This is a genomic window from Cesiribacter andamanensis AMV16 (genome assembly GCF_000348925.1).
In the GTDB taxonomy this organism is placed as follows: Bacteria; Bacteroidota; Bacteroidia; order Cytophagales; family Cyclobacteriaceae; genus Cesiribacter; species Cesiribacter andamanensis.
In genome coordinates this window covers 1-48,699 of the sequence record NZ_AODQ01000018.1, presented here as the reverse complement: position 1 = coordinate 48,699, position 48,699 = coordinate 1, and the positions used below count along the sequence as shown (strand labels likewise).

At 54.9% G+C, this 48,699-nt stretch carries 45 protein-coding genes and 1 pseudogene; 21 read left to right on the top strand and 25 right to left on the bottom strand.

The genetic code is table 11. The features are described 5' to 3' along the window. Positions 1-335: 335 nt before the first annotated feature. Both ADICEAN_RS05340 and ADICEAN_RS05335 read right to left on the bottom strand, forming a co-directional pair. Positions 336-2,945 carry a MopE-related protein gene (locus tag ADICEAN_RS05340; RefSeq protein ID WP_009194519.1) on the bottom strand — a complete coding sequence of 870 codons (2,610 nt, stop codon included), beginning with the start codon at positions 2,943-2,945 and terminating at the stop codon, positions 336-338. 408 nt (positions 2,946-3,353) lie between these two features. After that, positions 3,354-6,788, bottom strand: coding sequence for a putative metal-binding motif-containing protein (locus ADICEAN_RS05335; protein WP_009194518.1), 3,435 nt, complete (start codon positions 6,786-6,788; stop codon positions 3,354-3,356). A gap of 529 nt (positions 6,789-7,317) precedes the next feature. On the opposite strand from ADICEAN_RS05335, the gene ADICEAN_RS05330 reads away from it, so the two are divergent. Further along, on the top strand, positions 7,318-8,529 hold the full coding sequence (locus ADICEAN_RS05330) for a hypothetical protein (RefSeq protein WP_009194517.1): 1,212 nt from the start codon (positions 7,318-7,320) through the stop codon (positions 8,527-8,529). Here ADICEAN_RS05330 and ADICEAN_RS05325 read toward each other — a convergent pair. From ADICEAN_RS05325 to ADICEAN_RS05270, 13 genes and pseudogenes are all read right to left on the bottom strand, one after another. After that, positions 8,465-9,934 carry a membrane dipeptidase gene (locus tag ADICEAN_RS05325; protein WP_009194516.1) on the bottom strand — a complete coding sequence of 490 codons (1,470 nt, stop codon included), beginning with the start codon at positions 9,932-9,934 and terminating at the stop codon, positions 8,465-8,467. The two genes, ADICEAN_RS05330 and ADICEAN_RS05325, sit on opposite strands and share 65 nt — an antisense overlap. 12 nt (positions 9,935-9,946) lie before the next feature. Then, positions 9,947-10,774 carry a fatty acid desaturase family protein gene (locus ADICEAN_RS05320; RefSeq protein WP_161622663.1) on the bottom strand — a complete coding sequence of 276 codons (828 nt, stop codon included), beginning with the start codon at positions 10,772-10,774 and terminating at the stop codon, positions 9,947-9,949. Positions 10,775-10,791: 17 nt separating this feature from the next. Further along, entirely contained in the window at positions 10,792-11,040 is a 249-nt protein-coding gene (locus ADICEAN_RS22555; protein ID WP_009194514.1) for a hypothetical protein, read from the bottom strand. Positions 11,041-11,286: 246 nt separating this feature from the next. Then, positions 11,287-11,913 (bottom strand): YdeI/OmpD-associated family protein, encoded by a 627-nt coding sequence (locus ADICEAN_RS05315; protein ID WP_009194513.1) that lies wholly within the window; start codon positions 11,911-11,913, stop codon positions 11,287-11,289. Between the two features lie 72 nt (positions 11,914-11,985). After that, the gene (locus tag ADICEAN_RS05310) at positions 11,986-12,792 is read right to left on the bottom strand and encodes an inositol monophosphatase family protein (RefSeq protein ID WP_009194512.1); all 807 of its coding nucleotides are present in this window, start codon (positions 12,790-12,792) and stop codon (positions 11,986-11,988) included. A 270-nt stretch (positions 12,793-13,062) separates the two neighbouring features. Further along, the gene (gene lnt / locus ADICEAN_RS05305; RefSeq protein WP_083879678.1) at positions 13,063-14,721 is read right to left on the bottom strand and encodes an apolipoprotein N-acyltransferase; all 1,659 of its coding nucleotides are present in this window, start codon (positions 14,719-14,721) and stop codon (positions 13,063-13,065) included. Next, complete coding sequence (gene rsmI, locus ADICEAN_RS05300; protein ID WP_009194510.1) at positions 14,657-15,337, bottom strand: 16S rRNA (cytidine(1402)-2'-O)-methyltransferase; 681 nt, start codon at positions 15,335-15,337, stop codon at positions 14,657-14,659. The genes lnt and rsmI overlap by 65 nt, the downstream gene beginning before the upstream one ends. 210 nt (positions 15,338-15,547) lie before the next feature. Continuing rightward, positions 15,548-15,784: pseudogene (locus ADICEAN_RS05295) on the bottom strand (4a-hydroxytetrahydrobiopterin dehydratase); the annotation flags it as partial. A gap of 43 nt (positions 15,785-15,827) precedes the next feature. Continuing rightward, complete coding sequence (locus tag ADICEAN_RS05290; protein ID WP_009194508.1) at positions 15,828-16,265, bottom strand: SRPBCC family protein; 438 nt, start codon at positions 16,263-16,265, stop codon at positions 15,828-15,830. Between the two features lie 230 nt (positions 16,266-16,495). Beyond that, positions 16,496-17,554: a dTDP-glucose 4,6-dehydratase gene (gene rfbB, locus ADICEAN_RS05285; RefSeq protein WP_009194507.1), complete on the bottom strand. Its 1,059-nt coding sequence runs from the start codon at positions 17,552-17,554 to the stop codon at positions 16,496-16,498. After that, positions 17,547-18,584: a UDP-glucose 4-epimerase GalE gene (gene galE / locus ADICEAN_RS05280; protein WP_009194506.1), complete on the bottom strand. Its 1,038-nt coding sequence runs from the start codon at positions 18,582-18,584 to the stop codon at positions 17,547-17,549. The genes rfbB and galE overlap by 8 nt, the downstream gene beginning before the upstream one ends. Further along, complete coding sequence (locus ADICEAN_RS05275; protein ID WP_009194505.1) at positions 18,574-19,539, bottom strand: UDP-glucuronic acid decarboxylase family protein; 966 nt, start codon at positions 19,537-19,539, stop codon at positions 18,574-18,576. The genes galE and ADICEAN_RS05275 overlap by 11 nt, the downstream gene beginning before the upstream one ends. Then, a complete protein-coding gene (locus ADICEAN_RS05270; protein ID WP_009194504.1) occupies positions 19,532-20,869 on the bottom strand; it encodes a UDP-glucose dehydrogenase family protein in 1,338 nt (445 codons plus the stop codon). Before ADICEAN_RS05270 ends, ADICEAN_RS05275 begins: the two co-directional genes overlap by 8 nt. A gap of 193 nt (positions 20,870-21,062) precedes the next feature. Here ADICEAN_RS05270 and ADICEAN_RS05265 point away from each other — a divergent pair, with 193 nt between their 5' ends. The 5 genes from ADICEAN_RS05265 (at position 21,063) to hpf (ending at position 24,250) form a co-directional block, all read left to right on the top strand. Next, positions 21,063-22,244, top strand: coding sequence for an acyl-CoA dehydrogenase family protein (locus ADICEAN_RS05265; RefSeq protein ID WP_394330743.1), 1,182 nt, complete (start codon positions 21,063-21,065; stop codon positions 22,242-22,244). 179 nt (positions 22,245-22,423) lie between these two features. Further along, positions 22,424-22,618 carry a 30S ribosomal protein S21 gene (rpsU, locus tag ADICEAN_RS05260; protein WP_009194502.1) on the top strand — a complete coding sequence of 65 codons (195 nt, stop codon included), beginning with the start codon at positions 22,424-22,426 and terminating at the stop codon, positions 22,616-22,618. A 125-nt stretch (positions 22,619-22,743) separates the two neighbouring features. Further along, positions 22,744-22,938, top strand: a complete 195-nt coding sequence (gene rpsU / locus ADICEAN_RS05255; protein ID WP_009194501.1) for a 30S ribosomal protein S21 — start codon at positions 22,744-22,746, stop codon at positions 22,936-22,938. 91 nt (positions 22,939-23,029) lie between these two features. Further along, positions 23,030-23,911, top strand: a complete 882-nt coding sequence (locus ADICEAN_RS05250; protein ID WP_040396310.1) for a tyrosine-type recombinase/integrase — start codon at positions 23,030-23,032, stop codon at positions 23,909-23,911. A 30-nt stretch (positions 23,912-23,941) separates the two neighbouring features. Next, positions 23,942-24,250 carry a ribosome hibernation-promoting factor, HPF/YfiA family gene (hpf, locus tag ADICEAN_RS05245; RefSeq protein WP_009194499.1) on the top strand — a complete coding sequence of 103 codons (309 nt, stop codon included), beginning with the start codon at positions 23,942-23,944 and terminating at the stop codon, positions 24,248-24,250. A 234-nt stretch (positions 24,251-24,484) separates the two neighbouring features. On the opposite strand, the gene metK is transcribed toward hpf, so the two are convergent. Further along, positions 24,485-25,792: a methionine adenosyltransferase gene (metK, locus tag ADICEAN_RS05240; protein ID WP_009194498.1), complete on the bottom strand. Its 1,308-nt coding sequence runs from the start codon at positions 25,790-25,792 to the stop codon at positions 24,485-24,487. A 77-nt stretch (positions 25,793-25,869) separates the two neighbouring features. Further along, positions 25,870-26,613, bottom strand: a complete 744-nt coding sequence (locus ADICEAN_RS05235; protein ID WP_009194497.1) for an SAM-dependent methyltransferase — start codon at positions 26,611-26,613, stop codon at positions 25,870-25,872. Between the two features lie 27 nt (positions 26,614-26,640). Between ADICEAN_RS05235 and ADICEAN_RS05230 the strand changes: the two genes are divergently transcribed. Then, positions 26,641-26,862 carry a DUF2905 domain-containing protein gene (locus tag ADICEAN_RS05230; RefSeq protein WP_040396306.1) on the top strand — a complete coding sequence of 74 codons (222 nt, stop codon included), beginning with the start codon at positions 26,641-26,643 and terminating at the stop codon, positions 26,860-26,862. Here ADICEAN_RS05230 and ADICEAN_RS05225 read toward each other — a convergent pair. Further along, a complete protein-coding gene (locus ADICEAN_RS05225) occupies positions 26,846-27,619 on the bottom strand; it encodes an alpha/beta fold hydrolase (RefSeq protein ID WP_009194495.1) in 774 nt (257 codons plus the stop codon). The genes ADICEAN_RS05230 and ADICEAN_RS05225 overlap by 17 nt on opposite strands. Positions 27,620-27,768: 149 nt before the next feature. Beyond that, entirely contained in the window at positions 27,769-28,485 is a 717-nt protein-coding gene (locus ADICEAN_RS05220; protein ID WP_009194494.1) for a pyridoxine 5'-phosphate synthase, read from the bottom strand. A gap of 97 nt (positions 28,486-28,582) precedes the next feature. Here ADICEAN_RS05220 and ADICEAN_RS05215 point away from each other — a divergent pair, with 97 nt between their 5' ends. From ADICEAN_RS05215 to ADICEAN_RS05150, 14 genes are all read left to right on the top strand, one after another. After that, positions 28,583-29,041, top strand: coding sequence for a GatB/YqeY domain-containing protein (locus tag ADICEAN_RS05215; protein ID WP_009194493.1), 459 nt, complete (start codon positions 28,583-28,585; stop codon positions 29,039-29,041). 5 nt (positions 29,042-29,046) lie between these two features. Continuing rightward, positions 29,047-29,562, top strand: a complete 516-nt coding sequence (locus tag ADICEAN_RS05210) for a CvpA family protein (protein WP_009194492.1) — start codon at positions 29,047-29,049, stop codon at positions 29,560-29,562. 5 nt (positions 29,563-29,567) lie between these two features. Further along, the gene (locus ADICEAN_RS05205) at positions 29,568-30,173 is read left to right on the top strand and encodes an anthranilate synthase component II (RefSeq protein WP_009194491.1); all 606 of its coding nucleotides are present in this window, start codon (positions 29,568-29,570) and stop codon (positions 30,171-30,173) included. Further along, positions 30,170-30,940, top strand: a complete 771-nt coding sequence (locus ADICEAN_RS05200; RefSeq protein WP_009194490.1) for an alpha/beta fold hydrolase — start codon at positions 30,170-30,172, stop codon at positions 30,938-30,940. Before ADICEAN_RS05205 ends, ADICEAN_RS05200 begins: the two co-directional genes overlap by 4 nt. After that, positions 30,937-31,602: a CBS domain-containing protein gene (locus ADICEAN_RS05195; protein ID WP_009194489.1), complete on the top strand. Its 666-nt coding sequence runs from the start codon at positions 30,937-30,939 to the stop codon at positions 31,600-31,602. The genes ADICEAN_RS05200 and ADICEAN_RS05195 overlap by 4 nt, the downstream gene beginning before the upstream one ends. Positions 31,603-31,616: 14 nt before the next feature. Continuing rightward, on the top strand, positions 31,617-32,492 hold the full coding sequence (locus ADICEAN_RS05190) for an NAD kinase (RefSeq protein WP_009194488.1): 876 nt from the start codon (positions 31,617-31,619) through the stop codon (positions 32,490-32,492). A gap of 83 nt (positions 32,493-32,575) precedes the next feature. Continuing rightward, positions 32,576-33,670, top strand: coding sequence for a DUF6089 family protein (locus ADICEAN_RS05185; protein ID WP_009194487.1), 1,095 nt, complete (start codon positions 32,576-32,578; stop codon positions 33,668-33,670). Further along, positions 33,654-34,451: a type IX secretion system protein PorG gene (porG, locus tag ADICEAN_RS05180; RefSeq protein WP_040396305.1), complete on the top strand. Its 798-nt coding sequence runs from the start codon at positions 33,654-33,656 to the stop codon at positions 34,449-34,451. The genes ADICEAN_RS05185 and porG overlap by 17 nt, the downstream gene beginning before the upstream one ends. Positions 34,452-34,526: 75 nt before the next feature. Next, a complete protein-coding gene (locus tag ADICEAN_RS05175; RefSeq protein WP_009194485.1) occupies positions 34,527-35,276 on the top strand; it encodes an isoprenyl transferase in 750 nt (249 codons plus the stop codon). Next, positions 35,273-37,999 (top strand): BamA/OMP85 family outer membrane protein, encoded by a 2,727-nt coding sequence (locus ADICEAN_RS05170; RefSeq protein ID WP_009194484.1) that lies wholly within the window; start codon positions 35,273-35,275, stop codon positions 37,997-37,999. Before ADICEAN_RS05175 ends, ADICEAN_RS05170 begins: the two co-directional genes overlap by 4 nt. A 43-nt stretch (positions 38,000-38,042) precedes the next feature. Next, a complete protein-coding gene (locus tag ADICEAN_RS05165) occupies positions 38,043-38,540 on the top strand; it encodes an OmpH family outer membrane protein (protein ID WP_236612867.1) in 498 nt (165 codons plus the stop codon). Between the two features lie 19 nt (positions 38,541-38,559). Beyond that, positions 38,560-39,123, top strand: coding sequence for an OmpH family outer membrane protein (locus ADICEAN_RS05160; protein ID WP_009194482.1), 564 nt, complete (start codon positions 38,560-38,562; stop codon positions 39,121-39,123). A gap of 64 nt (positions 39,124-39,187) precedes the next feature. Further along, a complete protein-coding gene (locus ADICEAN_RS05155) occupies positions 39,188-40,111 on the top strand; it encodes a S66 peptidase family protein (protein WP_009194481.1) in 924 nt (307 codons plus the stop codon). A 5-nt stretch (positions 40,112-40,116) separates the two neighbouring features. Then, the gene (locus ADICEAN_RS05150; protein ID WP_009194480.1) at positions 40,117-40,752 is read left to right on the top strand and encodes a porin family protein; all 636 of its coding nucleotides are present in this window, start codon (positions 40,117-40,119) and stop codon (positions 40,750-40,752) included. Between the two features lie 116 nt (positions 40,753-40,868). On the opposite strand, the gene ADICEAN_RS05145 is transcribed toward ADICEAN_RS05150, so the two are convergent. From ADICEAN_RS05145 to ADICEAN_RS05120, 6 genes are all read right to left on the bottom strand, one after another. Further along, positions 40,869-41,213, bottom strand: coding sequence for a hypothetical protein (locus ADICEAN_RS05145; RefSeq protein WP_009194479.1), 345 nt, complete (start codon positions 41,211-41,213; stop codon positions 40,869-40,871). Between the two features lie 401 nt (positions 41,214-41,614). Then, positions 41,615-42,289: an endonuclease III domain-containing protein gene (locus ADICEAN_RS05140; protein ID WP_009194478.1), complete on the bottom strand. Its 675-nt coding sequence runs from the start codon at positions 42,287-42,289 to the stop codon at positions 41,615-41,617. A 72-nt stretch (positions 42,290-42,361) separates the two neighbouring features. After that, complete coding sequence (locus tag ADICEAN_RS05135; protein WP_009194477.1) at positions 42,362-43,879, bottom strand: sodium:proton antiporter; 1,518 nt, start codon at positions 43,877-43,879, stop codon at positions 42,362-42,364. Between the two features lie 253 nt (positions 43,880-44,132). Beyond that, positions 44,133-45,359, bottom strand: a complete 1,227-nt coding sequence (locus ADICEAN_RS05130) for a Glu/Leu/Phe/Val dehydrogenase dimerization domain-containing protein (protein ID WP_009194476.1) — start codon at positions 45,357-45,359, stop codon at positions 44,133-44,135. 34 nt (positions 45,360-45,393) lie between these two features. Continuing rightward, positions 45,394-46,491 (bottom strand): anhydro-N-acetylmuramic acid kinase, encoded by a 1,098-nt coding sequence (locus ADICEAN_RS05125; protein WP_009194475.1) that lies wholly within the window; start codon positions 46,489-46,491, stop codon positions 45,394-45,396. Positions 46,492-46,506: 15 nt separating this feature from the next. Next, positions 46,507-48,396, bottom strand: coding sequence for a MutS-related protein (locus tag ADICEAN_RS05120; protein ID WP_009194474.1), 1,890 nt, complete (start codon positions 48,394-48,396; stop codon positions 46,507-46,509). Positions 48,397-48,699 lie beyond the last annotated feature (303 nt).

The following is a 48,699-nucleotide window of genomic DNA, read 5'->3' as shown; positions in this document are numbered from 1 at the left end:
GTTTTCTTCACCCGGCAAGGCGAAGAACGACGGGGGCGCAGGGGCACCGGTGGAGCTGCGGCCGCTTCAGAAAGCAGGGAGACTCGGATGTTGGGTCTAACAGCATACAGCATTGGTCCAGGGTCTCAAAGAAGGCAGCATGAGGTGCCCGAGTTTTCATAACAAAGAGCACGTATCGTACAGAAGTAACATAGGCCAGGTAAGAGGGTTTTAAAAAGCAGGGAAATGTATGGATTATTTCCTGTGATAATCAGCTGCTTAGCCGACTTGTGGGCTGTGCGGAAGGCCCCGGTTAAAAAACCGGGGCCTCTTATGCGCGCACAACCTGCCCGACCTTACTCCTGCCGCAGCACTCGCTTAACTACAGGGGGCTGATCGGCTATTTCCAGCCGCAGGATGTAGAGGCCATTGGCCAGTGGCACCCCCTGCAGGTTGAGCTGCAGGTAGCCCTGGCCCTGCGCTACCACCTGAGCGGATACATCCAGCGAGCGGCCCTCCAGACTGATGAGCAGTACCCTGGCCGGGGCTTTGCCGTTGATGCTTTCATGCATTACGGTGAGCTGCTGCCGGAAGGGGACAGGGTAGAGCGAGAGGCCTTCGGACTCTTCTGCCAGGCGGCTGTTCTTACCCTTGCCCCCATCCCTGGCCTGCTTGCCGCAATGAGCGCTGGAGGAGGCCATGCCCTTTTTCTTCCACTTGCCTTGGGTATCCTGCCAGTGAATGAAGACCACCTGATTGTTATTGCTGCCAACAGGCGTGGTAAAGTAGCTCTCGCCCGGAGGAGCAATCATAACTGCGGCGTGGCTGGTCTTGTGTACTTCCCAGCGTACTTCTACCGCGCAGGCATTGGGGTTGAAGACCATCCACGTATGCTGGGAGGCTACATTGGAACAAAGGGCGGTGAGTTTCAGGGGTTGGGCTGCTAGGCAGCTGAGAGGCTTTTCTTCCTCGTCTACCTCGCCATTGCAGTTATTATCCAGGCCATCGCCGGGAATCTCTTCGGCTTGGGGGTGGATGCCGGCGTTATAATCGTTGCAGTCCTGCCGGTTGGCCACATAGCCTGCTATGGGGGTGCAGGAGGTAATGAGCATAGCATCCCGGTCTTCGCCCCAGCCATCGGCATCGTGGTCCGGGTACCAGTGCTGCAGCGGGCAGCTGGCTACCACAGTAATCAGCATTGGTTGGGATACTTCCATGCCTGTTTCGTCCCAGGCCAGCAGCTCAATCTGGTGGGTGCCGATATGTTCAGGACCAAACTCTCCGTAGATCTGGATGCCCGGCCCTGCCTCAAAGCCCATCAGCGGCAGGCTGCCCAGATTGGCACTGGTCCAGAGGGTACGAAAGCCGCTGCTTACCGGTATGTTGAATTCTACAAACTGGCCGATGGGGACTGTTACTTCGGCCGGGGCAAGAATGCGGGGATGTACACCCACAATAACGCTAAGGGTATAGAGGCTAACGCGGCCCGTCCCATCTGTGGCCATCAGCTGCATTTCCTGATCACCCTCCTGCTCCCAGCCGGGGGTCCAGTGCAGCTGGGTTTGCAGGCTGCCCGTGCCGCTAAGGGGTAGCGCAGGGCTCAGGTAGGCGCCTTCAAACATATCCACCTCATGGTAGTGATGGTCGTAGACCTGCACCAGTTGCAGCTCCAGCGGTTCGGAGGGGTCCAGGGAGCTTACTGTTATGGTAATGGTGGCGGCTTGGCCGGGCCGGAGCATCAGGTAAGAGGAGCCCGGTACAAAAATTACATTATCCGAGGCGCTGATGTGAAACTGGGGCTCTGCCAGGGCTTCTTCATCATCTACCAGGCCGTTGCAGTTGTTGTCCAGGCCATCGCCCTGTATTTCCTCGGCGCCCGGGTGTATGCCGGCATGATGGGGGTCACAGTCCTCCTCATTGGCCCAGCCATCGCCATCGATGTCCCAGTCGCAGGCATCTCCCTGGCGGTCAAAATCCTGATCGTACTGATCGGGGTTGGGGGTATTGGGGCAATTGTCCCACACATCGTTAACGCCGTCGCCATCGGCATCAAAGCCTGGGTCCTGGCCATCGCAGTCTGAGTCATAGTCATCGAAGGGCCAGGGATAATCGGTAGCTCCCGGGTTGATGTCGGGATTCTCATCATCACAGTCGCCAGCCTGAGCCACATAGCCTTCCAGGGGAGCACAGGCCAGGGCTACCAGGGAGGAATCTCCATAGCCGTCTCCGTCCTTATCCCGATAAAGGGTTTGGTTGGTACAGTCGGGATCTACCAGGATATACAGCTTGTCTTCAACCACCAGGCCACTATTGTGTTCAGCAGTTAAGCGTACTTCATGTAGCCCCAGGTAGGCTGTGGTGAGTACAGAGGCATCGGGGTAAAGTACCAGCCCAAGTCCCCGTTCACAGCTTATGGGCAGTGTTTCGCTGCAGGGGTACGTTTGGTTCAGCTGATCGGCAGTGAGCTCGATCATGTACAAAAAATCCTGGCCTACGCCCACGCGGATCGGCTCTGAAGGCGGGTGAAATTGCGGAGGATACCCACCCCAGAGATCGAGTTCTGCATGGCCGCTCGCCCCTGCTTCATCTTCGGCCGTTAGCCAGCCATAGGCGGGTCCGTTCGGAGCCGTCCAGCGCACCTCAATGGTAGCCGTACCCGAGCCGGTATAGGGCAGTGCGGGAGAAAAGTGGGCCCCCTCAAGCGTATGATAGGAGGGCTGACTGAGCGTAAAGGAGTCGCCCGGGTCCGGATCACTTACTTCGATGATGAACAGGTATTCCTTACCAGGCTCATAAAGTGTTAAGGAATCTCCGCTGATGGAGATAAGCGGCGGCCTGTTTTCAGCGCTGGTACCCGGGGGAGGAGTAGCGGCAAGCCTCGGATTGGCTACGGAAAAGCTGCTCCAAAGGCAGTAGAGTAGCACAAGGGTGCAGCTGCGCAGATGGGTGAATGTAACGGTAGGCATGGGATACGCATAGACTAGTTGGAGTATTACAGTGGCTCCTGATGGGAGGTAAAAAGTACCCTTTGCTCTTACTGAGCAGGTGAGAGAAGGCATCAAACAGCTACAGCATCTGGCAGGCACCAGCATGGCGTCATGGCTATTCCACAGAGATCTGGCGTGGAGCACCCAGTGTGGAGCACCCGGTGTGGAGCACCCGGTGTGGAACATCCGGTAATTATCCCAATGGTAGAAAAAAAGTAAAAGTAGGGATACACGTAATGTGTGTTAGAAGGTACTCAATATATTGATAACCTGTATCATAATGTGCTGAAAATAAATCGTTTATCTAAACAGGTACAAAGAAAAAACCCCGACCAGAAGCGGCCGGGGTTTTCTACGGATTGATACGGATTGACAGGGTAATTCTGCCTATTGCTGGCGGATCACGCGCTGATAGAGGGGTTTTTCATCCCCTATGTCCAGGCGCAGGATGTAGAGACCATCGGCCAGGGGCAGTTGCTGCAGGTGCAGCTCCAGGGCGCCGTCTGACTGGCGGATCTGCGAGGCAGGTACCTCCAGGGTGGTTCCCCCAAGCGATACCAGGCTTACCCGCACGGGCTGATCGGCCCGGATGCCCTCATGGCGAACCTGCAGGACATCCCGGAAGGGTACCGGATACACGGCCAGCTCGGTGGCCAGCTCCAGGGGTGCTTCCTCAGCCTGGGCTTCTGCCTCCACTAGGCTGGCCGGAGCGTTTTGCTTGCCGGAGCACTGGCGGTAGGCCGAGGCTTGGCGGGAATAGCGCTTCTTGCTGTGGTAGTTGTAGTACATGAGTACCGCCACGTTGGGATCATTGGGGATGGTGGTGGTGGTCAGGTAGCTATCTCCCGGAGGGGCAATGTAGCTGCCGCGCTGATTGCTGCCGCGGATCTCCCACTCTACATAATAGGGACAAGGATTGGGGTTGTGCACCCGCCAGAGCAGCTCTTTCTGCGGATCATCCGAGCAGACGGTAAAGATCCTCAGGCCGGTGTTGTGCGGTTTGCGGTAGCGGTACATCTGCTCTTTGCCCCGCTCATCCTGCCAGTGCAGCTGCATGATGTTCATGTTGCGCTCGATGAAGGGGGTCTGGAAGTAGGTTTCGCCCGGCTGGGCAATCAGCGTTCCCCCTACAGCCGACTGCCGCAAATCATAGCGCACCTCAATGGGGCAGGGGTTGGGGTTGTAGATCACCCAGGCCCGCTCCAGGCGGGGATTGTCCGAGCAGGTGGAGGCGACCGTCAGTCCGGCAATGCTGCTGCAGTCCATTTCCTCATCTACCACGCCATCGCAGTTGTTGTCAATGCCATCAGCGGGGATCTCGGCAGCGCCGGGGTGGATGCCGGCATCGCTGTCGTTACAGTCCTGGTTGTTTGCCACATACCCTTCGATGGGGGTGCAGGAGTCAATTGAATAGTAATTTCGGTTCAGGCCATAGCCGTCTCCGTCCCTATCAGGATACCAGCGCTGCAGTTCACAGCTTTCTACAACCGTTATGCGCAGGGTTTTGGTGGTTAGCTCATCGCCATCGATACCGGCAACCAGCGTAACCTCATGGGTGCCCAGCCATTGGTCGGAAACTTCTCCAACCAGCTCCAGGCCAGGCGAAGCTTCGGATACCGCAATGGGGAGCTTCAGCCGGGCAGCTGTCCAGAGCGTACCGCCAGCGCCTCCGCTAACCGGGATATAGGCTGTAAAGAAGGTATTGACAGGTACGGTTATCTCGTCAGGCGCATGGAACACAGGCGTAGTGATGGCCCGCAAGATCAATTCGTGGCGGGTAACATTGCCAGCAGCATCTTCAGCCTCCAGATGGATTTCCTGCCATCCCTGCTGGCTATAGGTAGGGGTCCAGCGTAGCTCGGTGCGAAGGCTGCCCTCACCACTGATGGGCAGGCTTGGGTGAAAGCTGGCCCCTTCCAGCATGGGCACCTCATTCCAATCTGTATCCAGCACCCGTACCAGACGCAGGCTAAGTTCCTGGCCTTCAGGATCGATGGCCGTAATGGTAAGCACATTTTCCTGCCCTATTTCCATACGATCCGGAGTGCCGTCTATAGCAAAGACCAGATCTCTATTTATTTCCGCACAGTCTCCCGCACCGGGATATACGGCCGCATCGGTATCATCGCAGTCCAGGTTGTTATCGGCAAAGCCCTCCAGCTGGTTGCAGATCCGGTGCATGGGCTCGCCGGTTCCCCAGCCATCGCCGTCGGCATCGCGGTACCAGAGCTCGTTGGTACAATCCGGGTCTACAATAACGGTTATGGGGGCCGTAATGGTGTTGGGCCGTTCGGGAATGGCATCCCAGAGTTCAAGGGTTACCGTATGGGTTCCGATATCTTCTGTTCTGGGTATCTGATAGCTGGCTATATCAACCCAATAGGTGCCAAAGCCCCATTCGTCTACCTCTGTAAAGGCCTTGCCGCCTTCACCTATGTACACATCAAGGGTTTCGCTTTTGGCAAATTGCTGGTAAGCGCCCCCATTGTCCAGATAGGGAACATAGATTCTGAAGACTTCATCTACCCCCACGTAGACAGGTTCGGTAGGCGGGCTGATCTGAGCCGGAAAATAGGGCTCCAGCGATAAATGATAGACGGTGGTAGCGCCATGCTGGTCGGTGGCCGTAACATTAACCACATGCTCATAATTGCCTTCGGCGGCGGTGGGGGTCCAGCGGATCTCTACTGTATAGGGGCCTTCGCCGGTGTGGGGCAGCTCCGGAGAGAAGGTAGCGTCTACAAACAGGGGTTTTGTAGCGGTTTTTTCCATCTCCAGGCTTATGCGATCGCCCTGGTCGGGATCGTTTACTTCCAGATAGAAAACAGCTTCCTCACCTATCAGATAGTAATAAGGATTGGCTCCCCAACCATCCCGGCGGAAAGAGATGGTAGGTGCCTGGTTCTCCACTGCCGGGCAGTCGCCTACTCCGGGGTAGAAGCTGGCATCCCAGTCGTTACAGTCGGCATTGTTGCGAACATAGCCCTCCAGTGCATTGCAGCTGGTTGTGATTGCCTCAAAGGCTCGGGATCCCCATCCATCGCCATCCGCATCCCGATACCAGCGTACCATGCTGCACTCGGGCTGTACCACCACGTAAAGCGTCTCCTGTATCCTTGTGCTGGACTCTTGATAGGTAAGCAGAATCTCATGGATGCCGATGTGCTGCTCTTCCGGAATATAAAACTCATCCGAGGTAATGAGCAACATGCCGAAATCATCATATGCTTGAGAAATAAAGTCCAGGGTGTTGCTGATAGCTGTAGTCGTACCGCCATCCCAGTTTCGGACGGGGATGTGGAAATAATATTGCTGGCCAGCAGAGATGTAAAGGGTATCGGCAGGCAGTAGAAATTCTCGTGGATGCCAGATGAAAATATGATCCTCTACTGTACTGCTGTTTCCCCCTTCATCGGTGGCCGTAACGTATAGCAGGCTGGACTGATGTTGATTGTCTTTGGGGGTAATGCGAAGATCTACCGTATAGGGGGCCTGGCGGGTAACGGGCAACTGCGGCGAGAAATCCTCCTTAGTAAGCCAAACAAAACCAATGCCCGGACCAGGCACAATGTCCCAGCTGTCTACCAGCAGGTCCAGGGTTACCAGGTCGTTTTCCGGATCGGTTACGTGTACTGTAATGGTATACTCCTGGCCTATTTCAAAGCGGGGCAGGTCTATATCTCCGGAAAGGGTAATGGAGGGGGGCTGGTTGTTTTCAGCGGCTGCCCTGGCGCCATTGGCCCAGCTGTTGCCTGTGCTCAGGCAACAGAGCAGCAGGGCGAGCAGGTAATGGGGAAGTTTTGAAAAAGTAGCGTTCTTCATGTATAAAAATGGTTCGTCTAAAAATTGCGAGACTGCGCAGGATGCCCTGCCGGAGCGGACAGGAAACTCTGAAAGGGAGGCTTCCCGGAGAAAAGCACAAAGCAGCAGCGGTGCCGCAGAGAGGAATATCCGCTGTGAAAAAGTTTGCCACTGTTGTTATTCGTTGCGAATTCATCCGCCAACCAACGCCAGAAGAGTGAGGGTCTGTTCTAGTGTTGCCCTAACAACACTTAAAAAAGCTAACAGAAGCAGGGTGGGAGTGTTTAGGCAGGTGAGGAAAATTTCACCAATATTTTTTGTGTGAAGAAGTGAACACAGCCTTGCTGCAGCGCTCCACAGGAATAGTTGAAAACCGCCTGCAGGGTATTTTAAGCCGCTGGCGGAAAAGTGCTGGGGGAGCCCCGGCAGGTGTTCAGTTTTTCTTACGGAAGCTGTATCTTTACCTCTTTGAAACCGCTGCTTCCCTCCCTAATGGGGAATCGGACCCTCTAGACGCTGGCATGTTGTTAGTCCCTTAACTTCACTTTTTATGCAGGCTACCCAATCCAAAAAAATCAGCTATTCCAGAAATGTAGTAGTGCCGGTAACGGACCATTTGCTGGAGCAGGACTTCTTGCAGGTGCATGTAGCCCTGAACAGGCAGCAGCCAAACTGGATCCGTCCGCTGGATACGGATGTGAAGGCAGTGTTCGATCCGGCCAAAAACAAGGCCTATCGGCGGGGCGAGGCCCTGCGCTGGTTGCTCTATAACCCACAGGGAACTCCCATTGGCCGTATTGCCGCTTTTGTAGACCCCCGCTATACGAATAAGGGAGATGGCATGCGGGTGGGGGGTATTGGCTTTTTCGACTGCATCGACCAGCAGGAGGCCGCCAACCAGCTCTTCAATACGGCCCGGGAATGGCTGCAGCAGCGGGGCATGCAGGCCATGGATGGCCCCATCAATTTTGGGGAGCGGGACCGCTGGTGGGGCCTGCTGGTAGAGGGCTTTCAGGAGCCGCTCTATACCATGAACTACAATCCCCCCTACTACCAGCGCCTGTTTGAGGCCTATGGCTTCAAGAATTTCTACAACCAGATCTGCTGGCGCCTGCCGGTGGCCGGCACCTCCACCCAGCTGCAGCCAAAATTCTACGAGGCGCATGCACGCTTTGCGGCCAATCCCGATTTTGAGGCACGCTACCTGAAAACTGCCAACCTGAAGCAGCTGGCGGCGGACTTCTGCACGGTCTATAACAAGGCCTGGGCCAGTCATGAGGGCAACAAGGAAATGCAGCCGCAGCAGGCCTACAAACTTTTTTCTTTTATGAAGCCCATTTTAGACCGGCGGTTGGTCTGGTTTGTCTACCACAAAGGGGAGCCGGTGGCCATGTGGATCAATATTCCGGACATAAACCAGCTGGTAAAACACCTGAACGGCCGCTTCGGCTGGTGGGCTAAAATCCGGTTTATGGTGCTGAAACAGCTGGGAGTCTGCACCAGATTTGTGGGCATCATCTACGGCATTGTGCCCCAGTTTCAGGGGAGCGGAGTAGATTATTATATGATCGTAGAAGCTGAGAAGGTGATCAAGGCAAAGACCCGCTACAAAGAAGTAGAGCTGCAGTGGCAGGGCGATTTCAATCCCAAAATGCTCAACATCTCCCGCAATCTGGGTGCTGAGCAAAGCCGCCTGCTTACCACCTACCGCTACCTGTTTGACCGGCAACAGCCCTTTCACCGGCATCCGGTGCTGCAGTAAAGTGCGCCTGCAGAAAGTGCAGCGCATTGGTAAAGATAAAGCGCTCCACAAGCTCGTCGGGACTGATTGCTTTGTTTTCCGGCATACACAGGGAATTGGACCCACTCAGGTACTGCCGGGCATGCACGTTCAGCGCACTGGCCAGTTGCGGCAGGCACTCGGCTGTCCAGAGGCCCTCCAGGGGGTTGATGGTACCATCAAAATCGCTGCCAATGGTGGTAGTGCCCCAGCCAAAAAGCCCATGCCGGTCCAGCAGCTCTGCAATGTACTGCAGGTGTGCCCACACCACCGCCGCCGACTTCAGCACCCCCTCCGGGCGCTTCCGGCTAAACAGGCTTTTGCGGATGTAGGCAGGCAAGGCCAGCCGCCCGCCATCCAGCTGCAGGGCAAAGCGACCACCCGAGCGGGCAATGTACACCAGCTCCTCATCATAAAAATTGATGTCATCTGCACAAAATAAGCTGCTGCCGGCGCTGGCTGCCGCAGGGGCTTTCAGCGCTCGGCCGACTACGCCGCCATGGCTTACCACCACCGGAACCCCACCGCCCCAGTTGTGCTCCAACAGCTGGTAATACTGCAGGCGCGCCTGCAGGCTCATGTGTTTTACATCGATGAGAATGCGCCGGCCCCCGCTTTGCTCCAGCAGCGCCTCAACCACCCGGTATCCCAGGGGGGTAAAGCCCTCATGTAGTCCCTGCTGCTGATTTACCAGCGGCCCCAGCCGCTCCAGGCTACGGGCATGGCCACACAGATCGTTATTGAAATTATGCGCCAGCGTGATGAAGAAAGGAGGATAGTCCCAGGCTTTAACGGCAGCAATGTTGTGCAGCACCTCGGCCTCGCAGGTGGGGCGGCCGTAGGCGGCCAGGCCTGTATTGAATACATGTGCCCCCTCGATGGTGGGCACCACGGAAATGTGCCGGTCCTGTGCCAGAAGCGCCGCCACCTCCTGCCAGCTGCCGGCCAGCTGCCACTGCCACTCCCTACCCTCTACCTCAAAGTGTTTACAACTGCTGCGTAAAAAGTGGCGTTCTTCTTCCAGATCCTGAAAGTAGTTGGTGTGGCGCTGCAGCTGCCGCACCCGGGTATAGCCAATGCCTGTTACCAGATTGGCCAGGCGGGCGGATAGGGGCCCGTTTAAGGCACCGTTGATGAAAAAGCCCTTTTCAAAAGGGTATAGTGAAACCAGCGCCAGCCGTACACCCCCTTTGGCCAGGCTGGTAAAATCGGCCTGGCTAAACTTGGTAAGGCCAATGAGGCGGTTAAGAGCTTTGGTGAGCGGGCCGGGCGGATCGTAGTACCACACATGCTGAGGCCCCCAGCGGCCTGTTGGGGCACTGCGGGAATGCCCGTAGGGTTTGAGGGTAGGATGGCAGTGCAGATCGGCAAACTGATAAGGGGGCATGGCAAAGGAGGGCTACATGTCTTCTTCTAAAAAATCTGCTGCACCTACAGCATTTTGGCAGATAAGCTGATAATGGAAGCGCAGGGCCTGCAGCAGGGGGTAGGTCCTGTAGGGCAGCTGGTGTTGCCGGGCAAACTCCCGGATTACCTGGGTCACTTCCGGGGCATACACATAGGGGATGCGCGGAAACAGATGGTGCGCCAGATGGCAGTTGAAATTGGCCATCACATGCCGGTACCACCAGTTAGAGCCGCTTACATCATTGGTGGTGCTAAACTGGTGCAGCAGCCAGCTCTGGGGCAGGGTATGCCGGGCATCGGGCAGCGGAAAAGCATTCTGGGTATTGGTGTGGGGCGTAAGCAGCACAAATAAGGCAAACGCATTGGCAGTGAGCAGCAGCAGCAGAAAGGCTCCAATTGCCAGAAGCAGCGGCACTCCCAGCATGAAGGGTACCCCAAGGATATAGGTGAGAAAAAGCCCCTTGAAGAAAAAAAGCTTGGCGTACTCGGGCAGGGGGATGCGGGTAATCTTTCGTATTACCTGCTGCTTGCTGAAGAAATCTTTAAAATCGCGTACCAGCAGCCAGTTGGCCAGATAAAAGGGGTAGAGCAAAAACAGCAGCCGGGGCTGGTGCCTGTGAATGGATCTATGGGGGTCGTGGGGAAAGATCCGGAACAGGGAAGCCTGCTCAATATCAGAATCCCAGCCGGCTACATTGGGAAAATTATGGTGCAGGTGCAGGTGCCGGCGTTTCCAGATATAACTATTGGCACCAATCAGATCAAACAGGTACAGAAATGCTGCATTTAAATTTGTAGGCCGAAACAGGGTATTATGCACCGTTTCATGCACCAGGTTTAAAAAATAAGCACAAGGCAGGCCCCCATGGCTCCAAATAGCAGCAGGTAGCAGAGGGGGTTGTTGCGCAGCAGCAGGGCCAGGGCGTAGAGCAGAAAATACAGTGCCGGCAACAGCAGCGCCCGAACGCGGGCAAGCTGTAAGCGCTGTGGGGGCAGGCCTGCTACTTTTTGCTGTACCAGCTGCTGCAGCTCCCGCAAATAGGCGCTGTCCTGCGCCGATTTGGTGAATTCAAGCGATGATTTCATAGGCCCGAAAAATATAGAGAGCACCCTTTGGTGCAGGAAAAGGCCGGGAGAATCAGCAAGCTGACAGGCTCGTAGCAGGCAGCAGGCTACAAAACAAGCCTGAACGCGCATTCCCTGAAGGTGGCAGAACCCCGGGGAGTGGCAGCTGGCAAAAGGAGGAGTTAGAAGTAGACTTGGATAAGGAAAAGATACAAAAAATAAGTCAAAAAAATAGTATTAGGGTGCAAAAATATACAAGCTCCGAGCTTATTTCCCTTTTTTGCCTTCCTGCAGCAGGGCAAGCATCTGCTCCAGGCGGCGCTGGCGTGTCTCGGGACGTTTGGCCTCGGTGATCCAGTGTACATACTCCTTACGGTGGGTATAGGCCAAACCTTCGAAGAAGGCGCTTTCGGCAGGATGCTGGTCCAGCAGCTGCTGTACCTCCTGGGGGATCTCCAGCTGACGTGGGCCCGTTTGTCTGGGCAGGGGCTGGTTGGTGCGGTAAGCGCCCTTGCGGGCCACGTCGGCCTCAGGCTTAAAGCGCAGCACGCTCCAGGTGCTGTCAACACTCAGGGCTGCTACTGCGCCCAGGCCGGCAGCCACAAGTACATCCCAACCGGCATCTCGGTTGATATCGGTTTTGATGCCGGATGATTTTTTTGGGTAAGCTACCCAGAAGCTGCCCCCTTTGGCCAGGGCCTGTAGCGCCCGGGGCGCCAGCTGCTCCAGCTCGGCCCTGCTGTGTACAAACAGCAGCACAAAGGGGTAGCTGGACTCCTGTGGATGGGTATGGTAGGCCAGGCCGGGAAAGTAAGGCACTGCCTCGGCCGGCAGGTTCAGGAGCAGGGAAGGCGCCAAGGGATCTATCCGCAGTTTGTTCAGCAGGGTGCTCATGGGTAGGGAGTTTGCGGCCCAATATAGTCACTGCCTGGGCAATTTACCAACAGACGTTTTTGGGCAGAGGGCTTATTTTCCTTGGCCTTTGTGCCAGCGGCTGCGGATAATCTCCAGCACCTCGGCATGCACCCGGCCATTGGTGGCAATAATCTCCCGGCCGAAGAGGTAGTCGGAGCCCCCCTTAAAGTCAGTAACCGTTCCGCCCGCTTCCTGCACAATCAGGATGCCGGCGGCCACATCCCAGGCATTGAGGTTGTATTCATAGAAGCCCTCAAAACGGCCCATAGCGGTATACACCAGGTCTACGGCCGCAGAGCCCAGGCGGCGCAGGCCGTGGCTGCTGCGCATGAATTCGTTGAGGATCTGCAGGTATACCTCCATCATCCCAAAATCATAATAGGGAAAGCCGGTGGCCATGAGTCCCCCAGAGAGTTTGTCGATGGGCGATACGGAAATGCGCTGGCCGTTGCAATAGGCGCCCTGCCCCTTCTGGGCCCAGAAGAGCTCATCGCCGATCACCTCATAGACCACGCCAAGTACCAGCTCCCGGCCCTGCAGCAGGCCTACGCTTACGGCATGGGGGGGCAGACCATGCAGAAAGTTGGTGGTGCCGTCCAGGGGGTCAATCACCCATTTGTATTCTTCATCAGCGGCCTGGGCAGTGCCTTCTTCGGCAATAAAGCCGCAGCCCGGCAGCAACTGGCGCAGGCCGCTTACCAGCCGCTCTTCGGCCTGTTTGTCGACATAGGAAACCAGGTCGTTGAGGCCTTTTTGTTCAATCTTGCTGCGGTCGAAATTGCGGCCCTCCCGGCGAATGAAAAGGCCGGTTTCTTTGATCAGGTCCAGGGTGGGCTGAAGAATCTGTTCTGGGTTCATGGGCTAAAAAGTATATACTCCGGTTTGATCATGTGTACGTGCTCAAAAGGGGGAGCGGATGGGGTAAAAAAGGGTTTGTTCTCTGGTGAAATTGGTATTCTGGGGCGTATCTATCCGGTAATGTAGGCTTGTTGGTGAAAACACCAACAAGGGGGTTAAGTTAGCAGTGGCGTGTTGGTGAGAACACTAACAAGTGGGGCTGCATGCCAGGTGTTGAAAACACCACCTGGGGGCACTGGGGGACGCTATCCCTCTTTTAGTCCCACGCCACTATCGCTTGGCCCGTTTGCGCACAAAGGCGGCAATAAGTACAAAGGCGGCAATCCAGGCGGCGGTGCGGGCCAGGTAATCGCCGTAGCGGGCATAGAAAGTGAGCTGCTCGTTGGCCCGGATGCTGCCCCGGATTACGGCCGGCTCCCAATAGGGGGTAGCCTGCAGCACATCGCCCCGCTGGTTCATAAAGCCCGAAATGCCCGTATTGGCACAGCGGGCTATGCTGCGCCGGTTCTCGATAGCCCGCAGGCGGGCATAGTGGAAGTGCTGCCTGTGGCCGGCGGTATTGCCCCACCAGCCATCATTGGTGATAATGAAGATGTAGTTGGCCCCGTTGCGCACAAACTCGGCCATAAAATCACCATAGACCGATTCGTAGCAGATGGAGGGCGAAATGCCGATTCCCTCGCTGTCATAAAAAACGGTGCGCTCCTCCTGCCGGCCAAAGCCCCCAGAGGAGCCGCCCAGGTTAAAGAGTGTTTCAGACAGCCAGCTAAGGGCCTGCGGATAGGGCATGATCTCTACGCCCGGCACCAGCTTGCTTTTGTGATAAGTAGAGTCCAGTTGCTCGCTTACAAAATAGGCAGTGTTGAACACATCAAAATAGCCGATACCATCCCGGAAGCGGGCCGTAGGGGGGGCTACCTGTGCATTGGCATACATGCCGTAGGAGGTAATGCCGGTGAGCAGCGATAGCTTGGGGTACTGGCGGGTAAAGGCTTTGATCTCCCGGATAATGGGTTGCTGGTGCAGGTAGGCTTCGTCAAAGGCCTGGTCGATGGCGGTTTCGGGCCAGAGCAGAAAATCGGTTGAGGGGGTAAGCTGCGTCTGGCTGCTTTGCATAAAGCGGCGCACCTGCTCCTCATAGGGGATGAAATTCTCTGAGCCGGCAAATTTTTCGGTAAAGGGGTCGATGTTGGGCTGCAGGATCACAATTTCCTGCTCAATGCCCTTCTCTTCATAGCCCCAGTAGCGGATATAGCCGGCGGCAATGGGCAGCAGAATCCAGAGCAGTATGGGAAGCAGGTTTTTGGCCGAAAAGCGGGGCGCTTCCTGCCGGTAGAAGAACAGAAGAAAGATAAGCACATTGCCCAGCAGCACCCAGAGGCTGCCGCCAAAGACACCGGTCCACTCATACCACTGCACCCACTCGGGATGCATGGCAAAGGCATTGCCCAGCGTAAGCCAGGGCCAGCTCAGGTCCCAGCTCAGGTGTATGTGCTCAAAGGTGATCCAGTAGAGAATAAAGCTCAGGTAGCCCAGCCAGGGGCCTGTACGCTGTTTGGTATAGCGGAACAGGAAGAGGGGAATAAGCATCAGGCCTGCATTGGCCAGGTTGGCAAAGACGCCCCCTATCAGGGTAGAGTTGATCACCCACCAGGTGGTGGCGCCATTCCAGCCCAGCAGGGCCAGATACCACCAGCCGGCCAGGAGGCGACCCGGCTTTTTATACCCCCCCTGGCCAATGTGCTGTTCCATGAGCAGCAGGGGCACAAAAGCAGCGAAGAGCAGGGGTGCAAACGGCAATACCGGCCAGCTTAGCCAGAACAGCAATACGCTGGTGGCCGCCAGGCCCGGCAGAAACCAGCGGCTATTTTTTGCCCTCCACCACCAGGACAATTTCTCCTTTGGGAGGGTGCTCGTTGTAGTGTTCATAGAGTTCGGTTAGGGTTCCGCGCCGGTTTTCTTCAAACAGCTTGCTAAGCTCCCGGCTTACGCAGGCGCGGCGCTCGGGGCCCAGATGTTCGGCCAGCTGCTGCAGGGCTTTAACGAGCCGGTGCGGGGATTCGTACAGGATAAACGTTCGCTCTTCCCTGGCCAGTTCCTGCAGGCGGGTCTGGCGCCCCTTTTTCTGGGGCAGAAAGCCTTCAAACACAAACTTATCGGCCGGCAGCCCGCTATTGACCAGGGCGGGTACAAAGGCCGTGGCGCCGGGCAGGCACTCTACCCGCAGCTCGGCCGCAATGCAGGCGCGCACCAGCAGAAAGCCGGGATCGGAAATGGCCGGGGTGCCGGCATCAGTGACCAGCGCCATAACAGTGCCCCCTTTCATCTTCTCCACCAGGCGCTCTACCTGCCCGTGCTCATTGTGAGCGTGATAGCTTTGCAGCGGCTTGCGGATCTCGTAATGCTTCAGCAGTTTGCCCGAGGTGCGGGTATCTTCGGCCAGGATCAGATCCACCTCGCCCAGAATGCGCAGGGCGCGCTGGGTAATGTCTTCCAGATTGCCGATGGGGGTAGGGACCAGGTAGAGGGCGGTTTTTTCCTGCATGGGATCAAAGGTACGCAATTAAGAGCAACCTGTATATAGCAGGGGTGTTTAGGAGTGGAGCTGGAAAATTGTCAGGGGAAAGGGGGAAGATAGTGCCAGGAGCCAGGTGGTGGCACGACGCCAAGTCGTGCCACCACTCGTTTACGCCATCACCTCCAGGGATAGTTGAGTCGTGGCACGACTGGGAGTCGGGCCACGACGGACGCAGGCTTAGGCCAGCAGCTTGTCGATGGCCATGGCCAGCTTGTGGTCGCGCTCGGTGATGGTGTTACCGGCATCATGGCTGGTAAGGGCAATCTCTACTTTGTTGTACACATTGCTCCAGTTGGGGTGATGGTCCATTTTCTCAGCCAGCAGGGCCACACGGTTCATAAAGGCCCAGGCTTCGGAAAAATCGCTGAATTCGAAGCTGCGGGTAAGTTGGTTGTTTTGTTCCTGCCACATAGGGGATGGGGTTAAGAGGGGTTAATAATCACGGATAGAAAAAACGCTAGGCAAAAAACTTCTTATACACCGGTTTGCGGTACAGGAATTGCGCCAGTAGGGCCGGGTAAAGAATCAGGTTTAGCAGGCTGTTGCCGCTAGAGTAGGTGATATCATCCACAATGCGGGTACCCCCTTCCGGCAGGGCCAGCAGACGGTGGCGGTGGCGCCAGTAGGTAAGGGGCTTGGGCAGCTCCCGGCCTTCATCCACAAAGTACCACTCCTGTTGGCTTTCGCCATCGGCAATGATCTCGCTGATCCAGCGCTGCTTTGTTATGCCAAAGTGCAGCTCGAAGATAACGATATTACCAAGTTTGTTGCCATCGTAGCGCAGCAGCTTAAGCCTGGGGAAAGGGGGTGCCAGGGCCCGGAGCAGCGGTTCACCAAAGCCTGCTGCAACCTGGCGGAGGGGTTGGTTTACGTCGGTTTGCAGAATAAGCTTCATGGTTTTGAAGAGGTTAGAGGATAGAAGTTAGAAGTTAGACAATGAACATTGAACAATGAACAATGAACAATGAACATTGAACAATGGATCTTAGCTCCACTGGCGGCCTATTCTAGCCTATAGACACAAATTGGGCATTTTTGGTTATAAATGAAAAAGGCCTGATGGTTTCTCCCCACCAGACCCTTCTATCTTCTAGCTTCTATCTTCTAGCTTCTAACCTCTAACCTCTAACCTCTCCCCTCGTACTGCTGGCTGTAATAATCCTGATAGCTGCCGGAGGTTACGTGGGTGAGCCACTCCTCATTTTGCAGGTACCAGTCTACGGTTTTTTCAATGCCCTCTTCAAACTGCAGGGAGGGCTGCCAGCCCAGTTCATGCATGATCTTGCTGGCATCGATGGCGTAGCGCAGGTCATGGCCGGCCCGGTCTTTTACAAAGGTGATGAGCTTTTCGGACTCCCCTTCGGGGCGGCCCAGCTTGCGGTCCATTACCTGGCAGAGCAGGCGTACAATGTCAATATTCTTCCACTCGTTGAAGCCGCCAATGTTGTAGGTTTCGCCGCTGGCCCCTTTGTGGAATACCACATCAATGGCCCGGGCGTGGTCTACCACATAGAGCCAATCCCGCACATTTTCGCCCTTGCCGTAAATGGGCAGGGGTTTATTGCTTTTGATGTTGTGGATGCAGAGGGGAATGAGCTTTTCCGGGAAGTGATTTGGCCCATAGTTGTTGGAGCAGTTGCTGATCACCGTTTGCATGCCGTACGTATTGGCATAGGCCCGCACAAAATGGTCGGATGAAGCCTTGGAGGCCGAGTAGGGCGACTGCGGATCGTAAGGGGTGGTCTCTACAAAATAGCCGCCATCGTGCAGGGAGCCGTACACCTCATCGGTGCTTACATGATAAAAGCGGTGCTTCTCATATTCGCCCTGCCAGGCCATGCGGGCGGCATTCAGCAGGTTAACCGTGCCTACCACATTGGTCATGATAAAGGCCATGGGGTCGGCAATGGAGCGGTCTACATGCGATTCGGCCGCCAGGTGAATAACATCGGTAATCCCATATTCCGCAAAGATCCGGTTCATCTCTCCGGCATCGCAGATATCGGCCTTTACAAACTGGTAATTTTCCCGCTCTTCAATGTCTTTGAGATTCTCCAGGTTGCCCGCATAGGTAAGGGCATCCAGGTTGATGATGCGGTACCGGGGATACCTGGTCACAAACAGGCGCACCACATGGGACCCTATAAAGCCGGCGCCGCCGGTAATGAGGATGTGCTTATCCATTTTTCTGTTCAGCTGTTATCTTTTGCTGCCAGCGCCAGGAGTCCCGCAGGGCATCTTCCAGCGAGTGTTGGGTCTGCCAGCCAAGTACCTTGTTGGCTTTGCCTACATCGGCCCATACCTTTTCCACATCGCCGGGGCGGCGGGGGCCTATCTGATAGTTGAGCGACTGGCCGCTTACAGCCTCAAAGGTACGAATTACTTCTAAAACCGTATTGCCCTGCCCGGTGCCTACATTCACCACATCATAAAAGGAGTTTTCTGCTGTATCCCGCAGATACTCAAAGGCTCTGATGTGGGCATCGGCCAGGTCCATCACATGAATATAGTCCCGCACGCAGGTGCCGTCAGGGGTGTTGTAATCCTCGCCAAATACCGTAAGCTTTTGGCGCAGGCCGGCGGCGGTCTGGGTCACAAAGGGGATCAGGTTGTTGGGCACCCCATTGGGCAGCTCGCCAATGAGGGCGCTGGGGTGAGCGCCTACAGGATTAAAGTAGCGCAGGGCTACCGCTTTTAACTTGCGGCCACTGCTTACCGCATCCTGCAGAATATCCTCGCAGATCTGCTTGGTGCGTCCATAGGGTGAATTGGCCGGTTTGATGGGGCTTTGCTCGGTAACGGGCAGCGCATCGGGCTGGCCGTAGACGGTGCATGAAGAGGAAAAGACCAGCTCGGCTACCCCGTACTGCTGCATCAGGTCCAGCAGCACCAGCAGCGAATCCAGGTTGTTGTGGTAGTACTTGAGGGGCTCGGCCACCGACTCGCCCACGGCTTTGTAGGCGGCAAAGTGAATTACCCCCTTAAGGTTGCTTTCTTTTTGAAAGATGGCCTCCATAGCGGAGCGGTCGGTACAATCGGCCTCATAAAAGGCGGGCTTGTACTGCAGGATCTGGGCCAGGCCCTGCAGCACTTTTTCCGATGAGTTGGCAAAGTTATCAACCAAAATAGGCTCATACCCAGCCGCAGCAAGTGCTACGGCTGTGTGTGAGCCTATATAGCCGGCGCCGCCGGTTACAAGGATCTTAGGCTTCATTCAGCTGAGGCTTCTGTAATACCTTTTTCTTAAAATATTCAAGGGTGGGTTGCAGGCCTTCGGCACGGCTGTACTTGGGCTCCCAGCCCAGCACCTCGCGCGCTACGGAAATATCCGGCTGGCGCTGCTTGGGATCGTCCTGCGGCAGCGGCTTGTAGATCACCTTCTGATCGGTACCCGTCAGGCGAATGATCTCCTCGGCAAACTCGCCTATGGTGATCTCCGAGGGGTTGCCAATGTTAACCGGATAGGCGTAGTCGCTCAGCAGCAGGCGGTAAATGCCTTCTACCAGGTCATCTACATAGCAGAAGGAGCGGGTTTGGGTGCCATCGCCAAATACGGTGAGGTCCTCGCCCCGCAGGGCCTGGCTTACAAAGGCAGGCAGCACGCGGCCATCATCCAGGCGCATGCGCGGACCATAGGTGTTAAAGATGCGCACAATGCGGGTTTCCAGGCCATGGTAGGTATGGTAGGCCATGGTCATGGCTTCCTGAAAGCGCTTGGCTTCGTCATACACCCCACGCGGGCCCACCGGGTTTACATTGCCCCAGTAGGTTTCTTTCTGCGGGTGCTCCAGCGGATCGCCGTATACCTCCGAGGTAGAGGCAATGAGCATGCGGGCGCCTTTGGCCTTGGCCAGGCCCAGCAGGTTATGCGTACCCAGTGAGCCCACCTTCAGGGTCTGAATGGGCATCTTCAGGTAATCAATTGGGCTGGCCGGAGAGGCAAAGTGCAGAATGTACTTGAGCTCACCGGGCACATGTACAAACTTGCTCACATCGCAGTGGTAGTACTCAAAATCGGGATGGCCCATCAGGTGCTCAATGTTTTCCATGGAGCCTGTGATGAGGTTGTCCATGGCAATCACATGATAGCCTTCCTTGATGAAGCGATCACAGAGGTGCGAGCCCAAAAAACCCGCACCTCCGGTCACTAAAACTTTTTCCTTAGGCATGTACTGCTTTTTTTACTTTTGGATTAACCGTTTGGCGACCTATGCTTACATAAGTATAGCCCAGTTCTTTCATTTGCTCAGGCTCGTAGAGGTTACGGCCGTCAAAAATCACCTTGTTGCTCAGTTTTTCGCTCAGCTGATCAAACTCAGGGGTGCGGAATACCGGCCACTCGGTCATGATCATCAGGGCATCGCAGCCATCAATGCAATCATACATGTTCTCGCACATTGAAATGCGGTCGCCCATGATCTCGCGCACATTTTCCATGCCTTCCGGATCGTAGGCTTTCACCTTGGCGCCGGCAGCCAGCAGCTCCTCTATATTATACAGGGCTGGTGCTTCGCGGATATCGTCGGTATAGGGCTTAAAGGACAGACCCCAGATGGCAATGGTTTTGCCGGCAAGGTCGCCATCAAAATACTCCTTCACCTGCGGGATCAGCTTGGTTTTCTGCTGCTGGTTTACATCCATTACCGCATCCAGGATCTTGAAGTCGTAGTTGACATCATCAGAAGAGCGGGCCAGGGCCTGCACATCTTTGGGGAAGCAGCTACCGCCATAGCCAATACCGGCAAACAGGAAGCGCTTGCCAATGCGGCTGTCGGTACCCACACCACGGCGTACGGCGTCTACATCGGCGCCCAGCAGTTCGCACAGGTTGGCAATCTCGTTCATGAAGGTGATCTTGGTGGCCAGGAAGGAGTTGGCCGCATACTTGGTGAGCTCGGCAGAGCGCTCGTCCATAAAGATCACCGGGTTGCCCTGGCGTACCAGCGGCGCATACAGCTGCTCCATTTTCTTGCGGGCCTTGGCAGACTCGGTGCCAATCACCACACGGTCGGGCTTCATGAAGTCTTCCACGGCCACACCTTCGCGTAGGAACTCGGGGTTGGATACCACATCGAACTCTACAGTAGCATTGGCAGCAATGCGGTCCCGCACTTTTTCGGCCGTACCAACGGGCACGGTGCTCTTATCTACAATAATGGTGTATTTATCCAGCAGGGGGCCCAGATCGTCGGCCACTTTCAGGATATATTTAAGGTCGGCAGAGCCGTCTTCGCCGGGAGGGGTTGGCAGGGCAAGGAAGATGATCTCCGCGCCTTTGATGCCTTCGGCCAGATCGGTGGTAAATTCCAGACGCTTTTGTTTGATGTTGCGCTCAAAGAGCACATCCAGGCCTGGCTCATAAATGGTGATCTTACCACTGCGGAGCTTGTTTACCTTGCGCTCGTCAATGTCTACGCAGGTTACGTGGTTGCCGGTTTCGGCAAAGCAAGTTCCGGTTACTAGGCCAACATAGCCTGTGCCAACTACTGCAATTCTCATAAATCAGCGGATTATTTTATTGGTTGATTAAAAAATAAAAGCGGTTAAATACTATTTAAGCAAGCTTTGTTACAAAGCTATCAGATTCTGAACGATAAAACCAAAATTTTTATGTTCTAAGGGTTGAGTTTCCTTTTTACGGTACGAACGAATGTTAGTTTGCCAATTGCTGCTATTTTCTTACTTTAGCAAGATGACAGAAGAAACTATTTTTCACCAAGCGGCTCAGGCCGGCATGAACTTCGACTACAACGAAAATCAGCGCATGATTGTTGACATGATCAACGACTTTGCGCGCCGGGAAATTGAGCCTTATCGCCGGGAGTGGGACGATCAACAGCACTTTCCGGTTGAGCTTTTTCGCAAAATGGGCGAATTGGGCCTAATGGGGGTGCTGGTGCCACACGAATACGGCGGTTCTGGCTTCGGCTATTTTGAATACGTAACTGCGCTCATGGAGTTGTCTAAATTTGACGGCGCTATCGGTCTGTCTATGGCAGCTCACAATTCGTTGTGCACCAACCACATTCTAATGTTTGGCAGCGAAGAGCAAAAGCGGCGCTATTTGCCCAAGCTGGCTACCGGCGAATGGATTGGCGCCTGGGGCCTTACCGAGCCCAATACCGGCTCTGACGCTGGCAATATGAGAACCGTGGCCAAGGATATGGGCGACCATTATCTTATTAACGGTGCCAAGAACTTTATTACCCACGGCAAATCCGGACAGGTGGCCGTGGTGATCGTGCGTACTGGTGAGGTGGGTGATTCCCGCGGCATGACAGCCTTTGTGATTGAAAAAGGCACCCCCGGCTTTAGTGCCGGCCGCAAGGAAGACAAGCTGGGCATGCGCGCCTCAGAAACCACCGAGCTTATTTTTGAAGACTGCAAAGTGCCCAAAGAAAATGTGCTGGGCGAGCTAGGCGAAGGTTTTATCCAGGCCATGAAGATCCTGGATGGCGGCCGCATTTCCATTGCAGCCCTAAGCCTGGGCATTGCCAAGGGGGCGCTGGAGGCCTCTGTGGCCTACTCCAAAGAGCGGCAGCAGTTTAACCAGCCCATTTCCAGTTTTCAGGGCATTGCCTTTAAGCTGGCCGATATGGCCACCAAGCTGGAGGCCGCTACGCTGCTTACCTTTCAGGCGGCAGCGCTGAAGAACGAGAACAAGCCGGTAACCAAAGAATCGGCCATGGCCAAGTATTTTGCCTCCGAAGTAGCCGTGGAGCTTTCTACGGAAGCAGTGCAGATTTTTGGCGGCTACGGCTACACCAAGGATTATCCGGTAGAGAAGCACTACCGCGACTCCAAGCTGTGCACCATCGGGGAGGGTACGTCCGAGATCCAGAAACTGGTTATTTTCCGCCAGTTGCTGAAATAGGCGCCCCCTTTTTGTAAAAATTTCAGGCCCATTTTAGGCGTTTCCGGAACGGAGAGGCCTAAAATGGGCTCTTTTTCTAGAAAATTTCGGAACTGTTCCGAAATAATTAGGCTTATCTAAAGGATGGGGCTATCTTTGTGCCCTGAAAAAATTCATTGTAACGCTAACGTATAGTGGGTATGCTAATAGTAAATGTAAAAGAAAACGAATCGATCGACAGAGCGCTGAGAAGACTGAAGAAAAAATCTCAAAGAGCCGGTACGCTTACCGAACTGCGTGCCCGCCAGTACTTTGAGAAGCCTTCTGTGGCCCGCCGCACCGAAAAGATCAAAGCTGCCTATCGCCAGAAGATGCAGCAGCAGGAGCAGCAGTAGTAGACGGCTGAGCGCTCACACCCGCTGTGAGCCTTTATTTTATCGCCTGTAGCTTTCCCGCTTGCGAATCATTTTTGAAAAATCTACTTTTGCGCACTTTGACTGCGAAAGGAGGTGTTTCAAGCATGATCGTCATCAACATCAACGATAACGAATCGATCGACAGAGCGCTTAAGCGTTTCAAGAAGAAATTCGAGCGTACAGGTGTGCTCAAAGAGCTGCGTGCCCGCACGCATTTCGAGAAACCTTCGATTGCCCGCCGTAGCGAACGGATCCGTGCGGCCTATCGCCAGCAAATGCAACAACTGGAGCAGCTATAATTCTATAGCCGCCAGCAAATAAAAGAGCCCGCTTTTGCGGGCTTTTTCTGTTTAAATTGATTAAGTTGGTCCTGCACACATGCACAGCCGCATGACCGAAAATTTTCTCCGATACCTGGCCTACGAGCGCCGCTACAGCGCCCATACCCTTACTGCCTACCAGGCCGACCTGGCCCAGTACCAAGCCTTTCTGGACCAGACCTTTGCCCTGCAGGACCCTGCGGCGGCCACCCATCAGAACATTCGCTCCTGGGTGCTATCGCTGGTAGAGGGGGGCATGTCGGCGCGCAGCGTAAACCGCAAAATGGCTACCTTACGTTCCTATTACAAGTTTCTGCTGAAGCGGGAGGCCATTCAGCAGGATCCTACCCTTAAGGTGCGGGCGCCCAAGGTGCAAAAGGGCCTGCCCCATTTTGTGCAGGAAGCCGAAATGGACCGTCTGCTGGATGGGATCCCCTTTCCTGATACCCTCGAGGGCTGGCGCGATCGCCTGGTGCTGGAGCTGCTCTATGGCACCGGCATACGCCTCTCGGAGCTGCTTCAGCTGCGGGTGCAAAATGTAAACCTGCACGAGGGAGTTATTAAGGTGCTGGGCAAGCGCAGCAAGGAGCGGGTAATTCCCATGGCCCGGCCGCTGCAGGCACTCATGCGCACATACCTGGCCACCCGTAGCACGGCCTTTGCCGGAGATGACCATCCCTACCTCATTTTAACCGATAAGGGCGAGCAGGCCTACCCCATGTTTGTGTACCGGCTGGTGCGCAAATACCTGGGCAGCTTTACCTCTTCTGAAAAACAAAGCCCCCATGTTTTGCGTCATACTTTTGCTACGCACCTGCTCAACAGAGGGGCCGATTTGAATGCCGTTAAAGATCTTTTAGGGCACAGCAGTCTGGCAGCTACCCAGGTATATACCCATAATTCTCTGGAGAAGCTGCGCAAGGTGTTTGAGCAGGCGCACCCTAAAGCATAAATAGAATTACTAACCCAAACTTGTGGAAGTATGAAACTGAACATCAATTATGTAGACCTGGATCAGGACAAACGCCTGAACGAATTCATCCAGAAGAAAGTAGATAAGCTTGAGACCTTTTATGATAGAATAGTATCTGGCGATGTATACCTGAAAAAGACCAATACGGCAGAAGAAACCTGCATTACGGAATTAAAGATATTTGTACCCGGCAGCTCACTCTTCACCAACAAGGAAGCAAAATCCTTTGAAGAAGGCATTGATGCCTGCGTAGAAGCCATGCGCCGCCAGATCCGCAAACTGAAGGAAAAGCAGGCCGCCCACCCGCAGCAGCCGTAAAGAGGTATGAGGTAAGAGGTATGAAGTACCTGCCTCGCCGGCAGGTGGGTGAGGTACAGAAGCACTTTCAGCCTTCCTACCTACATAAAAGAGAGGCCGCCCCGGAAACAGGGCGGCCTCTCTTTTTATAAGGATTTTGAACGTGTTTTAGGCAAAGGTGATTTCAGCGGTACGGTACCTCACCAGCCTGCCGGCGAGGCAGGTACCCCCTACCCGATACCCCTTACCTATATCCTACAAGCCAAAAGCCTTTTTGATCTGCTCTACGTGGTCCAGTTTCTCCCAGGAGAAAAACTCCAGCTGCTTTTTTTCCCGGCGGCGTACCTCATGGCGCTCGCTGCCATTCTCCTTTACATCCACCCGGTTGATCTCTACTTCATCCGTATAGGCATTGCGGCCCATGTGGCCGTAGGCGGCCGTAAGGCTAAAGATGGGATTCTTCAGGCCAAAGCGCTCTACAATGGCTTTGGGGCGCATGTCAAACAATTGGCTTACTACCCGGCTGATCTCGGCATCAGACATATCTACCCTGGCTTTGCCATAGGTGGTCACATTCAGCGACACGGGCTTGGCCACGCCTATGGCATAGGCTACCTGCACCAGTGCTTCTTCGCTAATGCCGGCGGCTACCAGGTTCTTGGCAATGTGGCGGGCGGCATAGGCCGCCGAGCGGTCAACCTTAGAGGAGTCTTTGCCCGAGAAGGCACCCCCTCCGTGGGCACCCTTGCCCCCGTAGGTATCCACAATAATCTTACGGCCGGTGAGGCCGGCATCGCCATGCGGGCCCCCAATCACAAACTTGCCGGTGGGGTTGATGTGGTAGATGGTATTTTCATCCAGCATCTCGGCCGGAATCACCTTCTTCACCACATGCTCGATCACATCGGTGCGGATCTTCTCCAGCATCAGGCGGTCGGCTTCGGCCTGGGCGGCAGCGCCCTCGCCTTTGGGCTGGATAAAGGAATCGTGCTGGGTAGACACCACCACGGTATGCACCCGGCGGGGGCGGTCGTTGTTGTCATACTCAATGGTTACCTGGGCTTTGGCATCGGGGCGCAGGTAAGGCATCAGGCCGGGGTTTTGCTTGCGGATATCGGCCAGCTCCTTCACCAGGCGGTGCGAGAATGCAAGGGCCATGGGCATGTACTCCGGGGTTTCGGTGGTGGCGTAGCCAAACATCATGCCCTGGTCGCCGGCACCCTGTTCTTTGTTGGAGCCCTCGTCTACTCCCTGCGCAATGTCGGGCGACTGGGAGTGCAGCGTTACCATTACGCCGCAGGATTCGGCATCGAACTTATAATCATCCTTGGTGTAGCCAATGCGCTTGATGGTTTCGCGTACCACTTCCGGAATTTCTACATAGGCCTTGGTGGTTACCTCGCCGCCTACCACTACCAGACCCGTAGTTACAAAGGTTTCGCAGGCCACGCGGGAGTCGGGGTCCTGGGCCAGCATGGCGTCCAGTATGGCATCGGAGATCTGGTCAGCGATCTTGTCCGGGTGGCCTTCCGAGACAGACTCGGAGGTAAATAAATATGACATGGTATATGATTCGGTTAAACTCGTGTACTAGTCCCGCAGGGGGTGAATCGCAAATTTGAAGAAAGCTGGTGCAATTCTCAACTATTGCCGGATTTTTTATAGGAGGGGGTATTGCCCAGGATGAAAATTGCGGGTTGCTTGTGAAGATCAGGCAGTTGCTGCTTCCATTGTTTGATGGAGCGGGTCTGTATAAACTCATCTGCTCCCGTAAGATTAGCAGCCACGCACAGCATGGTTTCGGGCTGGCAATGGGCCATCAGGTCCTTCAGCAGGGGGTTGTTGCGGTAGGGAGTTTCCATAAAGAGCTGGGTCTGGCCGCTGCGTACCCCCTTCTCCAGGCTTTTGATGGCATGGCTGCGCTCGGGGTTGCGCACCGGCAGGTACCCCCTGAAGGCAAAGTTTTGCCCATCCAGGCCGGAGGCCATCAGGGCCAGCAGAATGGAGGAGGGGCCTACCACGGGCACCACCTGTATGCCTTTTTCATGTGCCTGGGCTACGGCACGGGCGCCGGGATCGGCCACGCCGGGGCAGCCGGCCTCGGACAGAATGCCCATATCGTGCCCGTCCAGCAAGGGTTGCAGCAGGTGCGGCACCTGGTGGTCGGGAGTATCTTTGTTGAGTTCCTCTATGGACAGCTCTTCTATGGTAAGGCCCAGGCGCAGGCTGCTCAGAAAGCGGCGCGAGGTACGGGCCTCTTCACAGAGGTAATGGCGCAAGCTTTTAAAGAGCTCCATTGCCTGTGCGGGCAGCACGGCGGCGGCTGTATCGTCGGCCAGGGGGGTAGGCAGTAGAAAAAGTTTTCCCTTTTTGGGTGTTTGCATGGAGGCTGCTCGTATAAGGTATTAGATATGTATACTCAACTTGCCAAACTTCTGATGATTATGGGCGGCTTGCTGCTGCTGGCGGGAGTGGTTCTCTACTTTTTTGACCGGCTTCCCTTTGGCGGCCACCTGCCCGGCGATTTTGTAGTGAAGAAAAAGGGGTTTACCCTTTATTTTCCGCTGGCCACCAGCCTTGTCCTGAGCCTGCTGCTGTCGCTGGTGCTCTGGCTGATCATGCGTTTTCGCTGAAAAACCCCTTCATGGCCGCCACTACTTCCTGCGGCTTTTCGGCATGCACCCAGTGGCCGGCGCCGGCTATGCTCACCACTTTTGCCTGCGGAAAATGCTGCCGGATCAGGCCTTCGTCTTCGGTACGGATATAATCAGAATTGGCCCCCCCTATAAATAGGGTAGGTTTGTCAAAGATAGCGCCTTCCGGCAGGGGCTCCCCTACATTTTCAATTTTTTCTCGGATTACGGGCAGGTTTATTTTCCATTCAAAGCCCTGGCCGCCCTCGGAGCGGGTCAGGTTCTTGAGCAGAAACTGCCGGGTGCCCACATCCCGGATGTAGACGGCCATGGCCTCATCGGCTTCCTTGCGGCTTTTGAGCTGCTGCAGATCAATCGCCGAAAAAGCCTGTAGAATGGTCTGGTGGTGTACCGGATAAAAGCGCGGGGCAATATCGACCACCACCAGCTGGCGTACCCGCCCGGGATGGCTTACCGCCAGGTTCATCACCGCTTTACCCCCCATGGAGTGGCCTACAAAAATGGCGTCGGGCAGGCCCAGCTCGTCCAGCAGTTCTACCAGATCAGAGGCCATGGCGCTGTAGGTAAACTCGGCATCGTGCGGCGACTGGCCGTGGTTGCGGGCATCGGGCAGGATTACCCGGTACTCCTCTTCCAGCAGGCGGGCCACGCTCAGCCAGTTATCGCCTGCGCCAAAAAGCCCGTGGAGGATAATAAGGGGCTGGCCCTGGCCGGTTTCGCGGTAATAAAGGGTCATGTTTAGAAGTTAGATGTTAGAAGAAAGAAGCAAGAAGAAAGAAGCAAGAAGTAAGAAATAGGAGGTTGGGAGCAGGGGCCAGACTGAAAAAGGACGCTATTCTTACTTCTTGCTTCTTTCCTCTAACTTCTTTCCTCCCCCTTCTGTTCTCAATCCTTCAGCTGCGCCAGATACCGCCGGATGGTCTCTTCCAGGCCCAGGTAAAGGGCATCACTGATGAGGGCATGGCCGATGGAAACCTCCTCCAGGTAGGGGATGGCCTGTTTAAGGAAGGCCAGGTTGTCCAGGTCCAGGTCGTGGCCCGCATTCAGGCCCAGGCCCAGTGCTTTGGCGGCATAGGCAGCGTTGGTATAGGGCTTTACGGCCTCATGCCGGTTTTGGTGGTATCCGGTGGCATAGGCTTCGGTATAGAGCTCAATGCGGTCGGTACCGCACTGGGCGGCGCCTTCTACCATTTTTTCATCGGGATTCACAAAGATGGAGGTGCGTACGCCCCAGCCCTTCAGCGTCTGCAGGATCTCCTGCAGAAACTGGCGGTTGGCGTGGGTGTCCCAGCCGGCATTGGAGGTAAGCACATGGGGCGGATCGGGCACCAGGGTAGCCTGGGCCGGGCGTACCTTCTCGATCAGGTCCATGTAGCGCTGGTCGGGGTAGCCCTCTATGTTGAATTCGGTCTGCACTACCTCCTTCAGGGCCAGCACATCGCTGTAGCGGATGTGGCGCTCATCAGGCCGGGGGTGCACGGTAATGCCCTGGGCGCCAAAGCGCTCGCAGTCGCGGGCTACCTGCACCACATCGGGCCGGTTTCCGCCTCTGGAGTTGCGCAGGGTGGCTATTTTGTTGATATTAACGCTCAGCTTGGTCATATTCAGGGGGTATTGCGTAGGGAAGGTTTCGGTATCCGCCGGAAATCCCTACCTTTGCTGCGAAAGTACGTTTTTTTAGGGTTAAACCGAACTTTTTATGTCACTGAAGCTCCAGATCGAAGAAGATATCAAAACGGCCATGCGCTCCAAAGACAAGGACGAGCTGCGGGCCCTGCGCAGCATAAAATCCCTGATTCTGCTGGCCGAGACCGAAAAAGGCCATGATGGCGCCATGCTGCCCGAAACTGAGCTGAAGCTGCTCACCAAAGCGGCCAACCAGCGCCGGGAAGCGCTCTCCATTTATCAGGAGCAGGGCCGCACCGATCTGGCCGAAAAAGAAGCGGCCGAGCTGCGCGTGATAGAGCGCTACCTGCCCAAGCCCCTTAGCGAAGAAGAGATGCGGGCCGAGCTGCAGAAGATCATTGACCAGGTTGGGGCTACCGGCGCCAAGGATATGGGCAAGGTCATGGGGGCCGCCAGTAAATCCATGGCCGGCAAGGCCGATGGCAAAGCCCTGGCCGATATGGTAAAAAGCCTTCTCAACCAAATGGGCTAAGGTAGTTGAACGCTCTCGACCTGATCATTGTACTTTTGCTCATCTGGGGGGCAGTAAGCGGCTTTAGCAAAGGGCTGCTGCTGGAGGTATTTGGCATCATCGCCTTTGTGCTGGGCATAGTAGTAGGCTTAAAGATGCTACAGTGGAGCATCGACTGGCTGGGCCAGCATGTAGACATCCACGAGAGCATTGTGCCCTATGTGGCCTTCTTTATTCTGTTTGTGCTGGTGGTGGTGGGCATTAACCTGATGGGGCGTGTGGTAAGCAAAGCCCTGCACCTTACCTTTCTGGGCATTGTAGACAGCATGCTGGGCGCTGTGCTGGGGGTGCTGAAATGGGCCCTGGGCATCAGCGTACTGTTTTGGGTAGCCTCTACCATGGAGCTGGCCAGGCCGGGCGGCATGCTCACCCAATCCTGGTTCTATGATCTGCTGGCCCCCCTGGCGCCGGCCTTCTTTGACCTGATCGGGCAGGCGCTGCCGGTGGCCCGCAGGTTCTTTACCCCCTCTTCTGCCGACTAAGGGTTATGGTGCTGCTGCTGGACAATTTCGATTCCTTTACCTGGAACCTGGCCGACTACCTGCACCGCCTGGGGGCCGACTGCCGGGTAGTACAGAACGACCAGCCGCTGAGCGAGATCAAAAAGATCCCCTTTACGGGCCTGATCCTCTCGCCCGGCCCGCAAACGCCGGCCAAAGCAGGCTGCCTCATGGAAGTGATTCACCAGTATCATGATAAAGTACCGGTGCTGGGCGTTTGCCTGGGGCACCAGGCCCTGGGGGAGTACTTTGGCGCCGAGCTGCACAAGGCGGCCCGGCCCATGCATGGCAAAATTTCTTCCATAGTCTGCCAGCCGGACCCTATCTTTGCCGGCCTGCCCCGCCAGCTGCAGGTGGTGCGCTACCATTCGTTGCTGTTGCGCCAGCTGCCGCCCTCCCTGGAATCCATAGCCGAAACCGCCTCTGGAGAGCTGATGGCCCTGCGTCACCGCAGCCTGCCCATCCGGGGGGTGCAGTTTCATCCGGAGGCCATTCTAACAGAAGGTGGGTTGGCATTGTTAAAAAATTGGCTTAGTTTTAATCATCTTGCCGGCCCGCACAGAGAGGGCCATTCGCAAATTCAAGACACATGAAGTTATCTGTAAAAGAGGAAGGAGATTTCCAGTATATCGACGAAGGCCAGGGAAAGGTGCTGCTGCTCCTGCACGGCCTTTTTGGGGCGCTGAGCAACTGGGAAAGTGTTGTAAATCGTTTTAAAGGCGAGTACCGGGTGGTGATTCCCATGCTGCCTATTTACGAGATGCCCATTCGCAAGGCCGACCTGGAGGGCCTGCAGCTGCACCTGGAAGCCTTTGTAAAGCATTTTAAGCTGGAGCGCATGACGGTGATGGGCAATTCCCTGGGCGGGCACATAGCCCTGCTCTATACCCTGGCCCATCCCGATAAGGTAGAGCGGCTGGTGCTTACCGGCAGCTCGGGCCTGTTTGAGAATGCCATGGGCGGCTCCTACCCCAAGCGGGGCAGCTATGAGTATATCAAGGAGCGTGTGGAATACACGTTTTACGATCCAAAAACAGCTACCAAGGAGTATGTTGATGAGGTGTTTGAAACCACCAAGAGCATTCCCAAGTGCATGCGCATAGTGTCCATAGCCAAATCGGCTCAGCGGCACAACCTGGCTGGGGAGCTTCCCAACATCAAGGCGCCTACGCTGCTCATCTGGGGGCTCAACGACACCATTACCCCCCCAATGGTGGCCCATGAGTTTAACCGGCTCATCCCCAACTCTACGCTGCGCTTTATTGATAAGTGCTGCCATGCCCCCATGATGGAGCATCCTGAAAAATTTAACCAGATCCTGAGTGACTATTTGAGCCAGACGAACGTTAGCCCTGCATGATCGCAACCGAACTGATAAACCCCATTATACCACCCCTGGATCCGTCCGATCTGGCCGAGAAGGCTCTGCACTGGATGGAAGAGCTGCGCGTAAGCCAGCTGCCGGTGGTAAGCCAGGGGGTATATGCAGGCCTGCTGCGCGATGATGCCATTCTGGAGAACAGCCAGCAGAAAAAACCGGTGGGCAGCCTTCCGCTGGTAGACAAGAACTGCTTTGTGTATGAGAACCAGCATTTTTATGATGTGATCCGGGTGGCCTCCGAGTTTGGCGTACAAACCGTGGCGGTGCTGGATGGCGACGGTCAGTTTCAGGGGGTGATTACGCTGGAAGATACCATTGCCGCCTTTGCCCAGACGGCCGCCGTACAAAGCCCGGGCGCTATCCTGATCATTTCTATGAATCAGGTAGACTACTCCATGGCCGAGGTGAGCCGCCTGATTGAGTCCGAAGGGGGTAAGATCCTGTTCAGCAGCGTAGGCACCGACCTGCAAGACCCCAGCCGCATTAAACTTACGCTCAAGATCAATAAAAAAGACGTATCGCGCATCATAGCCACCCTGGAGCGCTTTGGCTACAAGATTATTGCTACCTTTCAGGAAACCGAGGTGATGTCCAATGATCGGGAGCGACTGGACATGCTGATGCGTTTTCTGGAAATTTAATTTTGTTTTTTTAGATGAGGATAGCCCTGCATGCTAAAGCGGTACACCCGGATAGCATCCCCTACATGCGCCAGGTGGTAGAGGAGCTGGTAGCACGGGGAGCGGAGTTGTTTATTTCCAAAACCTTTCAGAAGCACCTGCACAATTTTGGCGAGAGTTTTCCGGATGCGCGCCTGTTCTCCCGCACAGATAGCCTGGAGGGCATGGATTTTATCTTTAGCCTGGGCGGTGATGGCACCCTGCTGGATACCATCACCTATATAGGCGCCCTGGAGTTGCCCGTAGTGGGCATTAATACCGGCCGGCTGGGCTTTTTGGCCACCATGCCCAAAGACAAGATCCGGGAAGTGATAGATGCCCTCTACAACAGCTACTTCAGCTACGATTACCGCTCGCTTATTCACCTGGATGCCGATCAGGATCTTTTTGAGGGGCGCAATTACGGCCTCAACGAATTTACCATCCTTAAAAAGGACACCTCCTCTATGATTGTGGTGCATACCTACATCGATGGGGAGTTTCTGAACTCCTACTGGGCCGATGGTCTGATAGTAGCAACACCCACCGGATCAACGGGTTACTCGCTTAGCTGCGGCGGGCCACTGGTGCTGCCCCAGTCCAACAACTTTGTGGTTACGCCGGTGAGCCCGCATAACCTTTATGTGCGGCCTATGGTTGTTTCAGATAACAGTGTTATTTCCTTTGAGATCGAGGGCCGGAGCAACCACTTTCTGGTTTCGCTGGATTCGCGCTCCCGAACGGTTGATGCCAGTGTGCAGATGGCCGTACGGAAAGAAGCCTTCAGGGCAAAGCTGGTAAAGCTGTCAGATTATAATTTCTTCGATACCCTGCGCCAGAAGTTAAACTGGGGCTTGGATAATCGCAATTAATTATTTTTTTAAGGAAGTTTTTTTAGTTTTGTGTGTAACGAGCACTATTGTTGTCTGGTCCCGGGTTTTTTACTTTGCCGCTTATGAAGAAGCTTTACGCCTTTCTTTTTCTTTTTGCCTTGTTGGTGGTATGTGCTGAAGAGGTCATGGCGCAGCGCAGGGGCTCAATTGGGCATTACCGCGGCAACATCAATGCCTTCAACCGCAAGAAGCGCTATATTTCCATAGGCGGCAGCATTAACTCGCTCAACTATTTTGGCGACCTGGCGCCCAAGAACCGCATTGCCAGTACCGATATTAGCTTTACCCGCCCCGGCATTTCCTTTATGGCCCAGTATCGCATGGGGCCAGCCTTTAGCATGCGCGGCAACTTTATGTGGGGCCGCCTGCGGGGCGATGATGATACCTCTGATTTTGCCCCCGGTACCGATGAGTCTACCTACCGCTTTCAGCGCAACCTGCACTTTCGCAACGACATCAAAGAACTGTCGGTACTCTTTGTTTTTGACCTGAAGGCACACGGGCGCACCTTTATTACCCGCCCGGAGCTGGTTCCTTATGTATTCTTTGGCGGAGCGGTCTTCCACCACAACCCCAAGGCCCGGGTACCCAATACCGACTATGTGCACTATGTGACCAGCCCCAGCGAAATACAGGTAAATGACCCCCGCTATGCAGCCAACCCCGGCGAGTGGATCTCCCTGAAGCCCCTGCAGACCGAAGGAAAAAGTTACAGCAATTTTGCCTTTGCCATACCAGTGGGCGCCGGTGTGCGTTATAAACTGAGCCGCTACCTGGACCTCTCCTTTGAGATGTCCTACCGGCAAACTTTTACCGACTATCTGGACGACGTAAGCGGGGATTACATCAACCCCGAAGATTTTGACCAGATCCATGGCGACCCCCGGGTAGCCAACCTGGCCCGCCTAATGGCCTACCGGAGCAATGAGATTCGGGAAGATGGGGCACTGTGGCAGGAGATGGTGGAGTTTCAGGGAACCCGTACCCACAGCTGGAACAACCCCCTGGGCGCTAACGAGTACCTTCACCTCAATGGCTATGGCACAGCCGGAAGGGATCACATACGCGGTAAAGACGATAAAGACGTTTATTTGGTATCAACCCTCTCGTTGACCTACATTATTGGAACGAACATCAGGAATGCAAAATTCAGGTAAGATCAGGATTGTGAAGATGTTAGAGGGAAAACCCACCCGGGTTTTTCCTTTTTTTATGGCCTTGCTCCTATGCGCTTCACTGGCGCAGGGGCAGATACATGAAGTGGGGGTCTCCCTGGGCGCTACCAACTATGTGGGCGATCTGGTGCCTACCTACCAGCTGAAAAATCATCGCCTGGCCGGCGCCCTGCTGTACCGCTACAACCTCAGCAGCCATACCAGCCTGCGGGCCAATGTGATGCTGGGCAAGCTGGCTGGCAGTGATGATCCGGCCTACGATGCCTTTGGCGAAGCCCGCAAGCGCGGCCAGTTCAGCAACTGGATGAACGAGGCCGCCCTGCTGTTTGAGTATAATTTTCTGGATTATAAGAATCCGTCCAAGGACCTGGTACGCTGGTCGCCCTACCTGGTGGCAGGCCTGGGCGTGCTGGTGCTGCATGGCTATGAGCCCTACCAGGAGGGCCTGGCGCCCGGCACGGCCTATGCCCGGGGCCGCAAGACCACCGATTTCAAAAATGTACAGCCCGTTGTGCCCCTGGGCCTGGGGGTAAAGTACCGCCTGAGCCCCTACTGGACCCTGAGTGGGGAGTGGAGCGCCCGCAAAACCTTCTTCGATTACATTGATAACACAGGGGCCATTCCGGAAGGGCATGTGGCTAAAGACTTTCAGTACGGCAATATCAGCCATAAAGACTGGTATTTCTTTACCGGCATTTCGCTGAGCTATACCTTCTGGACCATACCCTGTCCTTACCTCTTTGATAATAAGTCCCGTCTGTAAAGAAACTTAATGATTGCTATACCGATAGGCTCAAATTTCATTACCTTTGCCAATTGATTTTACGGACAGTTAGGGATGAAAGAAAGACTCGACCTGCATAATTTACCCCGCCATATAGCCGTTATTATGGATGGAAATGGCCGGTGGGCAAAGAAGCAGGGCGCTGCCCGTGTATTCGGGCACAAAAACGCCATTCTGGCGGTGCGGGAAACCACTGAAAGCTGCGCCGAGCTGGGCATTCAGCATTTAACCCTGTATGCGTTTTCAACCGAAAACTGGAACAGGCCCCGTGCAGAGGTAAATGCGCTGATGGAGCTGCTGGTATCTACCATACGCAAAGAGATCAGCACCCTGCAGGATAACAATGTGCGCCTGAATCATATTGGCAACCTGCACGATCTGCCAACCGGCTGCCAGCACCAGCTGAATGAGGCAATGGCAGAAACAAAGAAAAATACAGGCCTTACCCTAACCCTGGCCCTTAGCTATAGCGGGCGCTGGGAAATTCTGGAAGCAGCCAAAAAGCTGATGCAGGCTGCCCGGGATGGCGTACTGGCTCCTGAAGCACTAACACCAGCACTCTTTGAGCAGCAGCTGACCACGCACGACATGCCCGATCCCGAGCTGCTCATTCGCACCAGTGGCGAAATGCGCATCAGTAATTTTCTGTTGTGGCAACTGGCCTATACCGAGCTCTACATCAGCGAGGTATTATGGCCTGATTTTCGGAAAGAGCACCTCTACGAGGCCATCTATTCGTACCAGCAGCGTGAGAGACGATTTGGAAAAACCAGTGAACAAATTAACCTGAGCAAACAGGGATGAGGAGGATATTATTATTCTGTATTGGGCTAGCCCTGCTGCCCAGTCTAGTACACGCCCAGGTGGGCCTGCGCCGTCAGAGCCGCACCCAGACCAGCACCGAGCTTAATTACGCCAATCCACAGGAGTACGAAATTGCCGACATAGCCATTACCGGCCTGTCTACGCTCAACGCAGAAGCCCTGATCTCCCTAACCGGCCTGCGGGTGGGCGACCGCATCCGCATCCCGGGCGATGCCATTACCAATGCCATTAACAAGCTCTGGGAGCAAGGCATTATCGGCGATGCCGGCATCTACATTACCAAAACAGAAGGCGACCGGGTATGGCTGGAAATAGCCCTGAGCGAACGTCCGCGCCTCTCGGGTTATGATGTGGAGGGGGTCAGCAAAACCCAGAGCAGTGATATCAAAGACCAGATCAAGCTTAACCGCGGCCGTGTGGTTACCGATGCCCTGCTGAAAAATACCGAGCTCAATGTACGCAAGTACCTTATTGAAAAGGGGTACCTGAATGCCACAGTAAAGATCACCCCTGAGAAAGATCAGAACCTCTCCAATAGCGTACGCCTGCGCATCCGGGTAGACCGGGGCAGAAAACAAAAGATCGATCAGATCAACTTTGTGGGCAACGAAAACCTGGCCGACTCCCGCCTGAAGGGCCGGATGAAAAAAACAAAAGAAAAGCCCCGCATTACCCTTTTCCAGGATCTGGTAGGCAGGGCCATTCGCCTGCGCCCCTCACACATCGGTCAGTTTTTCAGCAACAGCCGCGAGGTTGACGGGCAGGATATCAAAGATTACCTGGCTACTCATGTAAAGCCCAACTTCTTTAGCAGCTCCAAATTTGTGCGGCAGGAGTTTGAGGAAGACAAGAAATCAGTAATCGCCTTTTATAACTCCAAAGGCTACCGCGATGCCCGCATCATAGGGGATACGGTGTACCGCTCACCAAAAGAAAACCGCCTGGTGCTGGATGTGCAGGTAGAAGAAGGCCGCAAGTATTACTTCCGCACCATTGACTGGACCGGCAACTATGTACATACCGACAGTACCCTCAGCCGCATTCTGGCTATTGATAAGGGCGATGTGTACGATATGGAGCTTATTCAGAAAAAGCTTAACTACAACCCCGCCGGCCAGGACATCAGCTCGCTGTACATGGACAACGGATACCTGTTCTTCAGCATCCGTCCGGTAGAAGTAAAGGTAGAGGGCGACTCCATTGATGTGGAAATGCGCATACAGGAGGGTCCTCAGGCCACCATCAAGCGTATTATTGTAAACGGCAACGAGCGCACCAAAGACCATGTGATTATGCGGGAGATTCGCACCCTGCCGGGTGAGAAGTTCAGCCGTACCAATGTGATCCGTACCCAGCGGGAAATTCTGGCCCTTGGTTATTTCGATCAGGAAGCCTTTGGCATCAACCCCGTTCCCAACCCGGCCGATGGTACCGTAGATATTGAATACACCGTACAGGAAAAACCAAGTGACCAGATCGAGCTTTCGGCTGGCTGGGGCGGCCGGGGCCAGGGTGCCTATGGCGGCTTTATTGGTACGCTGGGTCTGGTGTTCAATAACTTCTCCATTCAGAACATCCTGAAGCCCAGTACCTGGGATCCCCTGCCCGTAGGCGATGGCCAGACGCTGGCCCTGCGAGGACAAGCCAGTGGCCGCCGCTTCCAGAGCTATTCCTTTACCTTCTCGGAGCCCTGGCTGGGCGGCAAAAAACCAAATTCCTTTTCGGTTAATCTGAGCCACTCCATCCAGCGCTACTATAACCAGACCACCCTGTTCCGTTTTGACGATCAGGCCTCCGGGCACCTGAAGGTAACCAACCTCTCGGTAGGCCTTGGCCGCCGGGTAAAATGGCCGGACGATTTCTTTGCCGTACGCAACACGCTCTCCTATCAGATCTATAACATCTATACCCGCCTGGATGCGGAGGGTAATCCGGTAAACAACTTCAACCCGGGGCAAATCATTGGTATTCAGAATGGTAATGCCAACAACATTACCTTTAATACTACCTTCTCCCGCAACAGCGTTAGTGCGCCTATCTATCCGCTCAACGGATCGTCCTATACCCTTACCGCCAGCTTTACCCCCCCTTACTCTGCCTTCAGCTCCACCAACTACAGTGATCTGGATCTGAGCGAGCGCTATCGCTGGGTAGAGTACCATAAGTACATGTTCGATGCTGAGACCTATACCTCCGTAATCGGCAAGCTGGTACTGAACACCAAGGCCAACATGGGCTTTATTGGTTCCTATGGCGGCGATGCCCCCATTGGTCCCTTTGAGCGCTTTGTGCTGGGGGGTGATGGCCTCTCCGGCCAGGCAGCCGGCTTTATCCTGGGGCGCGATATCATTGGTCTGCGGGGCTATACCAACAACTCCATCACGCCGCGGGACCAGAATGGCCAGATGATGGGCGGTATTATCTACAATAAATTTGCCCTGCAGCTGCGCTACCCCGTTTCACTGGCACCTTCGGCTACCATTTATGTGCAGGCCTTTGCCGAGGCGGGAAACAACTGGGCCAGCTACAGCGAGTATAACCCCTTTAAGCTTTACCGCTCGGCCGGTATTGGCGCCCGTATCTTTATGGCTGCTTTTGGTCTGATCGGTATTGACTGGGGCTATGGATTCGATCAGGTGCCGGGCCAGCCCGATGCCAGCGGACCACAGTTCCACTTCACTATTGGACAGCAAATCCGCTAATCCTATGGGCCAAAAAATAATATTTACACTTTTTTTCATTTTTTTGGCCTTGCCAAACGTGTTTGGCCAGAAATTTGGATATGTAGATACACAGTACATCCTGAACAAGATGCCGGAGTACAAAAAGGCACAGCAAGAGATACAAAAGGTAGCCCTTGCCTGGCAGGATGAGATCAAGGAAAAACAAAAGGAAATAGAAGCACTCTACAGTGCCCTGCGCACCGAAGAGGTGCTGCTGACCGAGGCCATGAAACAGGAACGCCTGGCGGCCATCAGGCAGCGGGAGCAGGAGCTTAAAGATCAGCAGACCAAGATCTTTGGCTATGAGGGTCTCTATTTTCTAAAGGAAAAGGAACTGATGCAAACGGTGCAGGAGAAAGTGTTTGAGGCGGTTGAGAAGGTTTCTGTGAAGCAAAAAATACAAGTAATGTTCGATAAATCCGGTCAGCTGGTGATGATTTATACAAATCCGGTGCACGATTATACTGATTATGTGTTGGAAGAGTTAGGATTAGGCGACAAAGACGATACCATTAAATAACCCACAAAACGCGATAAACATGAGAAACAAATTTGTAATGGCTCTAATGGCGCTGCTGCTGACAGGGTTGGGTGCCATGGCACAGACTGCAGCCACTCCTACCCCTGTAAAGATCGGATTTGCCAGCGTTAATTATATACTGAGCCAGATGCCCGAATACAAGCAGATTGAGCAACAACTGCAGGAGTTCCAGAAAAAACTTGAAGCCGAACAGCAAAAGAATATTCAGGACTTCCAGACCAAAGTGCAAAACTTTGAGAAGAATGGCGAAAACCTGACGGTAAAGCAGTTTGAAGATACCCGTCGCCAGCTTCAGCAGGAGCAGCAAAACCTGGAGAACGCTCCCCGCCTGATGCAGCTCAAATATGCACAGCGCGAAAACGAACTGCTGGGCCCTGCCTATGAAAAAATTCAGAACAATATTGATATTGTGGCGAAAGAAAACAACTACAGCCATGTGCTGAACTCAGAGGTAGCCGGTGTACCCACCCTGCTGTATGTATCTGACGAAAGCAACGATATATCTGACCTGGTACTGAAGAAAATGGGCATTACCCCCAAGCCAGTAAACGCTCAGAACTAAAATCTGTGCGGTTTTATTCCCAAACCCCGGCTGTATATAGCCGGGGTTTTTTTATTTTGTAGCTGTGCAACATCCACCTTATTTACAGCCGGGCGATACCATCGCCATTACCTCCACTGCCCGCTGGACAAATCCGGAAGCCCTGAGCCGCGCCATACGGCAGCTGCAGGACTGGGGCTTTCGGGTTGTGTTGGGCGCTCATCTGTACCGGCAGCACCAGCAATTTGCCGGCAGTGATGGGGAGCGCCTGCAGGAATTTCAGCGGCTGCTGGACGATCCCGCCATCAAGGCCATTCTGTTTTCCAGGGGGGGCTACGGTACCACCCGCATTATTGACCAGATCGACTGGACCTCTTTTATGACCCGGCCCAAGTGGCTGTGTGGCTTTAGTGATGTAACAGCCCTGCTCTGCCAGGCCTATCGGCTGGGGGTACAGAGCCTGCACTGTACCATGGCCGCCGGCTTTGATGATAAACCGGGCAGAGCGGCCAGTATTGAAAGCATTCGCCAGCAGCTGCTGGGCCAGCCCCTGCACATGAGCGCAGCGGCACACCCCCTGAACCGCACGGGCAGGGCAGCCGGGCCTCTGCTGGGCGGAAACCTCTCCCTGCTGGCTACGCTGGTGGGCACCCCTACGGAGCCCAAGTATGAGGGAGCCATTCTTTTTCTGGAAGATCTGGATGAGTACCGCTACCACCTGGACCGCATGATGGTGCAATTAAAGCGTGCCGGCCGCCTGGCACAGCTAAAGGGGCTGGTAGTAGGCCAGATGTCTGATATGCGTGATAATCCGGTGCCCTTTGGGCGGGAGGCCTACGAAATCATTCAGGAGCATGTGAGCGACTATGCCTATCCGGTAGCCTTTGGTTTTCCGGTAGGGCATGAGGCGCTCAACCTGGCCCTGCCGGTAGGGGCCCCGCTAGCCTTTGAAGTTTTTCCCACAGGTGCTAGTTTGCAGCACAATCCTCAGGCCTCTACCTACGTTTAGCATCCATGCGATATCTCACTATAGCCCTTTTGCCCCTGCTGTTGGTTCCTATACTGGCAGGAGCGCAGGTGCACCGCAGTTATACCCGCTCGGTTCCCGAGATGCAGTTTCTGCTAAAGAGCGCCTGGCAGTATACGCAGCTTCAGGAAAGTGGCTTTACGGCGGAGGGCCGCTCAGGATGGGCAGCGGGCATGGGGGTAAAACTGCCCTTTAGCCGCTTCTGGTGGATGCAGCCCGAGATCATGCTCAGCCAGCGGGCTGCGGCGCTCCAGTATCCCGAAACGGGCACTGGGCAAGTCTATACGGTTGCCTATACCTTTCGCTATGTAGAAATACCCCTGCTTCTCAATTTTAGAGCAAATGATATTATTGAGTTTCAGCTAGGGCCCCAGATGAGCACCCTTATTCGCAACAGTTCTGTAGCAGATGCCGGCGGGCAAAACCCCAACCTGCCCCCCAGTGAGCTCGGCCGCTGGGATATTGCCGCCGCTGCCGGACTGGAGCTTAATGTAAGTCCCCTGGCCTTTGGTGCGCGCTATGTACGGGGCTTCAGGGATGTGGCGGCCACCGACTTGGCACGCCAATGGCTGGGAAGCGGCCGGCTGCAAGGCCTGCATGTGTATGGGGCACTGGTGTTTTAAGATGTTTTTTTCAAAGCACACAGCCCCTGCCGGGCACAGGGGGGGTGAGTACATAAAAAAGGCAAGCTAGTGGCTTGCCTTTTTAGGTATATGTAAAGTATGAAGAGACAGGTGAATTACTCTGCTTTACGTGCCATAAAGTAGTAATGGTGATTATCGATGCTCAGAAAGCGGGTGCTTTTGCGCAGCAGGTTCTTAAGTTCCTGGTTGCTGGCCAGCTCTTCTTTGCTGTAAGCACCATTGATCAGCGGCTTCTCCTCGCTGTCGTAAATGTGAATATAAACGACATCCTGAAACCAGATGGTATGGTCCAGGGCAATGATCAGGCTTTCTTCTGTGGGAATAGCCGCTGCAAGACTGGAGGTAGGCTCAGTAGCCAAAACGGGCTTTTTCTCTGCTTTAAGCGGAGCGGCTGCTAAAAGTACCAGGGACAGGCTAAGGGCAAAAAATGTAGGTTTCATATGCGTAGAAATTAATAGTCTAATTTTTCGTACTGGAATTCTCATAAACACAAGCTGTGGTATGCTGCTTGTTTTTTTGTTTATTTCTAAGGCAAAATTAGATCCATTTAAAATGAGATACAAACCGTTCATATAAATTATCAAAGAAAGAATATTATATGTTTGGGTCGGGCGTGGTCAATCCATATTAGCCTTACCTGAGGGCTTATACCTATATATATTCTATGAAATAGAAATTATTAGAATATTATTTGTATGACTGCGGCAAAACTAATCATATAGCAAAAAATATTTTGTCTATAAATTTCAGAGCGCTTGCCGAAAAGAAGACTACTACAGAAGTAGTCTGGTGCAGGAGCCACCAGTCAAAAAGGGGGCTCCGTTGGCAGAAATTGAACAATTTACAGGGAGTAGCGGGAGTGGTAATAGGCGCAGAACGATTGCAGCACACAGGCCTCGCAGCGAGGAGCCAGAAAAGTGCAAATGCGCTGGCCATGCCAGAAAAAGTGCTTATGAAAGCTGAAGAGCACATCGGGATCTTTGGGCAGCATCTCCAGCAGCAGTACATGGGCCCGCTCGGCGGAGGTTTTGGCCGGTATAATGCCCAGGCGCTGGCTTACCCGGTGCACATGGGTATCTACCGGCAGTACCGGCATCCGAAAGTTAAAGAGCAGCACCAGACTAGCCGTTTTGGGACCCACGCCTGGCAGGCGCTTTAGCCACAGCAGCGCTTCTTCCGGACTTAGCTCTTTCAGGAAATCAACAGAGGCATCGCCCCGCTCGGCAATGATCTGCCGGAGGCTTTCCTGTATATAGGGCCCCTTCACTTCCGGAAAGCGTGCGGGCGCAATTGCCTCAATAACGTCTGCAAGGGGAGCATCCCGTATGGCCTCCCAGCTTCCGTAGCGGCTCCAGAGCGTATCAAAGGCCCGCTTTTCGCTGGCATAATCGGTGCGATGCGAAAGAATAGTGGCAATAAGCTGATGCAGGGCCGTTTTGCTGGATCCCGCCCGCTGCGGCCCATAGATAGCGGTGAGGACTTGCTGGCTCAGGGCCAGCTTTTCTTCCGGACTCATGCACAGGTGTACGCAGCTCCTGTGGCAGGGGTTTGGCCGGGCAGGAGGCAAGAACTACGGGAACTGCAGGGCTTAGACCGAATGAAAGGCAAAGAAGATCAGCCAGACCAGAAGAAGGATGGGCAGCAGAATGGGCAACGAGTAGCGAATGATGTAACCAAAGAAGGAGGGCATCTTAATACCGATCTGCTCGGCAATGGACTTCACCATAAAATTGGGACCATTGCCAATATAAGTCATGGCGCCAAAAAATACAGCAGCGATGGAGATGGCCATCAGGTCCATAACGCTATCATGGTAGAGCCCCTGTGAGAACCCTACCACCTCGGAGGGATTGCTCAGGCTGGCGCCTTTAGAGGCCATGGCAGCCGCCAGAAAGTTCAGGTAGGTAGGGGCATTGTCCAGAAAACCCGACAGGATGCCCGTGCCCCAGAAGAGCGTATTATGCGTAATGAGGGCCGCACCTGACTCTGACTGGGCAAAGGTACCCACCAGCTCCAGGGCTGGCATCATGGTGCCAAAGATGCCGATAAAGATAAAGGCTACCTCCCGGATGGGCTCAAAGTTAAAGTCATTGCCCGCAAGAGCCTCTTTGCTGGCAAAGCGGTACGAGAGAAAGGCTACCGACAGCAGAATAAGCTCCCGCACAAAGGAAAAGGTTTCGCCATGGTAATGGATACCCGGTACGTATTCCGGAAATATCTTGGGATCGATAAATACCGCTGCTATGACCACCGCCAGCCAGCCAAAGTTGCGCAGGCCCACCAGCCGCACTTTATTGGTATATACCACGTCTTCCACCACCTCATCCAGATGCTCCTTATTGCGGCTGTCAAACCAGTAGAAGATGGCGGACAGTACCAGCAGGGCAAAGAGCCAGGGCAGAAAGTTATGGGTAAGGGTCCAGAAGAAAGGTACCCCCTTCAGAAAACCCAGAAAGAGCGGCGGATCCCCAATAGGCGTAAGGCTACCCCCTATGTTGCTAACGATAAAGATGAAGAAGATGATGTGATAGGCCTTGATCCGGGTTTTATTGAGCCGGATAAAGGGGCGGATCAGCAGCATGGAAGCTCCTGTGGTACCAATCAGATTGGAGATAACGGCGCCCGTTAGTAGCAGGATCACATTGGCCAGGGGGGTAGACCGTTTGTCGATGTTAATCATGATGCCGCCGGAAGCTATGAACAGCGCCGCCAGCAGCGAGATAAACTGCACATACTCGGCCAGTGCATGAATTACCGAGGGGATGTTCAACAGATAAAAAACATAGTAGAAGATCACCAGCAGGGCCAGGCCTATGGCTACCATGGGATAGTACCTGTGCCAGAAATGCTCATAGAAGAGCGGACCGGTGGCAATCATGAGCAGTAGCAGCACAAACGGAATGACCGCCCAGGCCGGTGCGGTGGTAATGGGGTGGGCCTCCTCCCCTTCAGCCAGATGGATGGCGGCCTCCTCTTGTGCATCCTGAGCCTGCAGCAGCACAGAATCCTGTGCTTCCTGCTCCTGCACAGCAGCAGCGCCAAGGGCTGCAGGACTGGGTACCAGCGAACTAATAAGCAGGAACAGGAACAGAATATAGTGCTTCATGTAGGTGTTTAGACAGACGAAACAGAGTAGCCGGCAGAACGTACCGATGCCCGGGCAGAAAAATCGTGCTGTAACGCAAAAGCGCCCGGATGTTTCCGGGCTAAAAATAAGAATTACCTTATATCTCTACCACTAAAGGCCGGATTTTGTTCTGCCAGGGGGATTACTGGTGTAAATTTATAAGGTTTCGGGAAAAGACTAAAGAGATTACTAACGTTTAAACGTTAAAATTAACAATTCGGTAATACTGCTGCTAGACCAGCTGCTGTAGGGCTATCTCAAAGGCCGTACGGGCAAGGCCTGTGGGGCGGCTGTCCAGGGCATGTACCTCTTCCAGCGCCTTGCGGATGGTGTCAGAGGTATCGTGGAAGATGGCATCGTCGGTAACTTCTACTTCTCCCCCCATCAGATAGGCAAATACCCGGGCCATGCCACAGTTGGCAATAAAATCGGGGATGATGGCCACCTGTTCATCGGCATACTCCATGGTGGGGCCAAAGAAAATCTCCTGGTCTTTAAACGGCACGTTGGCGCCCGAGCTTACCACTTCCAGGCCGGCACGTTTCATGTGCTCTACCTGCTCGGTGGTGATCAGGCGGGATGCTGCGGCCGGAATAAAGATCTCGGCCGGCACATGCCAGATCTGGCGATTCACCTCCTCAAAGGAGAGCATATCCGGCGCATTGAGCATGTTGCGGTTACGGTTGATCAGCAACTGCCGCACTTCTTCGGCGGTATAGCCCTCCGGCTTGATAAGGCCGCCCACCCGGTCTATGATCCCCACAATCTTAACACCCGCATGGGCCAGGTAATAGGCCGCCGCAGCGCCTACATTGCCCCATCCCTGAATGATGGCCCGCTTGCCCTGCAGCTGCCCGCCCCAGAGCTCATAATAATGGCGCACCGATTCGGCCACGCCCCAGCCGGTGATCATGTCGGCTACGGTATATTTTTTTTCCAGCGCGGGGCTGTAATGGGCATCTTCCAGCACCTTGCTTACCCCCTGGCGCAGCTGGCCTACCTTCTGGATCTTCTGGGGTTCTGTGGCCGTGTAGTGGCCATTTACTACCCCTTCCTGCGGGTGCCAGAGCCCGTAATCTTCCGTAATGGGAATCACTTCATGAATTTCGTCCACATTCAGATCGCCCCCGGTACCGTAGTAGCTTTTCAGCAGGGGGATCACCGCCTTGAACCAGCGCTCCAATACCCCCTGCTTGCGCGGATCGGCAGGATCAAAGTTAATGCCTGATTTGGCGCCCCCGATGGCAGGACCCGAAACGGTAAACTTTACTTCCATGGTTTTGGCCAGTGATTCTACCTCATGCCGGTCCAGGCCCGGACGCATGCGCGTACCCCCTCCGGCAGCGCCTCCCCGCAGGGAGTTGATCACTACCCAGCCTTCGGCTTCGGTTTCAGCATCTTTCCATTCGAAAACGATTTCGGGGCGTTTGGTCTCGTATTTCTTGAGTAGTTCTTTCATGCTAAGAGAGGGCTAATTTTTTGGCCCTGCAAAGCTATAAAATATTATCATAAATGACCCCACCGCTGCTGTCTGAGCGGGCACCGGTTACACTGCTGAGACAGTTGGGCTCATTGCGCAGACGCAGAACCCCTAAAAAAGCAAAAATAAGGGCTTCCTTAAAGGCTATGGTCTGGGCATCGGGCAGCACCACCTCTATCCCAAAAGGCGCCAGGTGCTGGTCAATACGGTCTATCAGGTGCTTGTTGAAGGCGCCACCGCCGGTAGCGAGCAGCTTTTTTTGTTCCCCCTTGCCTTTGGGCATCAGCTGGCGGGCCGAGAGGGTAATCTGCTGGGCAATATGCTCACAAACGGTATAGAGCAGGTCCGGTACAGGTGCTTCGGTAGAGGCGATCAGGGGGAGCGCCTCGGCCTCTACCCACTCATAGCCCAGGCTTTTGGGGCCGGGCAGGGCATAATAGGGTAGGGCATTGAGCTGCTGCAGCAAGCCGGGCAGCAGCTGGCCGGATGCCGCCAGGCGGCCATCGGGATCATAGGGCTGGTCCATGCGCCGGGCCAGGTAGTTCAGCACCCCATTGGCCGGGCACACATCGTAGGCAATGCGGCTTGCCCCCTGCTGGGCCGAGATGTTGGCAATACCGCCCAGGTTAAGGCAGAAATCATAATCAGAAAAAAGCAGCTGATCCCCAATGGGCACCAGGGGGGCGCCATGTCCGCCCAGGGCTACATCCAGGCTGCGAAAATCATTTATGACCGGAATGCCGCAGGCCGCCATCATGCTAACCCCGGAGCCAATCTGTACTGTTAGCCCCTCCTCGGGCTGGTGAAAGACCGTATGGCCATGCGAGGCCACGGCCTGCGGCTGCACATGGTGGCGGTTCATGAACTGGCGCACCTGCTCGCCCATCCACCTGCCCAGGGCCCGATCGGTCTTAACAAAGGTAAGGGCATCGGCCTGCATAAGGTGAGCCAGGCGCTGCTGCCAGGCTTCTGTATAGGAGATTGTTTCGGCGGCCAGAACGGTATAGTCCCATTTGCCGGCCGCCGTACGGGTAAAGTGGCAGCAGGCAAGGTCCAGCCCATCCAGGGAGGTGCCGGACATGGCGCCCAATAGGGTATAGGAATTGATCATAGCGGCGGAATTCGATTAGGGATTAGCAGATACATCTACATCTATGCCCATTTTGGCCATCAGGGCGCTGGCATTAAAACTGCGGCAAATGCCCGGATCCAGTTTGTAGGTAAAGCGAATCTCCTGGCCTACTACTTCGCTGTTAAAGCTGTAGTTGCGCAGGCCGGCCCCGCTGGCGGTCTGGCCCAGGTCCAGGTCGTGGGTAGAGATGAGCCCGGAGGCATTGAGCCCCTGCAGCTGGCGGATGAGTGCGGCAGCCCCCTTGTGGCGGTCGGCCGAGTTGGTACCTTTCAGAATCTCATCCAGCAAAAAGAGAACCGGCAGCCCCGGCTGGGCATCGGGTGGCAGGGGGAGCTCCTGGGCAGGGAGCCCCCTGGTGCTGGTGTTTTGAATAGAGGAAGCATCCAGCAGGCGCAGCAGCTGGCGCAGCCGTTGCAGTTCGGCATAAAAGGAAGAGACATTTTCGGCCAGTGAATCCTGGGTGCGCATGCTGGTGAACACCTGCATGCGGCTAATGTGCAGACGGCGGGCACACACCGGGGCTCCAGCCTGGGCCAGAACGGCATTAATGCCCACTGTACGCAAAAAAGTGCTTTTGCCGGCCATATTGGAGCCGGTGATCAGGATCACCTCGCCCCGGCCCCGCAGCTCAAAATCATTGGTAACCCGGCCTTCGGCCAGCAGGGGGTGGCCCAGTGCCTCCGCTACAAACAGGTGCTCAGGTTTGGTGCTTACTTCCGGAAAGGCCCAGTCTGGCTCGGCAAAGGCCAGGCCGGCCAGGCTGTTGAGCGCTTCCCACTCATAGAGGGCCTTAAACCAGCTCTCCAGTTCGCCCTGTACTCCCTGTTTCCAGCGCTCTGCCTGCATCATCCAGTAGAGGTCCTGGAGAAAAAGCGTATTGAGCACCATATAAAAGCCGTTGCTGCGCGATTCCAGCCCATCCAGGATGCGGGAGAGTTCCCGGATTCGGGCAGAGGCTTTTGGCTTATCCCCATTGCCCAGGCTGGCCTGCAGGCTTTGCAGGTAGGGGCTTTGCCAGGGGGTATCTTCCAGCATCCGGAACATGCCGGCACTGCCTTTAAGCAGGCCCAGGCTGCTGTAGGCGGCCTCCTCGGCCAGCTTGGCATGGGGGGCCAGCCGAAAGACCACCAGGGCATTTACCAGGGCTGCGCCAATGATCCACCAGAAGGAGATGTCAAAAAAGATAAAGGCCAGAATCAGCAGCACCGTAGCCGGCGGCAGGGTGGCAAAGGCTACCCGGTAGCGGGTGCGGGGCAGTACTACATTGGGCAGCTGCAGCCATTCCTGTAGGGCATCCAGGCTGGTGTGGGGCTTGCGGTGGTACTGGCCCTGGGCCAGAAACTCCTGCCGCCAGTCCAGCAGCGGGGCCAGCTCCCGGGCAGCCTGCTGGCGGGCCTCAATATCTGCCACAGGCGCCGGAGCGCTCAGCCAGTAGGCCAGCATGGCTTCGCCGCCGGGGGTAGCGGCCCGGTTGAGCAGCTGAAAGAGCGACTGGCGGCCGCCCAGCACATCCAGATCGGGGTGGTAGGCATGCAGGGCCATGTAATGCTCCTGCCCGCTGGAGAGGCCCTCAAACTTATGATGCAGCCGCTGGATCTCCTGCTGGTTTATATCGGTAAGCGTCTGGCTGATGCCAAGGCGATCTTTGTACAGGCGGTGCTGCCGGATAAGGGCGGCAAAGATCAGGGGAGCTACAATCAGCAGGCCAATGACCCCCATACTGTAGCGCAAATTGGCCAGGTAAAAGAGAAGAATGAGTGCCAGCACGAAAAACACGATCCGCAGGGTGGCCCAGCTCCGCACCTTGTTGCGCAGAAGGGCTGTAGCCTGCTGATGGTGCTGAAGTTTTTCCTGGAAGTAGTGTTTGGGCGGATGGGGCGTCATAGAAAAATGAGGGGGCTCATTACAGGCATACAAAAAAAGTAACTCATTCGGGCGGGAAGGGTTATTTCCCACAGGCTAATTTAGCGGCTGGCGCCACCAATCCAAAAAAACATGAGTCATCCCGAATTTTTAGAGAATACATATTTTAAAAAAAAAGGCTCTGAAATTATTCAGGGGCCGTTTTTATTATCTAGAGTCGTCTTTGCGATGGAGCGTAGCGGAAGAAGCAATCTGGTTACTCTATGCTTGGATGCCAGATTCCTTCGTCGTACCTCCTCGGAATGACGAGCCTCTAGAAGCAAA

Coding starts and splice junctions, on each gene's coding strand:
- ADICEAN_RS05340 (WP_009194519.1), bottom strand. CDS start 2,945: ATGCCTACCGTTACATTCACCCATCTGCGCAGCTGCACCCTTGTGCTA.
- ADICEAN_RS05335 (WP_009194518.1), bottom strand. CDS start 6,788: ATGAAGAACGCTACTTTTTCAAAACTTCCCCATTACCTGCTCGCCCTG.
- ADICEAN_RS05330 (WP_009194517.1), top strand. CDS start 7,318: ATGCAGGCTACCCAATCCAAAAAAATCAGCTATTCCAGAAATGTAGTA.
- ADICEAN_RS05325 (WP_009194516.1), bottom strand. CDS start 9,934: ATGCCCCCTTATCAGTTTGCCGATCTGCACTGCCATCCTACCCTCAAA.
- ADICEAN_RS22555 (WP_009194514.1), bottom strand. CDS start 11,040: ATGAAATCATCGCTTGAATTCACCAAATCGGCGCAGGACAGCGCCTAT.
- ADICEAN_RS05315 (WP_009194513.1), bottom strand. CDS start 11,913: ATGAGCACCCTGCTGAACAAACTGCGGATAGATCCCTTGGCGCCTTCC.
- ADICEAN_RS05310 (WP_009194512.1), bottom strand. CDS start 12,792: ATGAACCCAGAACAGATTCTTCAGCCCACCCTGGACCTGATCAAAGAA.
- lnt (WP_083879678.1), bottom strand. CDS start 14,721: ATGAACACTACAACGAGCACCCTCCCAAAGGAGAAATTGTCCTGGTGG.
- rsmI (WP_009194510.1), bottom strand. CDS start 15,337: ATGCAGGAAAAAACCGCCCTCTACCTGGTCCCTACCCCCATCGGCAAT.
- ADICEAN_RS05290 (WP_009194508.1), bottom strand. CDS start 16,265: ATGAAGCTTATTCTGCAAACCGACGTAAACCAACCCCTCCGCCAGGTT.
- rfbB (WP_009194507.1), bottom strand. CDS start 17,554: ATGGATAAGCACATCCTCATTACCGGCGGCGCCGGCTTTATAGGGTCC.
- galE (WP_009194506.1), bottom strand. CDS start 18,584: ATGAAGCCTAAGATCCTTGTAACCGGCGGCGCCGGCTATATAGGCTCA.
- ADICEAN_RS05275 (WP_009194505.1), bottom strand. CDS start 19,539: ATGCCTAAGGAAAAAGTTTTAGTGACCGGAGGTGCGGGTTTTTTGGGC.
- ADICEAN_RS05270 (WP_009194504.1), bottom strand. CDS start 20,869: ATGAGAATTGCAGTAGTTGGCACAGGCTATGTTGGCCTAGTAACCGGA.
- ADICEAN_RS05265 (WP_394330743.1), top strand. CDS start 21,063: ATGACAGAAGAAACTATTTTTCACCAAGCGGCTCAGGCCGGCATGAAC.
- rpsU (WP_009194502.1), top strand. CDS start 22,424: ATGCTAATAGTAAATGTAAAAGAAAACGAATCGATCGACAGAGCGCTG.
- rpsU (WP_009194501.1), top strand. CDS start 22,744: ATGATCGTCATCAACATCAACGATAACGAATCGATCGACAGAGCGCTT.
- ADICEAN_RS05250 (WP_040396310.1), top strand. CDS start 23,030: ATGACCGAAAATTTTCTCCGATACCTGGCCTACGAGCGCCGCTACAGC.
- hpf (WP_009194499.1), top strand. CDS start 23,942: ATGAAACTGAACATCAATTATGTAGACCTGGATCAGGACAAACGCCTG.
- metK (WP_009194498.1), bottom strand. CDS start 25,792: ATGTCATATTTATTTACCTCCGAGTCTGTCTCGGAAGGCCACCCGGAC.
- ADICEAN_RS05235 (WP_009194497.1), bottom strand. CDS start 26,613: ATGCAAACACCCAAAAAGGGAAAACTTTTTCTACTGCCTACCCCCCTG.
- ADICEAN_RS05230 (WP_040396306.1), top strand. CDS start 26,641: ATGTATACTCAACTTGCCAAACTTCTGATGATTATGGGCGGCTTGCTG.
- ADICEAN_RS05225 (WP_009194495.1), bottom strand. CDS start 27,619: ATGACCCTTTATTACCGCGAAACCGGCCAGGGCCAGCCCCTTATTATC.
- ADICEAN_RS05220 (WP_009194494.1), bottom strand. CDS start 28,485: ATGACCAAGCTGAGCGTTAATATCAACAAAATAGCCACCCTGCGCAAC.
- ADICEAN_RS05215 (WP_009194493.1), top strand. CDS start 28,583: ATGTCACTGAAGCTCCAGATCGAAGAAGATATCAAAACGGCCATGCGC.
- ADICEAN_RS05205 (WP_009194491.1), top strand. CDS start 29,568: ATGGTGCTGCTGCTGGACAATTTCGATTCCTTTACCTGGAACCTGGCC.
- ADICEAN_RS05200 (WP_009194490.1), top strand. CDS start 30,170: ATGAAGTTATCTGTAAAAGAGGAAGGAGATTTCCAGTATATCGACGAA.
- ADICEAN_RS05195 (WP_009194489.1), top strand. CDS start 30,937: ATGATCGCAACCGAACTGATAAACCCCATTATACCACCCCTGGATCCG.
- ADICEAN_RS05190 (WP_009194488.1), top strand. CDS start 31,617: ATGAGGATAGCCCTGCATGCTAAAGCGGTACACCCGGATAGCATCCCC.
- ADICEAN_RS05185 (WP_009194487.1), top strand. CDS start 32,576: ATGAAGAAGCTTTACGCCTTTCTTTTTCTTTTTGCCTTGTTGGTGGTA.
- porG (WP_040396305.1), top strand. CDS start 33,654: ATGCAAAATTCAGGTAAGATCAGGATTGTGAAGATGTTAGAGGGAAAA.
- ADICEAN_RS05175 (WP_009194485.1), top strand. CDS start 34,527: ATGAAAGAAAGACTCGACCTGCATAATTTACCCCGCCATATAGCCGTT.
- ADICEAN_RS05170 (WP_009194484.1), top strand. CDS start 35,273: ATGAGGAGGATATTATTATTCTGTATTGGGCTAGCCCTGCTGCCCAGT.
- ADICEAN_RS05160 (WP_009194482.1), top strand. CDS start 38,560: ATGAGAAACAAATTTGTAATGGCTCTAATGGCGCTGCTGCTGACAGGG.
- ADICEAN_RS05150 (WP_009194480.1), top strand. CDS start 40,117: ATGCGATATCTCACTATAGCCCTTTTGCCCCTGCTGTTGGTTCCTATA.
- ADICEAN_RS05145 (WP_009194479.1), bottom strand. CDS start 41,213: ATGAAACCTACATTTTTTGCCCTTAGCCTGTCCCTGGTACTTTTAGCA.
- ADICEAN_RS05140 (WP_009194478.1), bottom strand. CDS start 42,289: ATGAGTCCGGAAGAAAAGCTGGCCCTGAGCCAGCAAGTCCTCACCGCT.
- ADICEAN_RS05135 (WP_009194477.1), bottom strand. CDS start 43,879: ATGAAGCACTATATTCTGTTCCTGTTCCTGCTTATTAGTTCGCTGGTA.
- ADICEAN_RS05130 (WP_009194476.1), bottom strand. CDS start 45,359: ATGAAAGAACTACTCAAGAAATACGAGACCAAACGCCCCGAAATCGTT.
- ADICEAN_RS05125 (WP_009194475.1), bottom strand. CDS start 46,491: ATGATCAATTCCTATACCCTATTGGGCGCCATGTCCGGCACCTCCCTG.
- ADICEAN_RS05120 (WP_009194474.1), bottom strand. CDS start 48,396: ATGACGCCCCATCCGCCCAAACACTACTTCCAGGAAAAACTTCAGCAC.